The sequence below is a fragment of the Amycolatopsis sp. NPDC049688 genome (assembly GCF_040674975.1).
Taxonomy (GTDB): domain Bacteria; phylum Actinomycetota; class Actinomycetes; order Mycobacteriales; family Pseudonocardiaceae; genus Amycolatopsis.
In genome coordinates this window covers 1-56,198 of record NZ_JBFANY010000027.1, presented here as the reverse complement: position 1 = coordinate 56,198, position 56,198 = coordinate 1, and the positions used below count along the sequence as shown (strand labels likewise).

General features: G+C 71.4%; 52 protein-coding genes, 1 tRNA gene and 1 riboswitch (1 of these 54 running past the window's edge). Of the genes, 26 read left to right on the top strand and 27 right to left on the bottom strand.

All coding sequences use genetic code 11. The annotated features are described in order from the left end of the window. Positions 1–858, bottom strand: the 5' portion of a protein-coding gene (locus AB0J55_RS44250) for a GAF domain-containing protein (protein WP_364263689.1). Its footprint begins 621 nt before the window's first position; 858 of the gene's 1,479 nt are visible here — the first part of the coding sequence; its start codon is at positions 856–858; the stop codon falls past the left edge of the window. Between the two features lie 108 nt (positions 859–966). Between AB0J55_RS44250 and adh the strand changes: the two genes are divergently transcribed. Next, positions 967–2,490 carry an aldehyde dehydrogenase gene (gene adh, locus AB0J55_RS44245; RefSeq protein WP_364263686.1) on the top strand — a complete coding sequence of 508 codons (1,524 nt, stop codon included), beginning with the start codon at positions 967–969 and terminating at the stop codon, positions 2,488–2,490. Here adh and AB0J55_RS44240 read toward each other — a convergent pair. Next, a complete protein-coding gene (locus AB0J55_RS44240) occupies positions 2,460–3,839 on the bottom strand; it encodes a M20 family metallopeptidase (protein ID WP_364263683.1) in 1,380 nt (459 codons plus the stop codon). The two genes, adh and AB0J55_RS44240, sit on opposite strands and share 31 nt — an antisense overlap. 54 nt (positions 3,840–3,893) lie before the next feature. Here AB0J55_RS44240 and AB0J55_RS44235 point away from each other — a divergent pair, with 54 nt between their 5' ends. Together AB0J55_RS44235 and AB0J55_RS44230 are read left to right on the top strand one after the other, a co-directional pair. Next, positions 3,894–4,577: an MOSC domain-containing protein gene (locus AB0J55_RS44235; RefSeq protein WP_364263680.1), complete on the top strand. Its 684-nt coding sequence runs from the start codon at positions 3,894–3,896 to the stop codon at positions 4,575–4,577. Further along, positions 4,567–5,157, top strand: a complete 591-nt coding sequence (locus AB0J55_RS44230) for a TetR/AcrR family transcriptional regulator (RefSeq protein ID WP_364263677.1) — start codon at positions 4,567–4,569, stop codon at positions 5,155–5,157. The genes AB0J55_RS44235 and AB0J55_RS44230 overlap by 11 nt, the downstream gene beginning before the upstream one ends. A gap of 43 nt (positions 5,158–5,200) precedes the next feature. On the opposite strand, the gene AB0J55_RS44225 is transcribed toward AB0J55_RS44230, so the two are convergent. Together AB0J55_RS44225 and AB0J55_RS44220 are read right to left on the bottom strand one after the other, a co-directional pair. Beyond that, entirely contained in the window at positions 5,201–6,766 is a 1,566-nt protein-coding gene (locus AB0J55_RS44225; RefSeq protein ID WP_364263674.1) for a beta-N-acetylhexosaminidase, read from the bottom strand. A 65-nt stretch (positions 6,767–6,831) separates the two neighbouring features. Next, a complete protein-coding gene (locus AB0J55_RS44220) occupies positions 6,832–8,703 on the bottom strand; it encodes a propionyl-CoA synthetase (protein WP_364263671.1) in 1,872 nt (623 codons plus the stop codon). A gap of 184 nt (positions 8,704–8,887) precedes the next feature. On the opposite strand from AB0J55_RS44220, the gene AB0J55_RS44215 reads away from it, so the two are divergent. Continuing rightward, on the top strand, positions 8,888–10,648 hold the full coding sequence (locus AB0J55_RS44215; protein WP_364263668.1) for a serine/threonine-protein kinase: 1,761 nt from the start codon (positions 8,888–8,890) through the stop codon (positions 10,646–10,648). Here the strand turns inward: AB0J55_RS44215 and AB0J55_RS44210 are convergent. Next, complete coding sequence (locus AB0J55_RS44210; protein WP_364263665.1) at positions 10,645–11,214, bottom strand: methyltransferase domain-containing protein; 570 nt, start codon at positions 11,212–11,214, stop codon at positions 10,645–10,647. The two genes, AB0J55_RS44215 and AB0J55_RS44210, sit on opposite strands and share 4 nt — an antisense overlap. Before the next feature lie 82 nt (positions 11,215–11,296). Here AB0J55_RS44210 and AB0J55_RS44205 point away from each other — a divergent pair, with 82 nt between their 5' ends. Continuing rightward, complete coding sequence (locus tag AB0J55_RS44205) at positions 11,297–12,010, top strand: helix-turn-helix transcriptional regulator (protein ID WP_364263757.1); 714 nt, start codon at positions 11,297–11,299, stop codon at positions 12,008–12,010. A gap of 102 nt (positions 12,011–12,112) precedes the next feature. Here AB0J55_RS44205 and AB0J55_RS44200 read toward each other — a convergent pair whose 3' ends face one another. Then, the gene (locus AB0J55_RS44200; protein ID WP_364263662.1) at positions 12,113–13,681 is read right to left on the bottom strand and encodes a phospholipid carrier-dependent glycosyltransferase; all 1,569 of its coding nucleotides are present in this window, start codon (positions 13,679–13,681) and stop codon (positions 12,113–12,115) included. A gap of 67 nt (positions 13,682–13,748) precedes the next feature. On the opposite strand from AB0J55_RS44200, the gene rsmI reads away from it, so the two are divergent. Then, the gene (gene rsmI, locus AB0J55_RS44195) at positions 13,749–14,585 is read left to right on the top strand and encodes a 16S rRNA (cytidine(1402)-2'-O)-methyltransferase (RefSeq protein WP_364263659.1); all 837 of its coding nucleotides are present in this window, start codon (positions 13,749–13,751) and stop codon (positions 14,583–14,585) included. Here rsmI and AB0J55_RS44190 read toward each other — a convergent pair. Beyond that, entirely contained in the window at positions 14,578–15,111 is a 534-nt protein-coding gene (locus AB0J55_RS44190; RefSeq protein ID WP_364263656.1) for a QsdR family transcriptional regulator, read from the bottom strand. The genes rsmI and AB0J55_RS44190 overlap by 8 nt on opposite strands. A 42-nt stretch (positions 15,112–15,153) precedes the next feature. Here AB0J55_RS44190 and AB0J55_RS44185 point away from each other — a divergent pair, with 42 nt between their 5' ends. Further along, positions 15,154–16,110 (top strand): zinc-binding dehydrogenase, encoded by a 957-nt coding sequence (locus AB0J55_RS44185; RefSeq protein ID WP_364263653.1) that lies wholly within the window; start codon positions 15,154–15,156, stop codon positions 16,108–16,110. 41 nt (positions 16,111–16,151) lie between these two features. Here AB0J55_RS44185 and AB0J55_RS44180 read toward each other — a convergent pair whose 3' ends face one another. From AB0J55_RS44180 to AB0J55_RS44160, 5 genes are all read right to left on the bottom strand, one after another. Further along, positions 16,152–17,393: an aminodeoxychorismate synthase component I gene (locus AB0J55_RS44180; protein WP_364263650.1), complete on the bottom strand. Its 1,242-nt coding sequence runs from the start codon at positions 17,391–17,393 to the stop codon at positions 16,152–16,154. Positions 17,394–17,411: 18 nt separating this feature from the next. After that, entirely contained in the window at positions 17,412–18,026 is a 615-nt protein-coding gene (locus tag AB0J55_RS44175; protein ID WP_364263647.1) for a GH25 family lysozyme, read from the bottom strand. A gap of 78 nt (positions 18,027–18,104) precedes the next feature. Next, positions 18,105–18,869, bottom strand: coding sequence for an ABC transporter permease (locus AB0J55_RS44170; protein WP_364263644.1), 765 nt, complete (start codon positions 18,867–18,869; stop codon positions 18,105–18,107). Further along, entirely contained in the window at positions 18,859–19,836 is a 978-nt protein-coding gene (locus tag AB0J55_RS44165; RefSeq protein ID WP_364263641.1) for an ATP-binding cassette domain-containing protein, read from the bottom strand. The genes AB0J55_RS44170 and AB0J55_RS44165 overlap by 11 nt, the downstream gene beginning before the upstream one ends. An 82-nt stretch (positions 19,837–19,918) precedes the next feature. Continuing rightward, on the bottom strand, positions 19,919–20,518 hold the full coding sequence (locus AB0J55_RS44160; protein WP_364263638.1) for a PadR family transcriptional regulator: 600 nt from the start codon (positions 20,516–20,518) through the stop codon (positions 19,919–19,921). A 52-nt stretch (positions 20,519–20,570) separates the two neighbouring features. Here AB0J55_RS44160 and metG point away from each other — a divergent pair, with 52 nt between their 5' ends. The 10 genes from metG (at position 20,571) to AB0J55_RS44110 (ending at position 32,859) form a co-directional block, all read left to right on the top strand. Next, complete coding sequence (metG, locus tag AB0J55_RS44155) at positions 20,571–22,367, top strand: methionine--tRNA ligase (RefSeq protein ID WP_364263635.1); 1,797 nt, start codon at positions 20,571–20,573, stop codon at positions 22,365–22,367. 9 nt (positions 22,368–22,376) lie between these two features. Next, the gene (locus tag AB0J55_RS44150) at positions 22,377–23,213 is read left to right on the top strand and encodes a TatD family hydrolase (RefSeq protein ID WP_364263632.1); all 837 of its coding nucleotides are present in this window, start codon (positions 22,377–22,379) and stop codon (positions 23,211–23,213) included. Positions 23,214–23,500: 287 nt separating this feature from the next. Beyond that, complete coding sequence (locus tag AB0J55_RS44145; protein ID WP_364263629.1) at positions 23,501–24,925, top strand: transglycosylase family protein; 1,425 nt, start codon at positions 23,501–23,503, stop codon at positions 24,923–24,925. Between the two features lie 126 nt (positions 24,926–25,051). After that, positions 25,052–25,888 (top strand): 16S rRNA (adenine(1518)-N(6)/adenine(1519)-N(6))-dimethyltransferase RsmA, encoded by an 837-nt coding sequence (rsmA, locus tag AB0J55_RS44140; RefSeq protein WP_364263626.1) that lies wholly within the window; start codon positions 25,052–25,054, stop codon positions 25,886–25,888. 141 nt (positions 25,889–26,029) lie between these two features. Then, positions 26,030–26,120: riboswitch (SAM riboswitch) on the top strand. A gap of 209 nt (positions 26,121–26,329) precedes the next feature. Then, positions 26,330–27,343: an ATP-binding cassette domain-containing protein gene (locus AB0J55_RS44135; RefSeq protein ID WP_364263623.1), complete on the top strand. Its 1,014-nt coding sequence runs from the start codon at positions 26,330–26,332 to the stop codon at positions 27,341–27,343. A 69-nt stretch (positions 27,344–27,412) separates the two neighbouring features. Next, positions 27,413–28,375 carry a 4-(cytidine 5'-diphospho)-2-C-methyl-D-erythritol kinase gene (locus tag AB0J55_RS44130; protein WP_364263620.1) on the top strand — a complete coding sequence of 321 codons (963 nt, stop codon included), beginning with the start codon at positions 27,413–27,415 and terminating at the stop codon, positions 28,373–28,375. Further along, positions 28,372–28,794: an ASCH domain-containing protein gene (locus AB0J55_RS44125; protein WP_364263617.1), complete on the top strand. Its 423-nt coding sequence runs from the start codon at positions 28,372–28,374 to the stop codon at positions 28,792–28,794. The genes AB0J55_RS44130 and AB0J55_RS44125 overlap by 4 nt, the downstream gene beginning before the upstream one ends. A 4-nt stretch (positions 28,795–28,798) precedes the next feature. Then, positions 28,799–30,562, top strand: a complete 1,764-nt coding sequence (locus tag AB0J55_RS44120) for an ABC-F family ATP-binding cassette domain-containing protein (protein ID WP_364263615.1) — start codon at positions 28,799–28,801, stop codon at positions 30,560–30,562. Further along, positions 30,559–31,146 carry an adenylate kinase gene (locus tag AB0J55_RS44115; protein ID WP_364263612.1) on the top strand — a complete coding sequence of 196 codons (588 nt, stop codon included), beginning with the start codon at positions 30,559–30,561 and terminating at the stop codon, positions 31,144–31,146. The genes AB0J55_RS44120 and AB0J55_RS44115 overlap by 4 nt, the downstream gene beginning before the upstream one ends. Positions 31,147–31,170: 24 nt before the next feature. After that, positions 31,171–32,859, top strand: a complete 1,689-nt coding sequence (locus AB0J55_RS44110) for a fatty acyl-AMP ligase (protein ID WP_364263609.1) — start codon at positions 31,171–31,173, stop codon at positions 32,857–32,859. A gap of 66 nt (positions 32,860–32,925) precedes the next feature. Here AB0J55_RS44110 and AB0J55_RS44105 read toward each other — a convergent pair whose 3' ends face one another. The 4 genes from AB0J55_RS44105 to AB0J55_RS44090 all read right to left on the bottom strand — a co-directional run bounded on the left by AB0J55_RS44105 (position 32,926) and on the right by AB0J55_RS44090 (position 35,059). Beyond that, entirely contained in the window at positions 32,926–33,282 is a 357-nt protein-coding gene (locus AB0J55_RS44105; protein WP_364263606.1) for a DivIVA domain-containing protein, read from the bottom strand. 179 nt (positions 33,283–33,461) lie between these two features. Beyond that, positions 33,462–33,779, bottom strand: a complete 318-nt coding sequence (locus AB0J55_RS44100) for a DivIVA domain-containing protein (RefSeq protein ID WP_364263603.1) — start codon at positions 33,777–33,779, stop codon at positions 33,462–33,464. Positions 33,780–33,800: 21 nt separating this feature from the next. After that, positions 33,801–34,394, bottom strand: coding sequence for an aminoacyl-tRNA hydrolase (gene pth, locus AB0J55_RS44095; protein WP_364263600.1), 594 nt, complete (start codon positions 34,392–34,394; stop codon positions 33,801–33,803). Positions 34,395–34,459: 65 nt separating this feature from the next. Further along, the gene (locus AB0J55_RS44090) at positions 34,460–35,059 is read right to left on the bottom strand and encodes a 50S ribosomal protein L25/general stress protein Ctc (protein WP_364263597.1); all 600 of its coding nucleotides are present in this window, start codon (positions 35,057–35,059) and stop codon (positions 34,460–34,462) included. A gap of 332 nt (positions 35,060–35,391) precedes the next feature. Between AB0J55_RS44090 and AB0J55_RS44085 the strand changes: the two genes are divergently transcribed. Together AB0J55_RS44085 and AB0J55_RS44080 are read left to right on the top strand one after the other, a co-directional pair. Then, positions 35,392–36,510 carry a hypothetical protein gene (locus AB0J55_RS44085; protein WP_364263594.1) on the top strand — a complete coding sequence of 373 codons (1,119 nt, stop codon included), beginning with the start codon at positions 35,392–35,394 and terminating at the stop codon, positions 36,508–36,510. Between the two features lie 100 nt (positions 36,511–36,610). Then, a complete protein-coding gene (locus AB0J55_RS44080) occupies positions 36,611–37,252 on the top strand; it encodes an NAD(P)H-binding protein (RefSeq protein WP_364263591.1) in 642 nt (213 codons plus the stop codon). Here AB0J55_RS44080 and AB0J55_RS44075 read toward each other — a convergent pair. The 5 genes from AB0J55_RS44075 to AB0J55_RS44055 form a co-directional block, all read right to left on the bottom strand. Further along, positions 37,246–38,112 carry a TIGR03621 family F420-dependent LLM class oxidoreductase gene (locus AB0J55_RS44075; protein ID WP_364263588.1) on the bottom strand — a complete coding sequence of 289 codons (867 nt, stop codon included), beginning with the start codon at positions 38,110–38,112 and terminating at the stop codon, positions 37,246–37,248. The two genes, AB0J55_RS44080 and AB0J55_RS44075, sit on opposite strands and share 7 nt — an antisense overlap. A gap of 60 nt (positions 38,113–38,172) precedes the next feature. Continuing rightward, entirely contained in the window at positions 38,173–39,153 is a 981-nt protein-coding gene (locus AB0J55_RS44070; RefSeq protein WP_364263585.1) for a ribose-phosphate diphosphokinase, read from the bottom strand. Then, on the bottom strand, positions 39,150–40,622 hold the full coding sequence (gene glmU, locus AB0J55_RS44065) for a bifunctional UDP-N-acetylglucosamine diphosphorylase/glucosamine-1-phosphate N-acetyltransferase GlmU (RefSeq protein ID WP_364263582.1): 1,473 nt from the start codon (positions 40,620–40,622) through the stop codon (positions 39,150–39,152). Before glmU ends, AB0J55_RS44070 begins: the two co-directional genes overlap by 4 nt. A 48-nt stretch (positions 40,623–40,670) precedes the next feature. Continuing rightward, the gene (locus AB0J55_RS44060) at positions 40,671–42,425 is read right to left on the bottom strand and encodes a GGDEF domain-containing protein (RefSeq protein WP_364263579.1); all 1,755 of its coding nucleotides are present in this window, start codon (positions 42,423–42,425) and stop codon (positions 40,671–40,673) included. Between the two features lie 31 nt (positions 42,426–42,456). Continuing rightward, positions 42,457–42,528: transfer RNA gene (locus AB0J55_RS44055), tRNA-Gln, on the bottom strand. Between the two features lie 206 nt (positions 42,529–42,734). Here AB0J55_RS44055 and AB0J55_RS44050 point away from each other — a divergent pair. Both AB0J55_RS44050 and AB0J55_RS44045 read left to right on the top strand, forming a co-directional pair. Continuing rightward, positions 42,735–43,700, top strand: a complete 966-nt coding sequence (locus AB0J55_RS44050; protein ID WP_364263576.1) for an acyl-CoA desaturase — start codon at positions 42,735–42,737, stop codon at positions 43,698–43,700. Between the two features lie 92 nt (positions 43,701–43,792). After that, entirely contained in the window at positions 43,793–44,386 is a 594-nt protein-coding gene (locus AB0J55_RS44045) for a TetR/AcrR family transcriptional regulator (RefSeq protein ID WP_364263754.1), read from the top strand. A gap of 231 nt (positions 44,387–44,617) precedes the next feature. On the opposite strand, the gene AB0J55_RS44040 is transcribed toward AB0J55_RS44045, so the two are convergent. Both AB0J55_RS44040 and AB0J55_RS44035 read right to left on the bottom strand, forming a co-directional pair. Then, complete coding sequence (locus tag AB0J55_RS44040; protein ID WP_364263573.1) at positions 44,618–45,010, bottom strand: NUDIX domain-containing protein; 393 nt, start codon at positions 45,008–45,010, stop codon at positions 44,618–44,620. After that, the gene (locus tag AB0J55_RS44035) at positions 45,007–45,510 is read right to left on the bottom strand and encodes an isochorismatase family protein (protein ID WP_364263570.1); all 504 of its coding nucleotides are present in this window, start codon (positions 45,508–45,510) and stop codon (positions 45,007–45,009) included. The genes AB0J55_RS44040 and AB0J55_RS44035 overlap by 4 nt, the downstream gene beginning before the upstream one ends. Before the next feature lie 29 nt (positions 45,511–45,539). On the opposite strand from AB0J55_RS44035, the gene AB0J55_RS44030 reads away from it, so the two are divergent. Continuing rightward, positions 45,540–46,268, top strand: a complete 729-nt coding sequence (locus AB0J55_RS44030; protein WP_364263567.1) for an SDR family oxidoreductase — start codon at positions 45,540–45,542, stop codon at positions 46,266–46,268. Positions 46,269–46,469: 201 nt separating this feature from the next. Here AB0J55_RS44030 and AB0J55_RS44025 read toward each other — a convergent pair whose 3' ends face one another. The 3 genes from AB0J55_RS44025 to AB0J55_RS44015 are packed head-to-tail and all read right to left on the bottom strand — an operon-like array spanning position 46,470 to position 49,464. Beyond that, positions 46,470–47,651: a PQQ-dependent sugar dehydrogenase gene (locus tag AB0J55_RS44025; RefSeq protein ID WP_364263564.1), complete on the bottom strand. Its 1,182-nt coding sequence runs from the start codon at positions 47,649–47,651 to the stop codon at positions 46,470–46,472. Positions 47,652–47,707: 56 nt separating this feature from the next. Next, entirely contained in the window at positions 47,708–48,364 is a 657-nt protein-coding gene (locus tag AB0J55_RS44020; protein ID WP_364263561.1) for a response regulator transcription factor, read from the bottom strand. Next, positions 48,361–49,464, bottom strand: coding sequence for a histidine kinase (locus AB0J55_RS44015; protein ID WP_364263751.1), 1,104 nt, complete (start codon positions 49,462–49,464; stop codon positions 48,361–48,363). The genes AB0J55_RS44020 and AB0J55_RS44015 overlap by 4 nt, the downstream gene beginning before the upstream one ends. Before the next feature lie 147 nt (positions 49,465–49,611). Here AB0J55_RS44015 and AB0J55_RS44010 point away from each other — a divergent pair, with 147 nt between their 5' ends. Beyond that, positions 49,612–50,208 (top strand): methyltransferase domain-containing protein, encoded by a 597-nt coding sequence (locus AB0J55_RS44010; protein ID WP_364263558.1) that lies wholly within the window; start codon positions 49,612–49,614, stop codon positions 50,206–50,208. Further along, positions 50,180–50,659 (top strand): DedA family protein, encoded by a 480-nt coding sequence (locus AB0J55_RS44005; RefSeq protein ID WP_364263555.1) that lies wholly within the window; start codon positions 50,180–50,182, stop codon positions 50,657–50,659. The genes AB0J55_RS44010 and AB0J55_RS44005 overlap by 29 nt, the downstream gene beginning before the upstream one ends. Here the strand turns inward: AB0J55_RS44005 and AB0J55_RS44000 are convergent. Next, on the bottom strand, positions 50,635–51,408 hold the full coding sequence (locus tag AB0J55_RS44000; protein WP_364263552.1) for a helix-turn-helix transcriptional regulator: 774 nt from the start codon (positions 51,406–51,408) through the stop codon (positions 50,635–50,637). The two genes, AB0J55_RS44005 and AB0J55_RS44000, sit on opposite strands and share 25 nt — an antisense overlap. Before the next feature lie 74 nt (positions 51,409–51,482). Between AB0J55_RS44000 and AB0J55_RS43995 the strand changes: the two genes are divergently transcribed. Both AB0J55_RS43995 and mfd read left to right on the top strand, forming a co-directional pair. Beyond that, the gene (locus tag AB0J55_RS43995) at positions 51,483–52,400 is read left to right on the top strand and encodes an LLM class flavin-dependent oxidoreductase (protein ID WP_364263549.1); all 918 of its coding nucleotides are present in this window, start codon (positions 51,483–51,485) and stop codon (positions 52,398–52,400) included. A 120-nt stretch (positions 52,401–52,520) separates the two neighbouring features. Continuing rightward, positions 52,521–56,075 (top strand): transcription-repair coupling factor, encoded by a 3,555-nt coding sequence (mfd, locus tag AB0J55_RS43990; protein ID WP_364263748.1) that lies wholly within the window; start codon positions 52,521–52,523, stop codon positions 56,073–56,075. The last annotated feature ends 123 nt before the right edge of the window (positions 56,076–56,198 follow it).

The window sequence follows — 56,198 nt, the reverse complement described above, 5'->3', positions numbered from 1 at the left end:
CGGCTCGACCGTGGCGAGGCGGCCGTCGGGCAGGGCGACCGTCCCGCCGCCGCGCCGGACGTCCACTGTGGACGGCAGGGTGCACGCCTGGGCGGCGAGCACCCGGCCGGCCGCCGAAAGCAGCGCGCCCGGGCGGCCGCGCAGGGCCTCCAGGTGCGGCATGTTGACCCGCCGCAGGCGTTCGTCACGGACCGCCAGCTGGGCGCGCAGCTGCCCTTCCGCGAGCTGCGCCGTCGCGCTGACCAGTGAAATCATCGCCGGGTGGACCGTGCGCAGCGGGCCGCTGACGTCGATCGACCCCAGCAGCGCGCCGGTCTCGGGGTCGCGCACCGGCGCCGCCGCGCACGTCCACGTGTGGTAGCGCCGGACCAGGTGCTCGGCCGAGTGGATCTGCACCGGCTCCCCGGTGGCCAGTGCCGTGCCCATGGCGTTCGTGCCGATCGCCGCCTCGCTCCACCGCGTGCCTTCGGTGAGGCCGACGCGGTCGCCGCGCAGCAGCTGGCCCGCCGCGCCCTCGCGCCAGAGGATCAGGCCGTCGGCGTCGGTCACGATCATCAGGTGCTCGGCGTCGTCGGCGATGCTCACCAGCATCTGCCGCAGCACCGGCAGCACCGGCGCCAGCGGGTGGGCCTCGCGCAGGGCGGCCAGCGCGCCGGCGTCGTACACGAACGGCGCCTCGCCCGCCTCCGGGTCGATCTGCGCGGCGAGCGAACGGTCCCAGGACGCGGAGACCACGGAGCGTGGCGAACGCGGGCCGGGCACGCCGGCCAGCACCGCTTCACGGACGTGCTCCAGCAGCCGCGCGTACGACTCGGGGTCGCGCAGCAGCTCCGGTTCGGGCGCCTCTGCCACGTTCACCAGCGTAGAGAGCCAGCTCACCGCGGTGCAACGCGCGTGCAACGTTGCCGCACCTACCGTCGGCGGCCACCAGCTCATCCGTCACTCCGAGCAACGAGGCAGGCAGCGATGGTCCAGTACGCCGCACCGAACACCGAAGGCAGCGTCGTCAGCTTCGAACCGCGTTACGACCACTACATCGGCGGCGAGTACGTCCCGCCCGCGAGCGGCCAGTACTTCGAGAACCCGACCCCCGTCACCGGGAAGGTGTTCTGCGAGATCGCGCGGGGCAACGCCGACGACGTCGAGAAGGCGCTCGACGCGGCCCACGGCGCCGCGCCGGCGTGGGGCCGGACCTCGATCGAGGAGCGCGCGAACGTCCTGCTCAAGATCGCCGACCGGATGGAGCGCAACCTCGAGGCGATCGCGGTCGCCGAGTCGTGGGAGAACGGCAAGCCGGTCCGCGAAACCCTCGCCGCCGACATCCCCCTCGCGATCGACCACTTCCGCTACTTCGCCGGTGCTCTGCGCGCCCAGGAGGGCGGCATCTCGCAGATCGACGAGCACACCGTCGCCTACCACTTCCACGAGCCGCTCGGCGTGGTCGGCCAGATCATCCCGTGGAACTTCCCGATCCTGATGGCGGTCTGGAAGCTCGCCCCGGCGCTGGCCGCGGGCAACGCCGTGGTGCTCAAGCCGGCCGAGCAGACGCCGGCGTCGATCCACGTGCTGATGTCGGTCATCGGCGACCTGCTCCCGCCGGGCGTGGTCAACATCGTCAACGGCTTCGGTATCGAGGCCGGCAAGCCGCTGGCCTCGAGCAGCCGCGTCCGCAAGATCGCGTTCACCGGCGAGACCACCACCGGACGGCTGATCCTGCAGTACGCCAGCGAAAACATCATCCCGGTCACCGTCGAGCTCGGCGGCAAGAGCCCGAACATCTTCTTCGACGACGTCGCCGCGCAGAACGACGCCTTCTACGACAAGGCGCTGGAGGGCTTCGCGCTCTTCGCGCTGAACCAGGGCGAGGTCTGCACCTGCCCGTCCCGGGCCTTGATCCAGTCCGGCATCCACGACCGCTTCCTCGGCGACGCCGTTTCCCGGGTGCGCAAGATCAAGCAGGGCCACCCGCTGGACACCGAGACGATGATCGGCGCGCAGGCGTCCGGCGACCAGCTCGAGAAGATCCTGTCCTACATCGACATCGGCAAGCAGGAGGGCGCGGAGATCCTCACCGGCGGCGCCCGCAGCGACCTCGGCGGCGAGCTGTCCGGCGGCTACTACGTCGAGCCGACGGTGTTCGCGGGCGACAACAAGATGCGGATCTTCCAGGAGGAGATCTTCGGCCCGGTCGTGTCGGTGACGAAGTTCGACGACTACGCCGACGCGCTCAAGATCGCCAACGACACGCTGTACGGCCTCGGTGCGGGTGTCTGGTCGCGGGACGGCAACGTCGCCTACCGCGCCGGCCGCGACATCCAGGCGGGCCGCGTCTGGGTGAACAACTACCACGCCTACCCTGCGCACGCGGCCTTCGGCGGCTACAAGGCGTCCGGCATCGGCCGCGAGACGCACAAGATGATGCTGGACCACTACCAGCAGACGAAGAACCTGCTGGTCTCCTACTCCGACCAGGCCCTCGGGTTCTTCTGATGCCGCGGCGGCGCTGAGCCGAAGGCGTCGAACAGCGCCGTGGCGAGTTCCAGGCCTTCCCGGGCGACCGGGGCGAGCAGGTGCTCGTCCGGCGCGTGCTGCCGGCATCCCGGGTAGGAGTGCGGCAGCCACAGCGTCGCCAGCCCGAGGACGTCGGTGAACACGTGGTTGGGCAGGCCGCCGCCGAAGCTGGGCAGCAGGGCCACCGGCCGGTCGGCGACACTGTCCAAAGTGGACTTCGCCCAGGCCGCCCACGGGTCGTCGACCGGGGTCCGGCTCGCGCGGAAGCTGGTTTCGGTGCGCACCGAAACCATCGGAAACCCCTGCTCCGCAAGGTGCTTGCGGATCGCCGGGGCGATCCCGCCGACGTCGGTCCCGGCGACGTACCGCAGCTGCAGGACCGCTCGTGCCCGGCCGGGGATCGCGTTGACCGGGCGGTCGACGTCCGCCGCGCCGAGCGAAAGCACCTCCAGGGTGTTCCAGCCGTAGAGCCGTTCGGCGGGCGTCAGCCGAGGGGCGCCCCAGGTGGGGTCCGGGGCCTCGACCACGACGTCCGCCAGTGCCTCGCGCACCGATCCCGGCAGCTCCGGCGGCAGCAGTTCCGGCACCTGGATGCGGCCGTGGCCGTCGACCAGGCTCGCGATCGCGCCGGCCAGCGTGGTGGCCGGGTTGCGGAGGATGCCGCCCCAGTTGCCGGAGTGCCGGCCGCCCGGGAAGAGGTCGACGTCCAGGTCGATCCGGACGCCGCCGCGGGCGCCGAGGAACAGCGTCGGTGTCGCCGCGTCGAGGCGGGGGCCGTCCGAGGCGATCAGGACGTCCGCCGCCAGCAGCGCCTTCTCCTGCGCGGCGAACTCCGTGAGCCCCGGCGACCCGATCTCCTCACCCGTCTCGAACAGGAACTTGAGGTTGAAACCCAGTCGCCCGCGCTCGGCCAGCACCAGCCGCAGGGCGGTGAGGTTGATCAGGTGCTGGCCCTTGTTGTCCGCCGTGCCGCGGCCGTACCAGCGGTCGCCTTCGGCGGTGAGCGTCCACGGGCTGCGGCCGGCACCCCATTCGCCGGCCTCCCCGACGACGTCGGCGTGGCCGTAGCAGAGCAACGTCGGCAGGTCCGGTCCCTCGGTGCGGACGCCGACGAGGAAGGGGCCGCCCGCCGGGTCGGGATTGGCGTGCTGCGTGACGTCGCAGCCCAGGCCGTTCAGCGCCGGCGTGAGCACCTCGTCGAGGTACGCCTGGATGGCGGCGCGGCCCTCCGGGACGTCGCTGACCGTGGGGTACGCGACCAGCTTGGCCAGGTCGGTGAAGAGGGTGCCGGAATCGGCGTGGGCGCGGGCCTTGCCGAGCAGATCCATGACCGCCACCTTAAAGCGGGTAAACTTTACGAACGGTCGTGCTACCTTCGGGGTATGCACGTCGACAGCGTTTACGTGGGGGAACCGAGCGTCCTGGGCCACCGGCGGGACCAGCCGGTGCTCAGCGCGATCACGAAGGCCCGGGTCAGCGCGCCGGAGCTGAAGCTGACGGAACTGAACCTCGACGGCGACCGGCAGGCCGACCTGACCGTGCACGGCGGGGTCGACAAGGCGGTCTACGTCTACCCGGCCGAGCACTACCCGGCTTGGCGCGAGGACGGCCTCACCGCGGAGCCGGGGGGCTTCGGCGAGAACGTCTCGCTGAGCGGGGTCACCGAGGACGACGTCCGGATCGGGGACGTCTGGGCCTGGGGGGACGCGCTCGTGCAGGTCTCGCAGCCGCGGTCGCCGTGCTTCAAGCTGGCCATGAAGACCGGCCGCAAGGACGTCACCCCGTTGATGATCGGTTCCGGCCGCAGCGGCTGGTACCTGCGCGTGCTGCGGCCGGGCACGGTCCCGACGTCGGGGGCGGTCGAACTGGTCGAGCGGGCGGACGGGCCGACGATCGCCGAGGTGTACGTCGTGTCCTTCGCGAACTACGGGCAGCTGCCGGAGGAGAAGGTCGAAGCGGCGCTCGACTTCGCCGACCGCGTCCTCTCGGCCCCGGCGCTCTCGGCGTCGTGGGGCGCGGGGGTCAGGTCCACTGTGGACCGCTGGCGGGCGCGGCGTGCCGGGTGACGGCCGGCTCGCCCGCGGTGACGCGACCCGCCGCCTGGTGCTGCGCCGGGCGGTGGACGTCGCGTCGGTCGACGGCCTGGACGGGCTGTCCCTCGGCCGGCTGGCCACCGAACTGGAGCTGAGCAAGAGCGGCGTGTTCGCGTTGTTCGGGTCGAAGGAGGAGCTGCAGCTCGCGACGATCGAGGCGGCGTGGGAGATCTTCCGCTCGCACGTCGTGACGCCGGCTCGCGAGGTCGCACCGGGGTTGCCGCGGCTGCGGGCGATCTGCGAGAGCTGGCTGGAGTACTCGGAGCGCCGGATCTTCCCGGGCGGCTGCTTCTTCTTCAACGTCGGCGCGGAGTTCGACGCGCGCCCGGGCCGCGTGCACGACGCCGTGGCGGCGGCGAGCGGCTCGTTCGCCGCTTTCATCCGGGAAACCTGCCTGGACGCCGTCTCCCTCGGCCACCTCGACGCGGACCCGGAGCTGCTGGCGTTCGAGCTGCACGCCCTCGGCCGCGCAGCCAACGCCGACGCGGTCCTGAACGGCGGAACCCAGGCATACGCCCTGGCCAGACGAGCCATCGGCGCAAGACTGTCGTGAGTGAGAAACAGTGTTCTAACACTGTTTCCCACTCACGACGTGCTTACTTCCAGTCGACCTGCGGGGAGCGGTAGAAGTCGATGCCCTGCAGCACCCAGCGCGGCGCCTGCTTCGCCAGCCTCGCCCGGTAGGCGTCCCAGTCGTGCGTCGACCTGGGGCTCCAGCCGATCTCCGCGATGCCCGGCAGCCGCGGGAACGCCATGTACTCGATGTCGTTGCTGGTCCGGATCGTCTCCGTCCACAGCGGCGCTTCGACCCCGGCGACCTGGCTCTCGCCGACGCCGGTCACCAGGGACGCGGGATCCCAGTTGTAGCCGTCGCGGACCTCCACCAGTGCCGCCCAGTCCTGGCCGAGCGGTGTCGACTCGGTGTACTTCATGTCCAGGTACGCGTAGTTCGCCGGCGACATCAGGATCTTGCTGCCCCGTGCGGCCGCGGCCGCGACCGAGGCGTTGTCGCCGCCGAAGTCCCAGTACTGCGGAACGGCCGAGGCGGGCGGGTCAGACTTCGCGATCTCGTGCCAGCCGGTGACCTTCTTGCCGTACTTGGCCACGATCGGCTGGACCTTCTTCTCGAACGCGAGGTAGTCCGCGGGCGGCGTGGAGTGCGCCTCGTCGCCGCCGATGTGCAGGTACGGGCCGGGGGTGATGGCCGCCAGCTCGCGCACGACGTCCTCGACGAACTTGTACGTGACCGGCGAGGAGATGCACAGCGAGCTGTAGCCGACCTCGGTGTCCGTGCGCACCGGGACCGCCTTGCCGTCGCAGTTCAGCTCCGCGTACGTCGACTGGGCCGCGTTCGTGTGGCCCGGCATGTCGATCTCCGGGATCACGGTGATGTGCCGCGAAGCCGCGTACGCGACGATGTCCTGGTACTGCGCCTGTGTGTAGTAGCCGCCCGGGTCGCCGTCGACGGCGGTCCTGCCGCCGACCGTCGCCAGTTTCGGCCAGCTCTTGATCTCGATCCGCCAGCCCTGGTCGTCGGCCAGGTGCAGGTGCAGCGTGTTGACCTTGTACTGGGCGATCTGGTCGACATACAGCTTCACCTGGTCCGGCCGGAAGAAGTGCCGGGCGACGTCGAGCATCGCGCCGCGCTCGGCGAAGCGCGGGTAGTCGAGGATCGTGCCGCCGGCGACGGTCCACGTCCGGTGCTGCACCCGCTTCGCCTCGATCGCCGACGGCAGCAGCTGCCGCAGCGACTGCACGCCTTCGAACAGCCCGTCGGCGGTGTTGGCCTTCAGGGTGACGCCGGTGCGCGCGACCGTCAGCCGGTAACCCTCGGTGCCGATCCGCGCGTCGTGGCCCAGCTGCAGCGCGATCGCGGGCAGGCCCGCGGCGTGCGGCACCACCGGCAGCGGGTAGCCGGTGGCCGGGCGGAGCAGGCCGCGCAGGTAGTCCGCGACCTGGCCGGCGCCGCGGTCGGCGGTGATCACGGTCGACGGCGACAGCCGGAAATCGCCGCGCGGGTCGGCCTTCGCCGAGACGGGCACCGGGACGACGTCGGTCACGCTGCGTTCGGGAGCGGCCGGCGCCGCCACCGCCGAGGCGGGTACGGCGACCGCAGCGAGACTCACGACAGCCGCGGTCAGGACGGCTCGGGACAAGTGCATCGGGGCACCTCCGGTCGGGGACTCCCTCCAAAGGTACAGACCAGCCGGGGCATTTGGAACAGTCCTTAACGAAGGGCCTGCCGGATGGCGTCCAGCACGCCCGGGTCCTCGATCGTGGACGGCACGGCCTCGTCGCGGCCGTCGGCGATCGCGCGCATGGTCTTGCGGAGGATCTTGCCCGACCGCGTCTTCGGCAATGCGTCCACAATGGACACATCACGGAACGCGGCGACCGGGCCGATGTCCCGCCGGACCATTGCCACGAGCTCCTCGCGCAGCTGCTCCGGCGGGATGTCCGCGCCCGCCTTCAGGACGACGAACCCGCGCGGCAGCTGACCTTTCAGCTGGTCGGCCACGCCGATGACGGCGCACTCGGCGACCGCCGGGTGCGAGGCCAGCACCGCCTCCATCGACCCGGTGGACAGCCGGTGCCCGGCGACGTTGATGACGTCGTCGGTCCGGCCCATGACGAACAGGTAGCCGTCCTCGTCGAAGTACCCGGAGTCGCCGGTGAGGTAGAAGCCGTCGTAGCGCGAGAGGTAGGCCTCGCGGTACGGCTCGTCGGCGCCCCAGAGCGTCGGCAGCGAGCCCGGCGGCAGCGGCAGTTTCACGGTGATGGCGCCTTCGCGCCCGGCCGGCAGCTCCTCGCCCGCCTGGTCGAGGATGCGGACGTCCCAGCCCGGGACCGGCTTGGTCGCGGACCCGGCCTTCACGTCCATCGGCTCCAGGCCGCGCGGGTTCGCCGCGATCGGCCAGCCGGTCTCGGTCTGCCACCAGTGGTCGACCACCGGGACGCCGAGCTTCTCGTGGGCCCAGTGGTAGGTCTCCGGGTCGAGCCGCTCGCCCGCCATGAACAGCGTCCGGAACTGCTTCAGGTCGTACTTCCCGAGTTCACGGGCGTCCGGGTCGACCTTCTTGACGGCCCGCAGCGCGGTCGGCGCGGTGAACAACGCCTGGACGCCGTGCTCGGCGATGACCCGCCAGAACGCGCCCGCGTCGGGCGTCCCGACGGGCTTGCCCTCGTACATCACCGTCGTGGCGCCGACCAGCAGCGGCGCGTACACGATGTAGGAATGCCCGACGACCCAGCCGACGTCGGACGCCGTCCACCAGACGTCGCCGGCGTGGACGTCGTAGACCGCGTCCATCGAGTAGGCGAGGGCGACGGCGTGGCCGCCGGTGTCGCGGACGACGCCCTTCGGCTTCCCGGTCGTCCCGGACGTGTAGAGGATGTACAGCGGATCGGTGGCCGCGACCGGCACCGGGTCGGCCGGATCGGCGCCCGCGGCCAGCTCCCGCCAGTCCAGGTCGTGCTTGGCAAGTTCCGCCGGCGCCTGCTCGCGCTGCAGCACGACGACGTGGTCGGGCTGGTGCTCGGTCATTCCGAGTGCGGCGTCGATGATCGGCTTGTACTCGACGACCCGCGTCGGCTCGATGCCGCAGGACGCCGCCAGGATGACCTTGGGCTTCGCGTCTTCGATCCGGGCGGCCAGCTCCTTCGGCGCGAACCCGCCGAAGACGACCGAGTGCACCGCGCCGATCCGCGCGCAGGCCAGCATCGCGATCGCCGCTTCGGGGACCATCGGCAGGTAGACGATCACCCGGTCACCCTTCGTGACCCCGAGCGAGCTGAGAGCACCGGCGAAGCGCGCGACGGTGTCCCGCAGCTCTTCGTAGGTATAAGTGCGTTGCCGTCCGGTCACGGGAGAGTCCCAGATCAGCGCGGCCTGGCCGCCCCGGCCGGCTTCGACGTGCCGGTCGAGGGCGTTGTACGAGGTGTTCAGCTCGGCGTCCGGGAACCACCGGTAGAACGGCGGGTTCGCGTCGTCCAGCGCCCGTTCCGGCGCCTTCGTCCAGCTGATCGACTCGGCCGCGGCCAGCCAGAACGCGTCCGGCTCGGCCAGGCTGCGCCGGTAGGCTTCCGAGTACGCGCCCATTCCCGCTCCTTCGCGTCGGACCTTCCACCGCTGCCCATCATGGCGCGGGCGCGGCGGCCGCGCCGGATTCCCCGGGAGGAAAGACCCGGCAACCTCAAGGAGCCCGGGAGCGTCCTAAGCTGGACCGCGGGAATTCACCGCGTGACGGTGCGAAGTGAACACGGACAGTGAGGGGAGCCCGGCGGTGAACGGACTCGCGAGCGCGTTGCTCTCGCTAGCCCATTCCTTGTTCGGCCCGGGTTTCTGCCCCGGCGACTGGGTCTGGGCCACGAGTGCGGCCGGCGCGCTCGTCGCGCTGCTCCCGCCGGCCGGCGCGCTGGCGGTGTCGATCATCCGGAAGGGCACCGGCAACCGGTACGACGCCACGACGCTGTCGGTGTTCGGTGCGATCGGCCTGTTCACCACGCTGGTCATGCCGTGGCTGCTGTCCATCGGCGTGTCGGGCGTCTTCCGCGCGGAGTGGGCCGGCGAGAAGTCGGGCCTGCCGCGTGGCGCCGCGTCCACGCTGACCAGCGGTTCCTGCTGGGTCACCACCCAGAAGGAGTACCTGGGCGGCGGCCAGACCGTCTACGACGTGCTGGTGTCGCAGAGCGGCAAGGACATGCCGTTCTTCGTCTACCTGCTGGCCTTCATCGTCCTGCCGGCCGGCTCGCTGCTGTTCGTCATGCTGCAGGGCCGCACCGCCTTCCGCCGCGGCCCGAAGTGGCCGTCGCGGTTCTTCTGGGTCCCGTTCGCGGCGATGATCGTGTTCAGCGTCGGCATGGAAGCGAACACCGCGCTGCACTTCTGGCTCGGGTTCCTGCCGTTCAGCGTGCTGGGCCTGATCCCGGTCGCGATGATCGGCCCGCCGCCGTGGTCGGTGATCAACCGGCCGGACGCGCCGCCGCGCCGCGAACCCGAGCCGCACCGCCCGCCGCCGTCGCAGGTCCAGCCGCGGCCGACGCCGCCGCCCCCGCCGCCCCCGCCGGTCAACAAGCCGTACCCGAAGACGGCGCTGGCCTCGGCGCCCGAGCCGCCGTCCCCGCCGATGGGCGGGGCGCTGGCCGCGGCACCGGGCCCGATCCCGCCGCCGCCCGGCTCCCGCAACGCCGGCGGCAGCCGCTACCGGCGGGTCAAGCAGCTCGGCGCGGGCGGGTTCGGCACGGTCTGGCAGGCCGTCGACACCCAGCTGAATCGCACGGTCGCGCTGAAGATCGCGCACGCGCCGGACCGCGACACCGCCGAGCGCATGCAGCGCGAGGCCCGCGCGCTGGCCGTGGTCAGCCACCCGAACTGCGTCAAGGTGTACGACCTGGCCGAGGAGCCGGACGGCCTCGCGCTGGTGATGGAGTACCTGGAAGGCCGTCCGCTGGCCGAGCTGGTCGACGGCCAGGGCCCGCTCGACGACGTCGCCGCGGGCCGTCTGTGGGCGACGATGGCGGGCGCGCTCGCCGCGGCGCACGAGAAGGGCGTCCTGCACCGCGACATCAAGCCGTCGAACATCGTCCTCGACCCGAGCGGCCTGGCCCACCTGATCGACTTCGGCATCGCCCGCAGCCAGGGCGATTCCAAGATGACGGCCACCGGGATGATGATCGGCACGCCCGACTTCGTCGCCCCGGAGCAGGCGATGGGCTCGGCGGCCTCCCCGGCGTCCGACGCGTGGCAGCTGGCCGCGACGATCAGCTACGCGCTGTCGGGCCAGCCGCCCCGCGGCACCCGCGAGACGCCGATGGCGGCGTTGATGGCGGCGGCCCGGGCCGAGCCGGTGTCCCGGCTGCCGCAGCGCAGCGCCCACGCGCGGCTGCTGGCGGCGTCCCTGGACCCGGAGCCGCGCCGCCGCCCGACGCTGAACGCCGTGCGGCGTGAGGTCGAGGGCTGGCTGTCGCGGGCGGGCAAGTCCCCGGACGGCCCGGTGACCCGGGTGGTGCCCCGCCAGCCGGGGAGCCAGCTGCCCCGGCGCTAACCGGGCTTCACCGCCGAGAAGGTCACCAGCTCCTTCGGCCGGACCTCGACGTCGACCTGCTCGAAGCCCGCCTTCTCCAGCCGCGCCGGCAGGGTGGCCGCGTCGAGGACGTTCATCGTGTCGCCGATGTGCTTGAGGCGGAAGCGGAAGTTGAGCTGGGCGTCGAAGCCGCAGTAGGTGCCGCCCGGGCGCAGGACGCGGGCGGCCTCGGCGAAGATCGCGTCCTGCAGCTGTGCCGTCGGGACGTGGTGCAGCATCGTGAAGCAGGTGACAGCGGAAAACCGGCCGTCCTCGAACGGCATCTCCGCGCCGCTGCCCTCGACGACCTCGGCACGGTCGCCGAACTTCGCCCGCAGCAGCTCGGTCGACGCGGGGTCGATCTCCAGGACTGTCAGCTTCGGCACGACGTCGAGCAGCACCTTCGTGGTGGCACCGAACCCGGGGCCGATCTCGAGCACGTCGTCACCCAGGCCGAACCGGGCCAGCCAGGGGGTCAGCCGTTCTTCGATCTTGTGCGCCCACTTCGCTGAGCTGCAGATCCTGCGGTGGATGAGGTTCATCGGCATGACGTCGACGTTAGGGAGCCGACGTGGTGACCGGTAGCCGATATGCTGCCAACCGATGTCGCAGAACAGCCAATCCGGCGCCATGCTGCTCGGGGCGTTCGACGTGCCCGCCGGCACCTGGTTCCCGTGGCACGAGCACCCCGCCCACCAGCTGGTCTGGTCGGCGCGCGGGGTCGTCGCGGTCAAGGCCGGGGACGCGGGCTGGGTGCTGCCGCCGACGCGCGCGCTCTGGATGCCGGCCGGCGTCCGCCACCGCACCGGCGCGCTCGGGCGGGCGCAGCTGCGCGGCATCTACGCCGATCCGGCGCAGTCCCCGGTGGCGTGGCCGGAGCCGCGGGTGGTCGTCGTCCGGCCACTGCTGCGGGAGCTCCTGGAGTACCTGACCGGCGAGGGCGTCTCGCCGCCGGCGCGGCGGCGGGCCGAGGCGGTGGCCTTCGACCTGCTCGAACCCCTGGACGTGGTGCCGATCGTGGTGCCGTCGCCGTCGGACCCGCGCGCCCTCGACGTGGCGACGGCCGTCCTCGCGAACCCGGCGGACCCGCGGACCCTCGCCGAGTTCGGCCGCGCCGTCGGCGCCGCGGAACGGACGCTGGCGCGGATCTTCGTCCGCGAGTGCCGGATGCCCTTCGGGACCTGGCGCACCCAGGTGCGGCTGCGGGCGGCACTGCCGCTGCTGGCCGAGGCGACGCCGCTGGAGACGGTGGCCTACCGCATCGGGTACAGCTCGGCGAGCGCGTTCGTCGCCGCCTTCCGGCGGGCCGTCGGCGTCACGCCGGGGGCGTACTTCGCGGGCTGACTGTGCCGATGGTTACCAGTCCGGCCACCGCCACGGCCGAATGACTTCGCAGCAACGGTTACGTGCCGCGTGGGGTCGGCCTGCTTTTGGCCGAACTGGTAACTAGCGCCAGGACGGCAGCCAGCGCTCGGCCTCCCACTGGCCGTTCGTGATCGCGATGCCGTTCAGGATCGGCCAGAGCCAGGCGAAGTTCGCCACCACCAGCCCGACGTACAACGACACGACGAGCAGGCCGGTGCCGCGTCTTTCGAAGCCGCGCCGGGCGCCGCCGAGGATCTGGCCCAGGCACAGCGTCAGCCCGAGCACCAGGAACGCGGCCAGCGGGGTCGCGTAGAAGAAGTACATCTGGCGGTCGATGTTGGTGAACCAGAAGACATACCCGCCGAGGTAGCCGACCAGCACCGCCGCGTAACGCCAGTCCGCGCGGAAGATCGAACGCCACACCGCCCAGCCGAGCATCGGGATCGCCAGCCACCACATCGCCGGGGTGCCGATCAGCATCGTCGCGCTGATGCACCGGGCCTCGCCGCAGCCGGTGACGTCGCCGTTGTAGCTGTACAGCATCGGGCGCAGCCCCATCGGCCACGTCCACGGCTTCGACTCCCACGGGTGCGGGTTGTCCTTGGGCGTGACCAGCGTTTCGTGGAAGTGCAGGACGTTGCCCGTGTAGTCGCCGAGCGAGCGCAGCGCCGGCGGCACCCACGACCAGAAGCCCGGCGCGATGTCCTTGATCTCGGTGTAGTGCCGGTCGGTGGCGGTTTCGCTGGCGAACCAGGCCCAGTACGCGGCGAAGTACATCAGGAACGGGATGAGCAGGATCGCCCACAGGGCGGGCAGCACGTCCCGGCGGATCGTGCCCAGCCACGGCCGTTCGACACCGGCCGCGCGCCGCGCCGCGACGTCGAAACCGACGCAGAGCAGCCCGAACGCGACGATGTAGTACAGCGCCGACCACTTGACGCCGAAGGTGAGCCCGATCATCAGGCCGGTCGCGAACCGCCACCAGCGGAAGCCGAGCTTGGGGCCCCAGACGGACTCGTTGACCCAGCCCTCGCGGACCGCCGTGGCGAGCCGTTCGCGCACCTGGTCGCGGTCGACGAGCAGGCAGGCGAACGCGGCGAGCACGAACAGCGCGATGAAGATGTCGAGCATGCCCATCCGCGACTGCAGGTGCAGCACGCCGTCGCTGATCACGAGGATGCCGGCGATGGCGCCGAGCAGCGTCGAGCGCGTGAGCCGGCGGGCGATCCGGACGACCAGCAGCACCATCAGCGTGCCGGCCAGCGCGGGCATGATCCGCCAGCCCCAGCCGTTGTAGCCGAACAGCCATTCGCCGACCGCGATCAGCTGCTTCGCCAGCGGCGGGTGGACGACCAGCTCGTAGCCGTAATTGTCCTCGTAACCGCCGTTGCGCAGCACCTGCCAGGCCTGCGGCACGTAGTGCTTCTCGTCGAAGACCGGGCTGCCCTTGTCGGTCGGGACGCCGAGGTTCTGCAGCCGGACGATGCCGCCGATCACGGTCAGCACGAGGGTGACGACCCAGCCGCGGAGGCGGTCCGTCGGCATGCCTCGGCCGAGCAGGGTCAGTTCGCGGTCGGTGGGCGGCCGGAGCGCCTCGACCGGGTCCGGCCGGACGCTTTCGTCGTCGGGACGGGTCAGCACGGCGGTCACGGGGCGATCCTACGGGCGGGACAGGGCGTCCGTCGTCCGGATCCGCTGATCAGCCTAGGCTGGCGGGGTGACTTCGGGCCGCTTGATCCTCGCCGCCACCCCGCTCGGCGACGTCCGCGACGCTTCCCCGCGCCTGGCCACGGCCCTGGCGGAAGCCGACGTGATCGCGGCCGAGGACACCCGGCGGCTGCGGTCGCTGGCGTCGGCGCTGGAAGTTACGCCGCGCGGGCGGGTGGTGAGCTTCTACGAGGACGTCGAGTCGGCGCGCCTGCCGAAGCTGCTGGAGGCGTTGCACGCGGGCGAGTCGGTGGTCCTGGTGACGGACGCCGGGATGCCGAGCGTGTCCGACCCGGGCTTCCGCCTGGTGGCGGCGTGCGTGGCCGAGGCACTGCCGGTGACCTGCCTGCCGGGCCCGTCGGCGGTGACGACGGCGCTGGCTTTGTCCGGGTTGCCGTGTGACCGGTTCTGTTTCGAGGGGTTCGCGCCGCGCAAGCCGGGCGAGCGGACCCGCTGGCTGACGGCGTTGCGCGACGAGCCCCGGACGGCGGTGTTCTTCGAGTCCCCGCACCGGCTGGGGTCACTGCTGGCGGACGCGGTTTCCGTTTTGGGCGGTTCGCGGTCGGCCGCGGTGTGCCGGGAGCTGACGAAGACGTACGAAGAGGTGAAGCGGGGGACGCTCGAAGAGCTGGCCGAGTGGGCCGCGGAGGGGGTGCGCGGCGAGATCACGGTGGTGCTGGCGGGGGCGGCGCCGCGGGCGGTTTCGGTGGCGGACCTGGTGGACGAGGTGTCGGCGCGGGTGGCGTCGGGGGAGCGCCTGAAGTCGGCGGCGGCCGAGGTCGCCGAGGCGGCCGGGGTGTCCAAGAAGGAGCTTTACGACGCCGTGCTGGCGGCGCGGGTCAGGTGAGCAGCGCCGTGACTGCGGCATGCGCTTTCGCCGCGTCCGGGGCGTCTCCGGTGATCACGTCCGTGTACACGAACGACTCGCCGATCCGCACCAGCAGGTAGGCCAGGTCCGGCACCGGCAGCGGCGGCACCAGCCGCCCGGCCGCCACCTCCCCCTCCAGCAGCGTGACCAGCTTCTCCGTCGTCCGCCGCTGGCAAACGCTTGCGCGGGTCGTCAGCAGCCGCAACGCCCGCTCCGGCTCGCGGCGGAGGAAGTCGCGGAACGGCGGTGAGTCGTTCGCCAAGCGGACGTATCCGCTCACGAAGTCCGCGATCCCGGCGGCCCCACGGCCGACGCATGCCGGCCACAGGCGGGTGATCGAGGCCGACGACAACGACCACAGGATCTCGCCCAGCAGGCGGTCGCGGCTGCCGATGCGGCGGTGCAGCGTCGCCCGGCTGATCGACAGCTCCTGGGCCAGCTCGCCCATGTCCAGCCGCCGGCCGGACAGGAACCACTCACGGGCCACCTCGAACTCCTGAGACATATGCCAGAATGTCTCACAACAACGACGGAGAGGGAACGCGACATGCGCGCAGTGCAGGTGACCGAGTTCGGCGGGCCCGAGGTGCTCACCCCCGTCGAGCTGCCCGATCCGGTGGCCGGGCCCGGCGAGGTCCTCATCGACGTCGACTGCATCGGCGTCAACTACGCCGACACCCACCAGGCCGAAAACAGCTACCTCGCGCCGTCGCAGCTGCCGCTCGTCCCCGGCGGCGAGGTCGTCGGCACCCACGACGGCAAGCGCGTCGTCGCCCTGCTCAACGGCGGGGGCGGGTACGCCGAGAAGGCCGTCGCCCCGGCCGCCACCACCTTCCCGTTGCCCGACGGCATCGACGACCTGACCGCGCTGTCCATGCTGGTCCAGGGCACGACCGCGTGGGTGCTGCTCCGGAAGAACGCCCACCTGGCCGAAGGCGAGTCGGTCGTCGTGCACGCCGCCGCCGGTGGGGTGGGGACCGTCGCCGTGCAGCTGGCCAAGGCGTGGGGCGCCGGCCGCGTCATCGCCACCGCGAGCAGCGAGGAGAAGCGCGCGCTCGCCCTCGAACTCGGCGCCGACGTCGCGATCGACTCGCGCGCGGAGGACATGACGGCGGCCCTGCTCGAAGCGAACGACGGCCGCCGGGTCGACGTCGTCCTCGACATGGTCGGCGGGACGACGACCGACCAGAGCATCGCCGCGCTCGCGCCGTTCGGCCGCCTGGCGTTCTACGGCATGGCGGGCCGCGAGAACCCGAAGCCGGTGGAGCTGCGCAACATCCTCGGCCACAGCACGACGATCAGCGGCATGTGGCTGCCGCACGTGTTCCGCCTGCCGGGCAACGTCTTCGGCACGGCGCTCACCGAGCTGTTCGACCTCGTGCGGGACGGCAAGCTGAAGGCGATCGCGGGCGGCGAGTACGCCCTGTCGGACGCCCGGGGCGCGCACGAGGCCCTGCGTTCCCGCAAGACCGTCGGCAAACTCCTGCTGGACCCCGCCAAGTAGCCCTCGTGAGTGAGTAACAGGGTTAGAACACTGTTACTCACTCACGAGCCGGCCAGGAGGTGTTCCAGGGGGGCTGCCTTGTGGAGGCACTCCTGCCACTCCGCCTCCGGATCCGAATCGGCCGTGATCCCGCCGCCGACGCCGAGCGCGATCGTCCCGCCGGCGATCTCGAACGTCCGGATCGCGACGTTCAGCTCCAGGCCCGCCACCGGGGACACCAGCCCCATCGCGCCCGTGTACACCCCGCGGCCGCACGGCTCCAGAGCAGCGATCAGGTCCAGCGCGCGGATCTTCGGTGCGCCTGTCACCGACCCCGGCGGGAACGTCGCCGCCAGCAGCGAGGCGTCCGAAACCGAAGGGCGCAGCACGCCGGTCACCGTCGAGTCCAGGTGCCACACCCCCGGCGCCGGACGCACCTGCAGCAGGGACGGCACCGTCACCGAGCCCACTTCGCAGACCCGGCCGAGGTCGTTGCGCACCAGGTCGGTGATCATCACGTTCTCCGCGACGTCCTTTGTGGACCGGCGCAGCAACGCGGCGTTCCCGTCGTCGGCGGGGCCGCGGCGGGGCAGCGTCCCCTTGATCGGCGTCGACCGCACCACGCGCCCGTGCCGCGCCAGGAACAGCTCCGGCGAAAACGACACCACCGAACCCCACACGCCCGCCAAGAAGGCCGCCCGGCGGGGCGCCAGCGACGACACCCCGGCCGAGAACAGCGCGGCCGGGGAGCCGGAGAACGAACCGGTGAACCGCGAGCAGATGTTGGCCTGGAACAGCTCCCCGGCCTCAATGGCGTGCACGCACGCCTTCACGGCGTCCCGGTGCTCCGAGGGCAGCGGCCGCCGCAGCGGGCCCGCCGTCCACGAAAGCGCGGGCGCGGGCGAAGCCAGCAAGGATTCCATTGTGGACACCGAAGGGCCGCCGCCGTCCAGGGACTCCAGGTAACAGGTGCCCGACGCCGACCAGCGCAGCACGTGGTCCGCCCAGCCCCACGCGGACGCGGGCAGCGCGCCGGTCCGGCCCGACGGGTCCGCCGAGTCGTAGGACAGGTAGCCGAACCAGCCGCCGCCGATCACCTCGGACGCGGTGCCGGAGGCCGGGAAGGCGGGCAGCGCCGAAGGGGACACGTCAAGCGATGGCGCGATCACCGCCCGCGCGGAAAACCAGTCACCGGACAGCATGGCGGGCGGCGGCAGGCCGCGGGCCGCGTTGTGGTGGGCCAGCACCGAAAAGGCGTGCGACGGCGTCACGTCCAGCCGGAGTGGCCTGCTCGTCACGCGCATGGCGACATACCACCACACTCAGAGCAGCAGGTCACCCAATGTGAACGGGTACACGACGGCGTTCCGCTCCACCGGCCCGGCGATGCCGGGGACGTCCGGGGCGTACGAGTGCTGGTGCACGCCGAGCCGGGAGTGGAACCAGCCCGGCCGCCCGGGGATGCCGTTGTGCCGGACCAGCCACAGCACGACCTCGCTGTCGGCCCAGCGGTCCGGGTGCAGCCGGTGCGCCCAGCAGTCGTGGTCGGCGTAGACCAGCACCCGCTCGATGCGCGCCGCGTGCCGCACGTGCTTGATCCACGCCTTGACGAACCGGTCGTCGACGCTCGGCGCCGCCACCTCCAGCGCCGGGGCGAGGGACCCGGGGGCGAACGCGCCGAGCCTGCTGGCCGTCCGCACGAAGAAGTCCGCCTGGTCGTGCACCGCGCCGGGCCGCGCGTAGTGCCGTCCGCCGGTGTGCAGCCCGGCCTCCTGCGCGCCGGTCAGGTTGCGCTCCGCCGCGGAGTTGCTCCAGTTGACGTTCTCGCTGATCGTCACCGACACGAACCGGGTCTGCGCGGCGCGCACGGCCTGCCAGTCGGCCACGCGTTCGCGGTGCGACAGCGAGATGCCGAGTTCGCTCTCCGGCTCTGTCACTGTCCGCCCCCGGCCCGTCGGTGGAGAGCACACCATACGTCGCCGGAGGCGGACCCGCAGTGACACGCCCCGGGTTGATCAGGCGTTTTCCTTCTGGAAGGTCCGTGTTCCCCACCACACCGACACCACGGCCATCACCAGCACCACGACACTGCCGGTGAACAGGGCGTCCATCGTGAAGTCGCCGCGGAAGGTGTTCCGCTCGACGTCGACGACGTGCCGGAACGGGTTGATCTGCGAGATCGTGTACAGCCACGCCGGGGCGGCCCCGGACGTGATCGGCAGCAGGATCCCGGAGAGCAGCAGCAGCGGGATGAGCACCGCGTTGAGCAGGGCGGGGAACGTCTCCTCGCTCTTCAGCGTGAGCGCCAGCGCGTACGAGCACGACGCCAGCGACACCGACAGCAGGAACACGATGACCAGGCTCAGCAGGACGCCGCCGACCGGTGCGTCCAGGTCGAACGCCAGGTACGCCAGCGCGATGATCAGCAGGGCCTGGACCACCGCCTGCAGCGCGCTGGCCAGCACCTTGCCCAGCAGCAGCGCGACCCGGCTGACCGGCGTCACCCGGAACCGCTCGACGACGCCGGACCGGTACTCGGCCAGCAGCCCGAAGCCGACGAACGAGCTGCCGAACAGCGCCAGCTGGGCGATCAGGGCCGGGGTCAGCAGCATCCAGCCGTCCACTTCGGACAGGCCCTGGGCCTGCACGGCCCGGACCATCAGCGGCCCGAACAGGAACAGGTACAGCAGCGGCTGCATGATCCCGATCAGCACCCACGTCGGGTTGCGCAGCGCCGCGGTCATTTCGCGGCGGAAGATCAGCCAGGTGTCACGCAGCACGGCCGGCCTCCTCCGCTTCCCGCAGCGACCGTCCGGTCAAGGTCAGGAAAACGTCGTCGAGCGTGGGCCGGTGCACCTGGACCGACAGCATCGGGATGCTCTTCGCGTCCAGCGCGCGCAGCAGTTCCGGCAGCGCGACGTCGCCGCGCGGCACCCGGAACCGGACCTCCCCGCCCTCGGCGGACAGCTCCTGGGCGCCCGCGAGCCGCCCGGCGATTTCGGCGGCGTCCGCGCCCTGCTCCGGGGCGACGCCCACCTCGACGCGGTCGCCGTTGACCCGGGCCTTCAGCGCGTCCGGCGTCCCTTCGGCGACGATCCGGCCGTCGTCGATGACGATCAGCCGGTCCGACAGCGCGTCGGCCTCGTCGAGGTAGTGGGTCGTGAGGAAGACGGTGACGCCCTGCTCGGCCCGCAGCCGGCGGATGTGGTCCCACAGGTTGGCGCGGCTCTGCGGGTCGAGGCCGGTCGAGGGCTCGTCGAGGAACACCAGGCCGGGCGAGTGGATCAGCCCGAGCGCGATGTCGAGCCGCCGCCGCTGGCCGCCCGAGAGCGTCTTGGTCAGCCGCTGGTCCAGCCCGGTCAGGTCGAGCTGCTCGGCGAGCTCAGCGCCGCGCGCGATCGCGTCGGCCTTGCTCATCCGGTAGAGCCGGCCCTGCAGCTCCAGCTCGTCGGCGACCTTGCTCTCGGGCGCGGTGCCGCCGCCCTGGGCGACGTACCCGATCCGCTCCCGGACGCCCAGCGGGTCGGTCAGCAGGTCGCGGCCGCCGACGGTCGCGGTGCCCGCGGTCGGTTTCAGCAGCGTGGTCAGCATGCGCAGCGTGGTCGTCTTCCCGGCGCCGTTGGGCCCGAGGAAGCCGACCAGCTCGCCCGCTTCGACGTCGAGGTCGACGCCCTTCACCGCGTGGACTTCGCCCCCAGTGCGGCCCTTGCGGCGGAACCGCCGCTCGAGACCGCGTGCCGTGATCATGGGATCCCCTCTCGAAAAATAGTCAAACTTGACTAGCTGAGGCGCACAGCGTGCCCGAGAAGGATGCTCTAGTCAAACTTGATTACTCGGGAGGTGGTGCGCCGAAGGCGTCCCCGGACTCGCCGGCCATCACGTACTCGCCCGCTTCGAGCCGCTCGATCAGGCGCTCCAGCCAGGCATGGCTCGCGTCGGTGATCCCGCCCCACAGCCGGTACAGCTCGCCGACGTGCTCCGGCGTGCCGAGCCCCATGTTGACCTTGAGCTCTTCGAGCATCAGCTTCGCCTGCCGCTGCTCGGCCTCCAGGTGCACCAGCCGGTGCCGGAGGAGGTTGATCACCCGCGCCCGGGGCAGTGTGGTCATCAGCGAGATCGCGGCCGACAGGTCGGGGTGGTTGAGCTGCGGGTCGGACAGCGCCTTCGACAGCAGAACCTGGTACTCCTGCTCGCCCTCGCCGGTGAGCCGGTACGCGGTGCGGTCCGGGCCGCCCTCGCCCGGCTCGACGTCGACCTGCTCCAGCAGGTCCTCGGCGGTCATCTTCTTCAGCGCGTGGTAGATCGACCCGGGCTGGACGTTGGCCCACTTGTCCGCCGACCAGGTCAGCAGCTCGCGCCGCACCTGGTAGCCGTGCGCGCGGCCGTACATGCGCACCACCCCGAGCACGAGCAACCGTGTCGCCGACAACCGGGCCTCCCTCTCGACAAAGCGCGTGACGCCCTCCGTAGGCTAATAAGGTATGAGCACCCCTGTGTTGACCGCGGTGGCCTGGCCCTACGCCAACGGCCCCCGCCACATCGGCCACGTGTCCGGATTCGGCGTCCCGTCCGACGTCTTCTCCCGCTACCAGCGAATGGCCGGCAACCGGGTGCTCATGGTGTCCGGCACCGACGAACACGGCACCCCGATCACCGTCCAGGCCGACCGGGAGGGCCTGACCCCGCAGCAGACCGCCGACAAGTACACCCGGCAGATCGCGAACGACCTGCAGGGCCTCGGCCTGACCTACGACCTGTTCACGCGCACGACCACCGGCAACCACGCCGAGGTCACGCAGCAGATCTTCCTGGCGCTGAACCGCAACGGCTACGTCGTGCCGAAGACCACGCGCGGCGCGATCAGCCCGTCCACCGGCCGCACGCTGCCCGACCGCTACGTCGAGGGCACCTGCCCGATCTGCGGATACGACGGCGCGCGCGGCGACCAGTGCGACAACTGCGGCAACCAGCTCGACGCCGCCGAGCTGATCAACCCGAAGTCGCGGATCAACGGCGAGACGCCGAAGTTCGTCGAGACCGAGCACTACTTCCTCGACCTGCCGGCGTTCACCAAGACCCTCGGCGACTGGCTGTCGACGAAGACCGACTGGCGGCCGAACGTCCTCAACTTCACCAAGAACCTGATCGACGACATGCGGCCGCGGCCGATCACCCGCGACCTCGACTGGGGCGTCAAGATCCCCCTCGACGGCTGGCGCGACCAGCCGCTGAAGCGGTTCTACGTCTGGTTCGACGCGGTGATCGGGTACTTCTCGGCCAGCGTCGAGTGGGCCCGCCGGGCGGGCAACCCCGAGGCGTGGCACGAGTGGTGGACCAACCCGGACGCGCGGTCCTACTACTTCATGGGCAAGGACAACATCACCTTCCACGCCCAGATCTGGCCGGCGCTGCTGTTCGGGCACAACGGCGAGGGCGATCGCGGTGGGGAGCCCGGCAAGTACGGGAAGCTGCACCTGCCCGACGAGATCGTCTCCAGCGAGTTCCTCACCATGAGCGGCTCGCGCTTCTCGACCTCGCGTGGCGTCGTCATCTACGTCGAGGACTTCCTGCGCGACTTCGGCCCGGACACGCTGCGGTACTTCATCTCGGTCGCCGGCCCGGAGACCCAGGACACCGACTTCACCTGGGACGAGTTCGTCCGCCGGACCAACTTCGAGCTGGCCAACGAGTGGGGCAACCTGGTCAACCGGTCGATCTCGATGGCGCACAAGAACGTCGGCGCCATCCCGCGCCCGGAGGCCCCGACGGCGGCCGACGAGGACCTGAAGGCGTTGTCCCGCAAGGCGTTCGACACCGCGGGCGCGCACCTGGCCCGGTCCCGGTTCAAGCTGGCGGCGGCCGAGGCGATGAAGGTCGTCACCGCGGCGAACAAGTACATCTCCGACCAGGAGCCGTGGAAGCTCAAGGACGACCCGGCGCGGCGCGACACCGTGCTGCACACCGCGCTGCAGGTGGTCAGCGACGCCAACACGCTGCTGACGCCGTTCCTGCCGCACTCGGCGCAGAAGGTGCACGAGGCCCTCGGCGGCACCGGCGTCTGGGCCGCCCAGCCGGAGCTGAAGGAGGTCGACGACCTCGACATCGACGGCCGGGTCAACCCGATCCTCACCGGCGACTACGCGGCCGAGCAGGCCAAGTGGGAGTCCACGCCGATCGAGGTCGGCAAGCCGCTGCAGAAGCCGTCGCCCCTGTTCACGAAGCTCGACCCGGCGCTCGGCGAGACCGGTCCGGAGTGGGCGCCGATCACCAAGGAGTAAGAAGTACGCATGGGTGAACAGAAGCGCGAGCTGCCGCCGGTCCCGGACCGGCTCCCGGTGTCGGTGGTGGACGCGCACACCCATCTCGACGCGTGCGGCGCGGTCACCGCGGCCGATGTCACGGCCATGGTCGACCGCGCCGAGCGCGCCGGCGTCGCCCGCGTCGTCACGGTCGCCGACGACCTCGCCTCGGCCCGCTGGGCCGCGGAGGCCACCACCTGGGACCGCAGGGTCTGGGCCGCCGTCGCGATCCACCCGACCCGGACCAAGGAGTTCGGCGAGGCCGAGCAGGCCGAAATCGAGCGCCTGGCCGGGCACGAGCGCGTGGTCGCCGTCGGCGAGACCGGCCTGGACTACTACTGGGACTACTCGCCGCACGACGCCCAGCAGGAGGCGTTCCGCTGGCACATCGACCTCGCGAAGCGGCTCGGCAAGCCGCTGATGATCCACGACCGCGAGGCCCACGACGACGTGCTGCGCATCCTGGCCGAAGAGGGTGCGCCGGATGCCGTAATTTTCCATTGTTTTTCCGGGGACGCGGAAATGGCCCGCCGGTGCGTCGACGCGGGCTTTGTCCTTTCCTTCGCGGGCACGGTGACGTTCAAGAACGCGAAGGGGCTCCACGAGGCGGCCCGGCTCTGCCCGCCGGGCCAGTACCTCGTCGAGACCGACGCGCCGTTTCTGACCCCCCACCCGTTCCGTGGGCGGCCGAACGAGCCGTTCGGCGCCGCCTACACCGTCCGTCACCTCGCGGCGCTCAGGGGCGAAGCTGTCCACGAAGTCGCCGAAGCGGTCCGGACCACCGCCGAGCGGGTCTACCGACTCCCCAGCGTCACATCGGGTTGAACGCATTGCGACAACAGGGTTTCCGGCTCGTCCACCCGATGAGTGACCCAGATCACGACACTCCGGGGGGTGTTTGCGCAACCCGCCGCGACCCGTTACTGTCCCGTGATCGTGCCGGTCGGTACTGCGCATGCAGTTGCCGACTGTTACGCCCACAGTCACGTCAGTGCACGTCGGGGAAGCGGAACCGGGAGCGGTACGGCCCGGAACCGTGACGATGGCGCCGGCTGCGGGCCCAGACGTAAAGACGTCGCCCCGAACGATGTCTTGGGAAAGGGAACGACCCGGTGACAGGTAGCAGACAGGCTGGAGCGCGCTCCGCGGCCGTCCTCGACCGTGAATTCGAGGACACTGCGTACGGCCAGCTCGACTTCTCCGACGACCCGAACATCACGCAGCAGGACATCCTCGCCGCGCTCGGCCCCGATGCCGACGCGATGATGGCCGAGATCGACGTCGACGTCGACGAGCTGATCCGGCTGATCAACGCCGAGACGACGTACCTGCCGCCGATCGTCATCCCGGACGGCCTCGAGGAGGACCGCACCGCTTCCCCCGAAGCGCGTCGCGCGGCTCTGGACGAGGGCCTCCGCCAGACCACCAAGGTCTGGAAGCGCCGGTTCCTCAAGGGCGCCGTCCTCAGCGTCATGATCAGCGTCGCCGGCGGCGGCGCGGCCGCGCTGGCGATGAACAAGAGCGTCACCGTCGACGTCGACGGCCACCAGCAGACCGTGCACTCGTTCGGCGACACCGTCGGCGAGGTGCTCGAGGACGCGGGCCTGTCGGTCGGCGAGCACGACTCGCTGTCCCCCTCCCCGCAGGCCGAGGTCGGCGACGGCGGCGTCATCAAGCTCGAGCGCGGCCGCCAGCTGAAGATGATCGTCGACGGCGCGGAGCACACCTCCTGGGTCCGCGCCACCCACCTCGGCGACGCGCTGTCCCAGCTCGGCATGGCCGGCCTGGACAAGCCCGGCACGTGGATGTCGATGCCGAAGGACGGCGAGCTGCCCCTCCAGGGCGCCACCGTCGAGATCAAGACCCTGAAGAACATCACCCTGTTCGACGGCGCCAACGCGCCGAAGCAGGTGAAGACGACGGCGGTCACCACGAAGGAGTTCCTGGGCGAGTACAAGCTCACCCTGGGCCCGGAGGACCAGGCCGAGGGCGGCCTGGACGTCAAGCTGACCGACGGCGCCGAGGTGCACATCAGCCGCACCGGCGTCTCGACGGTCACCCAGAAGGAGAGCATCGACCCGCCGGAGCAGCGCGTCGACGACCCGGACCTGGAAAAGGGCAAGACCAACGTCGAGGACCCGGGCACGCCCGGCGAGAAGATGGTGACCTACAAGGTCACGCAGAAGAACGGCAAAGAGGTCGGGCGGGAGACCGTCTCCGAGCAGGTCATCACCCCGGCCAAGCCCAAGATCATCCACGTCGGCACCAAGAAGGCCCCGAACCCCGACATCGGCGACGGCTCCGCGTGGGACCGCATCGCGCAGTGCGAGTCGGGCGGCAACTGGGCCATCAACACCGGCAACGGCTACTACGGCGGCCTCCAGTTCGACAAGCAGACCTGGAACGCCTACGGCGGCTCCCAGTACGCGGCGCTGCCGAGCCAGGCCACCCGCGAGCAGCAGATCGCGGTGGCGGAGAAGGTCCGCGACGCCCGTGGTGGCTACGGCGCCTGGCCGGTCTGCGGCAAGAAGGCCTGACACTTTCCCGGAAACGGCCCCCGTCCCCCGTGGACGGGGGCCGTTCCGCGTGCCCCGAACCGACCCTCCAGGTACGCGAACCGACCGTCCAGGTACGCCAACCGACCGCCTGGGTACGCTCGTCCGGTGGTTGAACTGCTGGGACCGGCCGAGATCCGGGCGCTGGCGGCCGAACTGGACGTGCGGCCGACCAAGAAGCTCGGGCAGAACTTCGTGCACGATCCCAACACCGTCCGCCGGATCGTCGAGCTCGCCGGGATCACCCCGGACGACGTCGTGCTCGAGGTCGGGCCCGGGCTCGGGTCGCTGACCCTCGGGCTGCTCGCCACCGGCGCGCGGGTCGTCGCCGTCGAGATCGACCCCAAGCTCGCCGAGCGGCTGCCGAAGACGGTCGCCGAACGCGGGCCCGAGACGGCCGGGAACCTCACCGTCGTCGGGGCCGACGCGCTGCGCGTCACGCGCGAGGACCTGGGCGAGCCGACCGCACTCGTCGCCAACCTGCCGTACAACGTCGCCGTGCCGGTCGTGCTGCACCTGCTGGCCGAAGTGCCCTCGCTCCGCACCGGGCTCGTGATGGTCCAGACCGAGGTCGCCGACCGGATGGCCGCCGGCCCCGGCAGCCGGATCTACGGCGTCCCGAGCGTCAAGCTCGCCTGGTACGGCTCGGCACGCAAGGTCGCCGCCGTGCCACGTTCGGTGTTCTGGCCGGTGCCGAACGTCGATTCCGCGCTCGTCGCCTTCGAACGCGCCGGCACGACGGCGTCCGGCGACCGGGACCGGCTCTTCGGCTTGGTCGACGCCGCCTTCTCACAACGCAGGAAGACCCTCCGCGCCGCGCTCGCGGGCTGGGCGGGCTCGGCCGAGCGGGCCGGCGAGCTGCTGACGGCCGCCGGGATCGACCCGAAGACCCGTGGCGAGCAGCTGGACGTGCACGACTTCGCCCGGATCGCCGCCGCGCGTTAGCCCTCCACGGCTTTCGAACTCCACAGTGGAGGCGTGAAAATACTCCTTCGCCGCCCGTGATCCCGTCATCCGGACACCGCCACTCGTGTGATCTGGGCCAACGGGCTTGCGTTCGCTCCTCGGGATCGGTTTTACTCAGTACGTCCATCCCGAGCGACTGAGAGACCTGGCTCGCCGAAGTCGCAGCAACCACCCTCCACAGGGCAGGTGCTACCGCCAGGACCGATGGAGGCCGTTTTCGATGAAGAGGGTAGCCCGCCCCCTGCTCCTGACCAGGCGTCGCGTCGTCGACGAAGGCCGCCGCTCCGTGACCGCGTGTCGACGCTCCCGCTGAGCTAGTCCGAGCCGGTCCACCTCTTCTTCATGCACCGTCCGAAAAGGACGGAACTCGCTTGCGGCCGGGTGCTGCGCCATGCGCGCACCCCGTTTTCAGGAGCCTTCGTGATCACCGTCGAAAACCTGTCCAAATCCTTTGCCTCCAACGGAAACTCGGTCGTCGCGCTGCGGGACGTGAGCGTTGACGTCCAGGCCGGCTCGCTGTTCGGCGTGGTCGGTCCGGCCGGCTCCGGCAAGTCCGTCCTCGCCCGGTGCATCGCGCTGCAGGAGCGGCCCGACCGCGGTGTCGTCCGCCTCGACGGCCTCAACACCGGCACCCTCGACGGCCGCCGCCTCCGCGAGATCCGCCGTCAGCTCGGCGTCGTCTCGACGAAGCCGGAGCTGATCGCCGAGCGCACGATCGCCGGCAACATCGCTTCCCCGCTCGAGCAGCTCGGCGTCGACGGCCCGCAGCGCCGCAGCCGGGTCGGCTCGCTGCTGGACCTCGTCGGCCTGACCCCGCGCGCGGCCCAGCGCCCCGGCGAGCTGTCCGCCGGTCAGCTTCGCCGCGTCGCGGTCGCGAAGGCCCTCGCGGCGGCTCCCGCCGTCCTGCTCGCCGACGACCCGACCGCCGGTGTCGACCCGGAGGAGGCCGGCGCGGTGCTCACCGTCCTCGACCGGGCCCGGTCCGAGCTGGGGGTCACGGTCGTCGTCACGACGCCGGACGCGGGCGTGGTCCGCCGGGTCTGCGACGACGTCGCGGTGCTGGAGGACGGCACGGTCGTCGAGCGCGGCACGGTGCTCGACCTGATCTCCGACCCCACGAGCCGCACCGCGCAGGCGCTGCTGCCGGCCATCGAGACCACCCGCTCGCAGGCGGCGCGCTACGACCGCTCGGCGGACGTCGTGCTGGTCGGCTTCGCCTCGGTCGGGGCGCTGCTGCCGGAGGCCGCGGGCCGGTTCGACGTCGAGTTCGCCACCATCGGCGGCGGCCTGACCCGCATCGGCGACACGCCGGTCGGCCGGTTCCGCCTGGGTGTCCGCGGCGAGCGGGCCGACGCGGCCCTGGCCTGGGTCGCCGAGCGCGGCGGCCACGTGACGCACACCGCGCGTGGCCCGCAGGGTGTCGCGGCCGCCTGATCTCTCCCCGAAGACGCCCCGATGCGCAGGTCGCATCGGGGCGTTTCCGCGGGCACGTAGGCTGGTCGGGTGCTCGCCGTAGTTCCGCCCCCAGTCACCGTCCGGGTCCCGGCCAAGGTCAACCTGCACCTTTCGGTCGACGACCTGCGTGAAGACGGTTACCACGAGCTGGTCACCGTGTTCCAGGCGCTGTCGCTGACCGACGAGGTGACCGTCGCGGTCACCGAAGAGCCCGGCATCGAGGTCTACGGCGAGGGGGAGGGCTCGGTCCCGACCGGTCCCGAAAACCTGGCCTGGCGGGCCGTCGAAGCGCTGGCCGCGCACGTCGGGCGCACCGGCGAGCCGAAGGTCCGGGTGGTGCTGCGCAAGGGCATCCCGGTCGCCGGCGGCATGGCGGGCGGCAGCGCCGACGCGGCGGCGACGCTGGTCGGCCTCGCCTCGCTCTGGAATCTCGACGTCACCCGCGACGAACTGGCCGAGATCGCCGCCGGCCTGGGCAGCGACGTCCCGTTCGCGCTCTACGGCGGCACCGCGCTGGGCACCGGCCGCGGCGAGCAGCTGGTCCCGGTGCTGTCGCGGCACACGTTCCACTGGGTGCTGGCGTTCGCCGCCGAAGGGCTGTCGACGCCGAAGGTGTTCGGCGAGCTGGACCGCCTGCGCGCGGCGGGCAACCCGCCCCGGATCGGCTCGCACACGCCGGTCGTCGAGGCGCTGGCCTCGGGCGATCCGCGCCAGCTGGCCCTGCTGCTGGGCAACGACCTGCAGGCCGCGGCCGTCTCACTGCGGCCCGACCTGCGCCGCACGCTCCGGGCGGGGGTGAACGCGGGCGCGCTCGCGGGCACGGTGTCCGGTTCCGGCCCGACGTGCGCGTTCCTCTGCGAGGACGGGCAGTCGGCGGTGGAGGTCGCGGCCGAGCTGTCGGGCGCGGGCGTGTGCCGGACGGTCCGCGTGGCCCACGGCCCGGTCCCGGGCGCCCGCGTGGTCGGCGGCGACGACGCGAACCGGCCGACGCCGCCGCGGGTGCACGCATGAAGCACGCCGAGTTCGCGTTTCCGGGACCGTTGCGCGACAAGCTGGTCGCGGCGATCCTGCGCGGGGAGAAGACATCGACCACCGGCCTGGTCGCGGAGTACGAGAAGTTCGGCGAAGAGCTGCCCGTCGTCGGCGAGCGCGAGCTGATGATCGACTCGGCGGGCGCGGGGGTCGCGGTGCTCGAAACCACCGAGGTGCGGATCATCCCACTGTCCGAAGTGGACCTGCAGCACGCGCTCGACGAGGGCGAGGGTTTCACGAGCGTCGCCGAATGGCGCGCCGACCACACCGCCTACTGGCAGAGCGAGGAAATGCGCGCGGCCATGGAAGATCCGGAGTTCACCGTGGACGACACGACCATGGTCGTGGCGACCCGGTTCATCGTCGTGGCAGTGTCCCCCAAAGAGAGGATCGGCTGAACGGATGGCCAACCTGGTCAATCTCGAGTCGGTGAGCAAGTCCTATGGGGTTCGCCCGCTCCTGGACGGCGTGTCGCTGGGTGTCGCGGCCGGGCAGCGCATCGGCGTCGTCGGCCTCAACGGCGGCGGGAAGACCACCCTGCTGGAAGTCCTTTCCGGACTCGCCGAGCCGGATTCCGGGCGGGTGAGCCATGTCGGCGGCCTGCGGATGGCCGTCGTCACCCAGCGGACGGAGCTGCCGGACGGCAGCAGTGTCGGCGAGGTCGTGCTCGAACGCTACGGCGCCGAGCACGAATGGGCGGCCGACGCGCGCGTCCGGTCCATTGTGGACGGGTTGGGCATCACCGCGATCGGGCTCGACACGCCGACCGCGAACCTCTCCGGCGGCGAGCGGCGCCGGGTTTCGCTGGCGGCTGCGCTGACCGGTGAGCTCGACCTCATCGTGCTCGACGAACCGACGAACCACTTGGACGTCGAAGGTGTCCAGTGGCTCGCCGACCACCTGCTGACCCGGCGGATCGCGGTCGTGGTCGTCACGCACGACCGGTGGTTCCTCGACACCGTCGCGACCCTGACGTGGGAGGTCGCGAACGGCCGCGTCGAGCAGTACGAAGGTGGTTACGCCGACTGGATCTTCGCGCGCGCGGAGCGGGCGCGGCTGGCCGCGACGGCCGAGGAGAAGCGGCAGAACCTGGCCCGCAAGGAGCTGGCGTGGCTGCGCCGCGGCCCGCAGGCGCGCTCGTCGAAGCCGCGTTACCGCGTCGAGGCGGCCGAGGCGCTGATCGCCGACGTCCCGCCGCCGCGGGATTCCGTCGAGCTGCAGGCGTTCGCGAAGCGCCGGCTGGGCAAGACCGTGCTGGAGCTGGAAGACACGACGTACCAGGTCGGTGACCGGAAGCTGCTCGACCACGTCACCTGGCGGATCGGGCCGGGCGACCGGATCGGCCTGGTCGGCGTCAACGGCTCGGGCAAGACGTCGCTGCTGAAGCTGCTCGGTGGCGACGTCGAGGGCACGACGGGCCGCCGGATCGAGGGCAAGACGGTCGCGCTCGCGCACCTGCGCCAGGAGCTCGACGACCTGCCCGGCGACCTGCGCGTGCTGCAGGCGATCGAGCAGGTGGCCGGGCGCGTGGTGTTCGGCAAGCAGGAGATGACGGCGTCGCAGCTGGGCGAGAAGCTCGGCTTCCCGGCGGCCCGCCAGTGGACGCCGGTGGCGGACCTGTCGGGTGGCGAGCGCCGGCGGCTGCAGCTGTGCCGGCTGCTGATGGCCGAGCCGAACGTGCTGCTGCTCGACGAGCCGACGAACGACCTGGACATCGACACGCTGCAGCAGCTGGAGGACCTCCTCGACGGCTGGCCGGGCACGATGGTCGTGGTGTCGCACGACCGCTACCTGGTGGAGCGGGTGTGCGACACGATCGTCGCGTTGTTCGGCGACGGCCGCATCACCCACCTGCCGGGCGGCATCGAGGAGTACCTGAACCGCCGCGCGGCGGCCCGCCCCGAGGCAGCCCCGGCGCCGTCCGCGGCCAAAACCGAGGCGAAGAAGTCGGCGGCGGACCTGCGCGCGGCCCAGAAGGAGCTCGGCCGGCTGGAGCGCAAGCTCGACCAGCTGCACGCGAAGGAGGAGAAGCTCCACGCATCGCTGCTGGCCGCGGCGACGGACCCGGCGAAGCTGATGGAGCTGAACGCGGAGCTGAAGGGCGTCCAGGGCGAGATCGAGGACGTCGAAGGGCGCTGGCTGGAGACTTCCGAGCTGCTGGAATGAAGGTCATCGGGCCGGACGACCCCCTCGGCGGGCGGCCGCTCCGGCGGATCGCCGTGGCCGGCCCCGCGGGGGCGGGCAAGTCGACCCTGGCCCGCACGCTGTGCGAACGCCTCGGGGTGCCGTACGTCGAGTTCGAATCGTTCTTCCACGGCCCCGGCTGGACCGTGCGGGAGACGTGGCAGGCCGACGTCCTCGAGTACCTGGAGAACGACGTCTGGGCCATCGAGTGGCAGGGCGAAGCGGTCCGCGAGCGGATGACCGCCCGGCTCGACGTGCTGGTCTGGCTCGACCACCCGCGTGCGCTGACGGTGGCCCGGGTCGTCCGGCGTACGCTGCTGCGTCGCGTCGGGCGGGGGTCGAAGATCGCCGCCGGCAACGTGGAAGGGCCGCTGCGCACGTTCTTCACCGACCGCGAGCACATCGTCCGGGTCTCGTGGCGGTACCACCCGATCATGCGCGCCCGGGTCCGGAAGGTGGTCGACGAGGACCGCTACCCCGATCTCGTCGTCGTCCGGCTGCGGGGGCAGCGCCAGGTGGACCGGTGGCTGCGGGGACCCGTTTCCGCGTTGCTCGGCGGATGTTGACGTCCAGACAGTAATGTTCCAGCCATGAGCAGGTTCGTGGACACGCTCGTCGCCACCGCGACGCAGCGGGGGCAGCAGCGCGGCATGGTCACCGGGGAGCCGAAGGAGCCGGTCCGGCGGACCTGGGCCGAGGTGCACGCCGAGGCCCGGCGGATCGCCGGGGGCCTGGTGGCCGGCGGGTTCGAGCGCGGGGGTGCCGTTGCGGTGCTGGCCGCCGCGCCGGTGCTGATCGCGCCCACCGTGCAGGCCGTCTGGCTGGCCGGGGGCAGCGTCACCATGCTGCACCAGCCGACCCCGCGCACCGATCTCGCCGAGTGGGCCGAGGACACCGTCCGCGTGCTCGGGATGATCGGCTCCGACCTCGTGCTCCTGGGCGAGCCCTTCGACCAGCTCGCGCCCGTGCTTGAGCAGAAGGGTATCGGCTTCAAGCTCATCACCGAGCTGGCCGCCGCCGAGCCGCTCGCGGACGTCGTCGCCACCGACGAGGGCGACACCGCGCTGCTGCAGCTCACCAGCGGCTCGACCGCCGACCCGAAGGCCGTGCGGATCACCTACGGGAACCTGTACTCCAACGTCAAGGCCATGGTCGAGCGCGCCGAGTTCGACTTCGACACCGACGTCATGGTGTCGTGGCTGCCGACGTTCCACGACATGGGGATGGTCGGCTTCCTGACCGTGCCGATGACCTTCGGCGTGGAGCTGGTCAAGATCACCCCGGTGGAGTTCCTCTCCGGGCCGCTGATCTGGCCCGAGCTCATCACGAAGTACCACGGCACCACGACCGCGGCTCCGAACTTCGCCTACGCCATCGTCGGGCGCCGGATGGCCCGCGTCGACGAAGACGACGCCTACGACCTCTCGAAGCTGCGCATCGCCCTGAACGGCGCCGAGCCCATCGACGAGACCGCCGTCCAGACCTTCGTGGACGCCGGCGCGCGGTTCAAGATGCCCGCGGAATGCGTCTTCCCGGCCTACGGCATGGCCGAAGCGACGCTCGCCGTGTCGTTCGCGCCGCTGTTCACCGGCCTCACCCTCGACGTCGTCGAGGCGGCCGCGCTGGAGGCGGAGAACCGCGCGGTGCCGGTGCCCGAAGGCGACCCGCGGCGCGGCACCGACAGCGTCCGGTCGTTCGCGCTGCTCGGCCGGCCGCTCGACGGGCTGGAAGCGGAGATCGTCAACGACGCGGGCGAGCGGGCCGGCGAGCGCGAGGTCGGCGAAATCCGGCTGCGCGGCGAGGCCGTGACCCCCGGCTACCTGACCATGGACGGCCCGGTCGCCACCCAGGACGACGAGGGCTGGCTGAACACCGGCGACCTCGGGTACCTGGTGGACGGCCAGATCGTCATCTGCGGCCGCCGCAAGGACGTCATCATCATGGGCGGCCGCAACCTGTACCCGACGGACATCGAGCGCGCGGCCACCTCCGTCGAAGGCGTGCGCGCGGGCAACGCGGTGGCGGTCCGGCTGGACGCGGGCAGCCGCCGCGAGCGGTTCGCGGTGGTCGTCGAATCGAAGCTGGCGGGCGACGCCGAAGCCGAAAAGAACCTGATGAAGCAGGTGTCGGCCCGGGTCCGCGACGCCGTCGACATGCGCCCGTACGCGGTGGTCGTGCTGCCGGCGGGCAGCCTCCCGAAGACACCGTCGGGCAAGGTCAAGCGCGCGGCGACGGCCCAGCAGTTCGCGGACAAGATCAAGAAGAACGCCGACGCCTGACCCGAGCGCGCCACATTGGGTGCGTTGAGCGCAACCAACGCCACGTTGGGGCGCTTGAGGCAGGGGTCAGCGCTGCTGGACGCGCACCGCGCGGAGCGTGGGCGGGTCGGCGAGCTCGGCGGTGGCTTCCGGGGCCGTGCGGGCGCCCGGGAGGTCCGGGGCCTGGCCGGTGCGGGCGGCCAGCTGGTCCTCCACTGCGTCGAGGAACTCGTCGACTTCGCGCTCGTCGTAGCCGCGCTTGCCGATCAGCGGCTTCGCGAACATCACGTGGTGCACTTCGGCGGCGGTCAGGTCGTCCTCGTCGGCGAGTGTCTTGGCGATCCGCCGGACGAACTCGTCGACCTCGTGCTTCGCGTAACCGCGGCGGCCGATCGGGGCGTTACCGAAGGTGACCTCGGCGAGGTCTTCGGCGGTGAACGACATGGAACTCTCCGTCTCCGGGGTCGGGCGGGTGCGAACTCCCGTACACCGTCCTAACCCGGGGACGGGTTCCCCCGGAAGAGGCGAACCCGAAGCTCACCCCGAAGGGCGGCCGCGCGCCGCCTTCGGGTGAAGCGGCGCTACCGAGCGGTGTGTAACCGGCTTCACAGGGTGACATCTCGTCAGCTGCGGCCGAACCACTTCCGCGGCCCCTGCGGGCGCTCCTGCTCGGCCACCGCCGGGCGCGGGTTCCGCAGCGCCACGAGCGCCGCCTCCGCCTCGTCGAGGAACAGGTCGACCTGGGCCTGGTCGTAGCTGCGCATGCCGACCGGCATGATCGTGAACTCGACGTAGTGGATGTCGTCGGGGGTGAGGATGTTCCGCCCGGCGAGTGCCTCCGCGATGAGGTCGAGGAACGCGTCGACCTCGTCCTCGTTGTAGCCGCGACGGCCGAACCGGGGCTTGCCGAAGGCGATCGCCCGGACTTCCTCGGGGGTCATGCTCTCACCTCGCCACCCGTGTCAGCCTGCGTGGAAGGAGTTCTGCGCGGCCGCGAGGCCGGTCCCGACCAGCGCCTCGGCCGCGTCCGCGCACCGGTCCACCTCGAAGGGGAGTTCCTTGCGCTCGACCGTCGAAAAGTCCTTCAGGACGAAGTCCGCCGGGTCCTGCCGGCCGGGCGGGCGGCCGATGCCGAACCGCACCCGGTAGTAGTCGCGGGTGCCCAGCGACTTCGTGATCGAGCGGAGGCCGTTGTGGCCGTTGTCGCCGCCGCCGAACTTGAGCTTCAGCGCGCCGAAGTCGACGTCGAGCTCGTCGTGCACCACGACGATGCCGGACGGCGGCACCTTGTAGAACTTCGCCGCGCCCACCACGGGCCCGCCGGAGAGGTTCATGTACGACCGCGGCTTCACCAGCACCACGCGGCGGCCGGCCAGCCGGCCTTCGAGGACGTCACCGCCGGTCTTGTGCGCCTTGAACCTGCCGCCGACGCGGGCGGCGAGCTCGTCCAGCACCATGAAGCCGACATTGTGCCGGTTTCCGGCGTACTGGGGCCCCGGATTGCCGAGGCCGGCGAGCAGGATCAGCTCGCCGGCCCCGGGCAGGTCTTCGGTCATGCGAAAAAGGTAACAGTGGAGCGAAGCTCCTCCGTTGAGGGTGGTGGCGGGGAGGAAGGCGGAGGCTATTCGGCGGCTTCGGCCGACTCTTCGCCAGCTTCGGCCTCGTCGCCGGTCTCTTCACGCTGCGGCTCGTTGACGGCCACGACGAGCGACTCCGGGTCGGTGACCAGGGTCGCGCCCTGCGGCAGCTCGATCTGGCCGGCCAGGATCTGGGTGCCGACCTCGGCGCCCTCGATCGAGACCTCGACCTGCTCCGGGATGTGCAGCGCCTCGACCTCGACCTGCAGCGTGTCGACGTCCTGGTTGACCAGGCCGCCGGGGCCGGGGGTGCCGGAGACGACGACCGGGACGTCGACGGTGACCTTCTCGCCGCGCTTGACGACCAGCAGGTCGACGTGCTCGATGTAGTTCTTCAGCGGGTGCACCACGATGGTCTTGGTCAGCGCCAGCTCGCTGGAGCCCTCCAGGTCCAGCGTGATGACGGCGTTCGAGCCGTTCTCGCGCACGACGCGGGCGAACTCGATCGCGGGCAGCGCGAAGTGCCGCGGGTCCGCGCCGTGGCCGTAGAGGACGGCGGGGATCTTGCCGGCGCGACGCGTGCGGCGCGCGGCGCCCTTGCCGAACTCGGTGCGCGGCTCGACGGACAGACGTACCTCGGACACGGTGTTGCACTCCTTCAAATCAAAGACAGCATGCTGCGGCGGGGAAAGCCGATGTGTGTTCTGTTCAAGGAAGTTCCGGCGGCGAGTTTCCGGGCGTGCACGACGACGGGGGCTACTCGAGCCGCCGCGTCGATCACGCCGGGCACCCCAGTAGGGCCCCGCCTCGCCGAGACAACCTCAAGAGTGTAAACCAACCTCATCACGGTGGGTTGCGGCGGGTGCCCGGCCCAGGCTAGAACCCTCCTGGACCCCGGTACGTGACGACACAAATCCGGTGGCGGGACGACGCCGGCCGAGGTGTGCTTCGGGTAGCGGGAAAGCAGGGGGCGTTGATGCGGGCTCGACGGAGCAGGGTGGCAGCCGCGGTGCTGCTGCTGGGCGGAGTGCTGGCCGGCTGCCAGGTGGCGGTCGCCGGCACCGCCGGCGTCTCCGCGGCCGACCGGGCGACGGCGGACCGGCGGGTGGAGCAGCGCGCCGCGGTCGACGCGGCCCTGACCGCGCTGGGCCAGGCGCCCGCGGTCGCGCTGAAGGCCACGGTCAAGGGCGCCGACCAGCAGTTCCGGGTCACCCGCGGCGGCTACGCCGTCGGCGCGCTGCCGCTGGAAGGCCGCGTCGTCCAGGTGACGGCCGCCGCCGGCCAGTTCTACCTGCAGGCCGACGCCGACTACTGGAAGGCCCACGCCATCGACGAGGGCGCCCAGTTCGGCACCAGCTGGGTGCGTTCGCTCGGCACCGAGCTGCCGTTCGACCCGGCGGCCCGGTTCGCGCCGCCGGCGCTGGCCGAGGGCCTGCGCAAGGCCCTCTCCGGGCTCGACCGGATGGGCGAGCCGGTCAAGGCGAAGCTCCCGGACGGCACCGAGGTCTACCAGCTCGGCACCGCGCCGAGCGTCCTGCGGGTCACCACGGCCAAGCCGAACCGCGTCGTCAGCTTCGCCCCGGCGCTGCTCGACCCGCAGAACGGGCCGAAGTACGGCGCCGAGTTCCAGGTCGCCCCGCTCACCGGGGACGCGCTGAAGGCGTTCCGCACCGACCTCGACAACACCGTCGGCGGTCTCGGCCAGCCGTTCGAAGGCCTCGTCCAGGCCAGCGCCGTCGTCACCGACGACAACCTCGACTGCAAGGACTTCGTCGGCTCCTGCACCACGACGGTCGACGTCTCCAACAGCGTGGTCGGCTCGCCGGCCTCGGGCGAGAAGAGCGTCGTGCACATCACCCTCACGGTGGAAGTCAGCGCCGAGGCGCTCGGCGCGCAGACCTGCACGGCGGCCGGGGACGCGGAGCCGTACAAGACGATCAAGCTGTCCTGCTCGGTGAAGTTCAAGCTGCCCAACCGGACGGCCAGCTACCAGGTGCTGTCCAAGCCGAACGCGACCGCGGAGGTCCGCGCGGGCCTCGACGTCAACGCCGTCAAGCAGAAGGTCGCGGCGGAGTTCGCGGGCCTCGGCGGCTGACCTGGACACCTACCCCCAGGTGTGTTGCTCCCGTTGAAGTAGGTGATCTCCCGTTCCTAGCATCGGCTGCGCACAGCCGGACGGACGAGGAGGAGCGGACATGGCCAAGCTGGTGGTTTTCGGGGGGACCGGGTACGCCGGGGGCAGGATCGGGGCCGAAGCGCTGCGGCGCGGGCACGAGGTGGTCGGCGTCGCGCGGCACCCCGGTTCGGCCCCCGAAGGCGTCGACGAGCGGCAGGGTTCGCTGCACGACGAGGAGTTCGTCGCGGGCCTGGCGAAAGACGCCGACGTGTTCGTGGTCGCCACCCCGGCGCGCGCGATCGACGGCAAGAAGCTGATCGACGCCGTGCCGTCGCTGGTCCGGATCGCGCGCGAGAACAACATCCGGCTGTCGTTCGTGGGCGGCGCGGCGAGCCTGCTGGTCGCCGAGGGCGGCCCGCGGTTGTTCGACACCCCGGAGTTCCCCGACGAGTACAAGGACGAGGCCGGCAGCCACGCCGAGGTGCTCGCCCTGCTGCGCGAGCAGCCCGAGGACCTCGACTGGTTCTACGTCAGCCCCGCCGCCGAGTTCGGTGCCTGGACGCCGGGCGAGCGCACCGGGAAGTTCCGCCTCGGCGGGGACGTCCTGGTGACCGACGAAAACGGCAAGTCGCACATCGGCGGCGACGACTTCGCGATCGCCTACGTCGACGAGATCGAGCAGCCGCAGCACCGCCGCGCGCGCTTCACGGTTGCTTACTGAAGCTCTTTGATCACTGGCGCGAACGCTTCGAGCGCGGGCTCGAACACGGTGATGTACGAGAAGCCGTAGCGTTCCCGCCGGGCCACCAGCTGACCGGCGATCTCCTCGACGGTGCCCAGCAGCAGCTGCGGCGCGTCGAGGAGTTCGCGGGCGTCGGCGACGGTGCTGCGCTCGGTCAGCTCGTGCCAGTGCTCGGCGGCCTTCTCCCGGTCGTCGGTGATCTCGACGAGCTGGACCAGCATGTTGTACTCGAGTTCGCGGCCCGCCTTCGCCCGGAAGTACGCGACGCGCTCGTCCACGGCTTCGGCGTTGTCGAGCTTGAAGGTGCCCGGCGGCTTGCCGGGCTGCTGCCGCAGGCCGGCGAAGCCGACGACGTCCGCGTGCTCCGCGGCCAGGTCGAGCACGTCGTCGCTGTTGCCCGCGATGAGCAGGCGGGGCATCGGGATGCCTTCGTCCTCGAAGTGTTTCCGCAGGTAGCCGAAGCTTTCTTCGAGGTAGCCGATCCGGGTCGCGGCGTTCTGCCACGGGATACCGGCGGCGTCGAACTCGCTCTTCATGTGCCCGGCGCCGAGCCCCAGGTCGAGGCGGCCGTCGAGCAGCGTGGCCATGGTGGACGCTTCGCGCGCGAAGAGCGCGAGATTGTAGAAGGGCACGTTGGAAACGAGGGGGCCCAGCCGCACCCGCTCGGTGACGGCGGCCGCCATGGCCAGCACCGGGAACGGTGCGAACCGGCCGGTGCCCAGGTGGTCGGGCACGGTGATGACGTCGTAGCCCAGTTCCTCGGCGCGCCGGCTTTTCGCGATCCACTCGTCGCGGCTGCCGGTTTCGCGGAGGCTGACGCCGAACTTGAAGTTCCCCATCCCGGCACGCTAGCGCCGGAAACCCCCGCCGGGCGCGGAGTTCGCGCCCGGCGGACGGAATCAGGCGTTGCCGTCGAAGAGCGACGTCACCGAGCCGTCTTCGAAGACCTGCTGGATGGCCTCGGCCAGCATCGGCGCGATCGACAGGACCGTCAGCCCTTCGAAGCGCTTCTCCTCCGGGATCGGCAGCGAGTTCGTCACGATGACCTCGCGCGCCTTGCACTGCGAAAGCCGCTCGGTCGCCGGGTCCGACAGGATGCCGTGCGTGGTCGCGATGACGACGTCGGCCGCGCCCTCGTCGATCAGGGCCTCGGTGGCCTTCACGATCGTGCCGCCGGTGTCGATCATGTCGTCGATCAGCACGCAGAGCTTGCCCTCGACCTTGCCGACCACGCGGTTGGCGACGGCCTGGTTCGGCTTGTCCGGGTCGCGCGTCTTGTGGATGAACGCGATCGGCCGGTCACCCAGCGTCTGCGCCCACTTCTCGGCCAGCCGCACGCGGCCCGAGTCCGGCGAGACGACCGTGATGTCGGCGTCGCCGTAGGTCTTCTTGATGTGCTCGGCCAGCACGGTCTGCGCCATCAGGTGGTCGACCGGGCCGTCGAAGAAGCCCTGGATCTGCGCGGTGTGCAGGTCGACGGTCATGATCCGGTCGGCGCCCGCGGTCTTGAACAGGTCCGCGATCAGCCGCGCCGAGATCGGCTCGCGGCCCTTGTGCTTCTTGTCCTGGCGCGCGTACGGGTAGAACGGCATCACCACGGTGATCCGCTTCGCGCTCGCCCGCTTGAGCGCGTCCACCATGATCAGCTGCTCCATCACGTATTCGTTGATGGGCGTGGTGTGCGCCTGGATGACGAAGGCGTCGGTGCCGCGGACGGACTCTTCGAACCGGACGAACAGCTCGCCGTTGGCGAACGTGTGCGCCGTCTGCGGGGTGATCGTCACGTTGAGGTGCTGGGCCACCTCTTCGGCGAGCTCCTTGTGCGCGCGTCCGGAGAAGAGCATCAGGTTCTTCTTCGGCGTGCCTTGCTTCGGACTCATGCTGGCGACTCCCCGTCGGTTCCTGCTGCTGAATCGGCGTCGAGGGCGGCCTGGGCCGCCTCCGCCGCGGGCGTACCCGGCCGGCGCCGGATCGCCCAGCCTTCGATGTTGCGCTGCGGCGGCGCCGACACCGCGAGTGTGCCCGGCGGGACGTCTTCGCGGATCACGGCACCTGCCCCACTGTAAGCGCCGTCACCGATGTGCACCGGGGCGACGAAGGTGTTGTCCGCGCCCAACCGGACATACGACCCGATAACGGTCCGGTGCTTGTTCACGCCGTCGTAGTTCACGAACACGCTGGAGCAGCCGATGTTGCTGTGCTCACCGATCGTGGCGTCACCCACGTAGGTCAGGTGGGGCACCTTCGTGCCGGCGCCGATCTCCGCCGCCTTCGTCTCGACGAACGCGCCCAGCTTCGCCTTGACGCCCAGCTTCGTGCCCGGCCGCAGGTAGGTGAACGGGCCGACGTTGACGCCGTCGCCGAGTTCGGAGTCCGAGCCGTGGACCCGCACGACGCTTGCGCCGGCACCGATCGTGACGTCGGTCAGCGTGCTGTCCGGCCCGACCGTGCTGCCTTCGCCGACCGACGTGGTGCCCTTGAGCTGCACGCCGGGCTGGATGACGACGTCGCGGGAGAGCGTCACGCCGGCGTCGATCCAGGTGGTGGCCGGGTCGACGACGGTGACGCCCTCGCGCTGCCAGCGATGCACGATCCGGCGGTTGAGCTCGGCGCCGAGCGCCGACAGCTGCACGCGGTCGTTGACGCCCTCGGTCAGCCACGGGTCGTCGACGACCAGCGCGCCGACGTGGAGGCCGTCGCCGTTCGCGATGCCGAGCACGTCGGTGAGGTAGAGCTCGCCCTGCGCGTTGTCGGTCGACAGGCGCGAAAGGCCGTCACGCAGCACAGCGGCGTCGAAGGCGTAGACACCCGAGTTGATCTCGGTGATCTCCGCCTGCTCCGGGGTGGCGTCCTTGTGCTCGACGATCCCGGTCACCTTGCCCGCGCTGTCGCGCACGATCCGGCCGTAGCCGGCCGGGTCGCTGACCACCGAGGTGAGCACGGTGACGGCGTTCTTCGCTTCGGTGTGCTCGTCGAGCAGCGCGCCGAGGGTGGCGGTGTCGAGCAGCGGGACGTCGCCGTAGCTGACGAGCACGGTGCCGGTGAGGTCGGCGGGCAGGGTCGCGAGCGCGCAGGACACGGCGTGGCCGGTGCCCTTCTGCTGGTCCTGCACCGCGGTGCCGACACCGCGGCCGAGTGCGGTCGCGACCTGGGCGAGGTGCGCACCGGCCTGCTCGCGGCCGTGCCCGACGACCACCACGAGGTGTTCGGGGTCCAGGCCGGCGGCCGCCCGGACGGCGTGTTCGACGAGGGGCCGCCCGGCGATCGGGTGCAGCACCTTGGGCGTCGAGGAACGCATGCGGGTGCCTTCACCCGCGGCCAGGATCAACGTGCTCAGCGGGCCGGTCAACGGCGCTCCCAACGGTTACCAAGAGATGGCTTCTGTCGGGCACCGATCCTAACCGTGGTCGTCGGCGTCCCACGCGGGGTCGGTGGGTGGTGCCTCGGTCGCCCAGGCTCCCGCCGGGTCGGCGGCCATCGAGTTCGCCGACGCCACCTGGTTGCCGCCGCCGCGTTTCGCCTGGTACATCGCCGCGTCCGCGCGGGCCAGGACCTGCTCGCCGCGCTCCTGCGGGCGCAGCGAGACCAGCCCGATCGACAGCGTGACCCCGTGCGAGAGGTGGTGTGGCAGGTTCGCGACGGACTTCACCGCGCGCCCGAGCGCCATCTTCGCCGCGGACGCCGGCGTGCCGGGAAGCAGGACGATGAACTCGTCGCCGCCGTAGCGGGCCACGAGGTCGTCGCCGCGCAGCGCGTCACGAAGCGTGCTCGCCACGACACGCAGCACGTTGTCGCCTTCGGCGTGCGACTGCTTGTCGTTGACGCCCTTGAAGCCGTCGAGGTCCACCAGCGCGACCGCGAGGGGCTGCGCGTCGGCCGAGGAGGCGAGCTGACGCAGCTTCTCGTCCAGCGCGCGCCGGTTCGGCAGGCCGGTGAGCGGGTCCTGCAGGGCCTGCTGGGTGATCGCGCCGTGCTCGGCCGACAGCCGTTCGTGCTCGCGGCGGGCGTTCAGGGTGGCGATCTGCGACTCGCGCAGGCTCCACATCTCCGACTCCAGGCGCCGCGCGTAGTCGATCAGCGACTCGCTCGCGCCGGACGCGTAGTCCGGGGTCGTGTCGAGCCGGGCCAGCTCGCGGGCGATGTTCAGCCGCATCGACGGCTGCGAGGTGTCGTCCGAGATGGATTGGCGCGTCTCGCGCAGCACCGAAAGGGCCTCTTCGCGGCGGCCCTCCTTGTCCAGGCAGCGGGCCAGCGCGATCGCGACGATCTCCCGGTCGTGCCCGAACGCGCGCTCGGTGTGCAGCTTCTGCAGCCGGTCGATGTGCTCGGCGCCCGGCTGGTTCAGCGCCGGCGCCGCGGCCAGCACGCCGACCTGGTCGATCGCCGCGACGTTCGCCTTGCGCGGGAACAGCGACTCGGCGAACGGGCCCTCGGCGGCGGCGCCCATCGACGCCGCGGTGCGGAACTTCTCGGCGCTCTCGTCGTACTCGTCGATGCGTTCCAGCCGCAGGCCCCAGCCCAGCAGCATCTTGATCCGGTTGATCAGCTGGAGGGCGATGTCGTGCGGGCTCGCGCTCTCGCGGATCGCCGCCGCGGCCCGGCCGATCACCTCCTCGGCCGCCTCGTAGACGCCGAGCTGGTTGAGCACCAGCCAGCAGTCGATCAGCGTCGAAGACAGCAGCCGGTTCCAGGCGCGCAGCCCGACCTGCCGGTCCGGGATCGTGGAGTCGTCCAGGATGGCCAGCGCCCGGGCGATCTCGGTGAGCGCGGCGTCCTCCTGCGCGGCGGCCACGAGCCGGCGCCCGCGCAGCGCGTGCGCGTCCGCCCGCAGCAGGGCGATGCCGTGGCGGCGGGTGTGCGCGAGCATCTCGTCGAGCCGGGGCTCGGCCTCCGCGGCCAGGCCCTTGGTGGCCAGCCGGGCCAGGGCGGACGAGCGCAGCAGCTGGGCCACGAGCAGCGGCTCGCCGCGGCGCTGGGTCTCGTCGAGCAGCTCGTCCATCATCGCGACGATCTCGAGCTGCTGGGTGTATTCGTGCCGCTGGACGGCGGCACCCAGCTCCCGCGCACGCCCGACCAGCCAGGCGTCGGACATCTCGGCCAGCGCGGGCCGCCTGGCCGTGACCGGGTCGGTCGCCTCGTCGGTCAGCGCCAACCTCCCGGGTCGTGGGGTTCGGGTCCTGCTGCTCCGCCGCCAGGATTCGAACCTGAACTGTCAGAACCAAAATCTGAAGTGCTGCCGATTACACTACGGCGGATCGATCCTGGTCAGGATAGCGACGATCGGGTGTCGTCCGCGCGGGGGATGCGTTATGCGCCCGTCCGCCGGGTACCCGGGTCCGAAAGACATCGGTGTGAGTTCGGGCTCTCCCCAGCCGCCCGAACCTCCTGTACCGTAACTTACGGCATCGTAGGTTAGGGCGCCCTTGGTAGAAGGCTGCCCGTGTAGGAAGAAGTGAAGCGTATGACGGCCACGCTCGACCGTTCCCAGCCCGCCGGGGAGCCGGAAGCTCCCAAGGGGCCCAAACCTGTCATCGACGGCCAGCGCGGCATCGGCGTGCAGCTGTCGGTCTACTTCGGTGTGATCGCCCCGCTCGTGGCCCTGCTGGTCGCGGTGCCGTTCGCGTGGGGCTGGGGACTGAGCTGGGTCGACGTCGGCATCTTCGTGGTGTTCTACGCGATCAGCGGGCTCGGCATCACGGTGTCGTACCACCGCTACTTCACGCACGGGTCGTTCAAGGCCAAGCAGTGGCTGCGCGTGTTCATGGCCATCGCGGGCAGCATCGCCCTGCAGGGCCCGGTGATCACCTGGGTCGCCGACCACCGCCGCCACCACGCGTTCTCCGACCGCGACGGCGACCCGCACTCGCCGTGGGCGTTCGGTACCTCGCCGTGGGCCATCGCCAAGGGCTTCTGGCACGCGCACATGGGCTGGCTGTTCGAGCGCGACCAGACCAACGCCGAGCGCTTCGCGCCGGACCTGGTGAAGGACCCGGCGATCAAGAAGGTCGACGACCTGTTCTGGCTGTGGGCCCTGGTCAGCCTGCTGCTGCCGGCGCTGCTGGGCGGCCTCATCTCGTGGTCGCTGTGGGGCGCGGTGACGGCCTTCTTCTGGGCCGGCCTGGTGCGCATCTGCGTGCTGCACCACGTGACCTGGTCGGTCAACTCGATCTGCCACATGATCGGCGAGCGCCCGTTCGCCGCCCGCGACAAGTCGGCCAACTTCTGGCCGCTGGCGATCTTCTCCTTCGGCGAGTCGTGGCACAACCTGCACCACGCCGACCCGACGTCGGCGCGCCACGGCGTCAAGCGCGGCCAGATCGACATCTCCGCGCGGCTGATCTGGATCTTCGAGAAGTTCGGCTGGGTGCACGACGTGCGCTGGCCGACCCCGCAGCGGCTGGCCCGTATCGCCACGGAAAAGGGCTAGTCAACTAGGCTGCCGAAATGGCGGGGAGACGGCGTTCGAAGCGTGAGCAGGTCACCGGGGCACGTCCGGCCGCCCCGGTGACCCGGGTCCGGATGACCGGCACCGAGCGGCGTCAGCAGCTGCTGAACGTGGCCCGGGCCCTGTTCGCCGAGAAGGGCTTCGACGGGACGTCGATCGAGGAGATCGCGCACCGCGCCAACGTGTCGAAACCGGTGGTGTACGAGCACTTCGGCGGCAAAGAGGGCATCTACGCGGTGGTCGTCGACCGCGAAACGCAGCTGCTGCTCGACCGGATGGTCTCGACCCTCCACGGCGGGCACCCGCGCGCGATGCTGGAACAGGCGGCGACGGCGCTGCTGTCCTACGTCGAGGATTCCCACGACGGCTTCCGCATCCTGGTCCGCGACTCCCCGGTGGCCAGCTCCACGGGGACGTTTTCGACGGTGCTGAACGACATCGCGAGCCAGGTCGAACACATCCTGGCCCAGCAGTTCGCGGCCCGCGGCTACGACGAGAAGCTGGCGGCGCTGTACGCGCAGGCCCTGGTGGGGATGGTCGCCCTGACCGGCCAGTGGTGGCTGGACGCGCGCAAGCCCAAGCGCGACGAGGTGGCCGCGCACCTGGTCAACCTGGCGTGGAACGGGTTGTCGCACCTGGAGCACAAGCCGAAGCTGCGGCTGCGTTAGCGCGGTGACCGCCGAGGACCCTGGTTCCCCGGCGGCGGCCGATTCCTTCGCCCGGCAACGCTGGGCGGCGCACGGCGCCAAGGGCCGGCCCGGGCGATGGTTCTGCACGGGATGCGGCTGGCGGTCGCGGCAGGCGCCCGGCACGCGACCGTCGCGTGCCTGGGGGAGCCGGCACCGCGCGGGAGTTGTACTACGGGGCCGGGTTCCGGGCGTTTTCGCGGGACGCCCCGCTCATCGCAGCTGCCCGGTCGCCCGAAGGTGGTCGAAGATGAGCTGGTCCACCGCGGAAACCCGGCCGCGGTCGGCGTACCCGAGCCACGCGATCTCTTCGATCTCGCTGCTCGCCTCGAGGGTTCCGCGGTATCCGGCGGTGTAGCAGGTCATCCGCACCAGCGTGCCGGCCGCGTGACCGTGCGCCTGCGCCTCGAAGGTGCCGGCCGCGGCGATCGAGTCTTCGGTGATCTCGACGTCGAGTTCTTCGCGGATCTCGCGGACCAGCGTCTCGGCGTCCGTCTCGCCGGGCTCGCGCTTGCCGCCGGGGAGGTAGTAGACGTTCTTGCCGCGCGAACGCGTGCTGAGGATCCGGCCGTCCACCAGGTGCAGCCAGGCGATCTTGTCGATCACGCCAGCGCCGCCACGGCCTCGTCCGTCGTCACGACCGTGCCCAGCCGCGGGAAGATCTTCGTGATCGCGTTCTCGTGCGAGATCTCCGACAGCGCCGTCATCGCGTCGGACACCGCGACCGTGTCGTAGCCGTGGTCCGAGGCTGCGCGCAGGGTCGACTCGACGCCGAACTCCGTCGCGATGCCGCCGAACACCACCGTGCGGACGCCCGCCCCGCTCAGGTACTCGTGGAGGTCGGTCCCGGCGAACCCGCCGATCGTGTACTTCGTGACGACCTTGTCGTCCCCGGTCTCGAAGACCAGCTCGTTGCCCGGCGGGTTGTCCGGCCGCGACACCTTCACGACCACCACCGGCGCGCCCGCCTTGCGGAACGCCTCCCGCAGGCGCAGGGCGTTCGCGACGACTTCTTCGCCGGTGTACGGCGTGGTCGGCAACGCCACGATCCGCGCCTGCAGGTCGATCAGGACGAGCGCGGACGTGGCCGGGTCGATCTCGGTCATCCCCCGATCCTAGGCACTAGGCTCGGAGCATGGGGAACAACAGGGAAATCGTGGTGACGGGCGGCGGCACGGGCATCGGCTACGCGGTGGCGGCGGCCTTCGCCGAGGCCGGCGAGCACGTCACGATCACCGGGCGCCGGGAGCAGGTGCTGACCGAAGCCGCGACGCTGGCGGGCGCGCGGCCCGTCGTGTTCGACGCCGCCGATCCGGCCGCCGTCGAGGCCGCACTGGCGGAGTTGCCGGAACGCGTCGACGTGCTCGTCAACAACGCCGGCGGCAACACCGACTTCCTCGGAAGCGACGGCGAGGACGGGCTGGCCGGCTTCGCGGCGGCGTTCGAACGGAACCTGCGGTCCAATGTGGTCAGTGCCGCGCTGGTGACGCACGCGCTGCGCGACCGGCTCGCCGACGGGGCGCGGATCATCACCATCGGCTCGATCGCCGCGCACACCGGCGCCGGGTCCTACGGGGCCGCGAAGGCCGCCGTCGAAGCGTGGAACGTCAGTGTGGCCAGGGAGTTCGGGCCGCGCGGGATCACCGCGAACGTCGTCGCGCCCGGGCTGATCGGGGACACCGAGTTCTTCCACGGGCAGCTGAGCGACAGCCGTCGCGAGTGGCTGATCGGGAACACGATGAACAAGCGGCCCGGCACGCCGGAGGACGTCGCCGCCGTCGTGACGTTCTTGGCGAGCCCCGCCGCCGGGCACGTCACCGGACAGGTGGTGCACGTCAACGGCGGGGCTCACCTGGGCAAATAGCATCTGGATGCCGGTCCTCGGGCGCCAGGTCGGCGATGGCGCCCGGGGACCGGCGCGGTGCTGCCGCGGGAACGCTTTCTTCGGACCGCGTCCAACACGCGTCGGGGGCGGGCGAAAAACTCTTGGCTCACACCATGTTCCGCGTCCCGCCGTCCGGGCGGAAGTGTCCACGGCACCTTCGCGGCCGTGCTTTTCTCATGGTCAGGCGGGCGTGACCTTCAGCAGCTTGTCGTCCGTCCCGTCCGACGTGGTCACGTACAGGGCGCCGTCCGGGCCGCTGCGGACCGCGCGCAGGCGGCCGAACTTGTCGTCGAACTCCGGCGGCAGCGTGACGTCGAGGACCTTGCCCGCCGGGTCCAGGTGGTACAGCAGCAGTTTCTGCCCCTTGAGCGCCACCACGACGAGCGCGCCGTCGTTCGGGCCCCACTGCGCGCCGGTCAGGAACGCGTCACCGCTGATCGCCTCGGTGATCTTCCCGGATGTCCACAATGGACTCACCGCGTCCGGGAACCGCTTGAGGTCGGTCATCGGCACGCTCTCGTCGTAGCTGGTGCCGGTGCCGCCCTTCGACGGGTCCCAGCCGTAGTTGGCGCCCGGCTTCAGCAGGTTGACCTCGTCGTCGAACGTCGGCCCGTGCTCGGCGGTGATCACCTGGCCGCTGCCCGGCCGGATCGCCACGCCCTGGACGTTGCGGTGGCCGTAGGTGTAGACCAGCTGCTCGTGCGGGTCACTCGAAGTGATGAACGGGTTGTCCGGCAACGGCTTCCCGGTCTTCGCGTCCAGCCGCAGCACCTTGCCGCCGAGGGAGTGGCGGTCCTGCGAGATCGACGCGCGGGCGGTGTCGCCGGTGCCGACGAGCAGGGCGCCGTCCGGGGCGAACGTCGGGCGGCAGCCGGAGTGCCGCCCGCTCGGGTTCACCGGCAGCCCGGTCAGCAGGTCCTTCACCTTCGTCGCGCTGGTGCCGTCCTCGGCGAGCCGCCAGGTGACCAGCCGGATGTCGACGGCCTTGCCGCCTTCCTGGTGGTCCTGGCAGGTGATGAACTCGCGGCTGGTGCTGAAGTCCGGGCTGACGACCAGGCCGAGCAGGCCGCCTTCGCCCTGCACGAGGACGTCGGAGAAGTCGGCGCGCACGTCGGCCGCCTTGCCGTCGCGGATCAGCGCGAGCTTGCCGGGCCGCTGCGGCACCAGGATGCCGCCGTCGGGCAGGAACCCGACGTCCCAGCCGTGCTGCAGCCCGGCGGTCACCGTCTCGACCTTGAACTTCCCGGACGCGGCGGCCGGCGAGGGCGCGGGCGGGACGCTCTGCACGGGTTCGCTCGCCGCCCCCGAACAGCCCAGGACCAGCAGGGACACCACACCGATGAGACCCAGCGCACGCCGCATACGCCTCATCCTGCCACCAAGCGGTGAAATCGCCGTGCGACGCGGCGCTCGTGCGCTCAGGAGCCGGGCCGCACCAGCCCGGACTCGTAGGCGAAGACGACCGCGTGCACCCGGTCGCGCAGCCGCAGCTTGCTCAGGATCCGCCCGACGTGCGTCTTCACCGTCGTCTCGCCGATGTACAGCTTCGCGGCGATCTCCCCGTTGGACAGCCCGCGCGCGAGCAGGCCCAGCACGTCCTTCTCGCGTTCGGTGAGCGCTCCGAGCTTCTCGGCGTCCACCGGGTCGCGGTCGTCGGCGAGGTACCGGTCGAGCAGCCGCCGGGTGACCGACGGCGAGACCATCGAATCGCCGCGCAGCACCCCGCGGATCGCGACGAGCATCTCCTCCGACGGCGCGTCCTTCACCAGGAACCCGCTGGCCCCGCCGCGCAGGGCGGCGTACGCGTACTCGTCGAGGTCGAAGGTCGTGATGATGAGGACGCGCACGTCCGGCAGCTCGGCGCAGATCCGCGCGGTCGCCGTGACGCCGTCGAGCACCGGCATCCGGACGTCCATCAGCACCAGGTCCGGCCGCAGCTGCCTGGCCAGCGCGATGGCCTCCTCCCCGTTGGCCGCCTCGCCCGCGACGACGAGGTCGTCCTGGCTTTCGACGATCATCCGCAGGCCGACGCGGACCAGCTGCTGGTCGTCGCAGAGCAGGATCCGGGTGGTCACGGGGTCACCACCAGGGTTGCGCACACGCGGTACCCGCCGTCCGGGAGCGGGCCGGTCGTCAGCTCGCCGTGGTACATGCCGACGCGCTGGCGCATTCCGGTGAGGCCGCGGCCGGACGACGGCAGCGCCGGGGCCGGCGGGGCGTGGCCGCCGGTGTTCGTCACCTCGATGCGCACCCCGGGTGGCTCGAAGGCGACGCCGACGCGGCCGGTGGCGTCGGCGGGGGCGTGCTTGATCATGTTGGTCAGTGCCTCCTGGACGATCCGGTACGCCTGCAGCGCGGCGCTGGCCGGCAGCGCGCCCGGATCGCCGGTCACGTCGAGCGCGACGTCGCGCCCGGACTGGTCGACGAGCTCGCGCAGGCCGGCGAGCGTCGGCTGGGGACTGCGCGCCGCCTGGCCGGCGTGCAGGACTTCGAGGAGCCGCCGCAGCTCGGCCAGCGCGTCCCGGCCGGTGTGGACGATCGTGTCGAGTGTGCGGTCGACGGCCTCGGGGTCGCGGTGCCGGGCGAGCTTCGCGCCCTCGGCGTTCAGCACGATCACGCTCATGCTGTGCGCCAGGACGTCGTGCAGCTCGCGCGCGATCCGGGTGCGCTCCTCGGCGACGGCCGCGCGGGTCCGGGCGTCGTCGTGCTTCTTCTCTTCGGCGGCGAGTTCTTCCTGTTTGCGGAAGAACTCGCCGAGCGCCCAGGCCGCGATGTGCAGCGGCAGGATGCCGAGCACGGTGAAGGTCGGGTTGATCGTGTCCGGGGCGTAGAGCGTGACCCACTGGACGCCGAGCACGACGATCGCCACCGCGATCGCCGCGGCGAACCACCGGTCCCGCCGCTTCACGAGGGTGAACAGCACGACCGCCATGGCCAGCTCGGTGCGGCCGCGGTCGTAGGCCCAGATGTCGTTGAAGTACACCGCCGCCGCCCCGGCGATGACCAGCACCGCGACCGTGCGCGGGAACCGGCGCCGGACCAGCAGCGGGAGCAGGAACACCATCGGGAACGCGCGGGTGGTCCACGGCTCTTCCCCGGCCCAGCCGGGCGCGAGGAAGACGAACACGCCGTACAGCGGCAAGTCCACCGTCCAGCGGTGCCGGCGCACCCACATCACGAGTCGTTCCACCTCCCGAACGTAACGCCCGGACCCCGTCCGGGGCGTCCTTCCCGCGGACCGTCCGTGTCCTCCCCGGGGAGGACACGGACCGGCCGGTCCGGCGGATTCGCGGCCACCCCGGCCGTTCCTAGCGTCGGGGCCATGTCGATCACCAGGGAATTCCTCCGCCACCCGGTCCTGACCGGCGCGATCGCGCCGAGCTCGCCACGGCTGGCCGAAGAGATGACGGCGGGCCTCGGCCTGGAGCGCGCGGCGTGCGTCGCCGAACTCGGTCCGGGCACCGGCGTGTTCACCGAAGCGGTCCTCGCGCTCCTGCGTCCCGAAGCGCGTCTGACGGCCGTCGAGATCAACCCGCGTTTCGCGGCGGCCTTGAGCGAGCGCTTCCCACAGGTCGACGTCGTCACGGGCTCGGCGGAACACCTCGCGCCGGCCGGGTTCGACGTCATCGTCTCCGGCCTGCCGTGGACGGCCATGACGGCGGTCCGGCAGCAGCGCATCCTCGACGCGGTCACCGCGGCGCTGGCCCCGGACGGCCGGTTCACGACGTTCGCGTACGCCCACGCGGCTTGGACACCGCCCGCGCGCCGCTTCGCCGCGTCACTGCGAAGCCGTTTCGCGGTGGTGGAGCGGACTTCGGTCGTCTGGGGCAACCTGCCGCCGGCTTTCGTGTACCGCGCCGCGCTGCCGGTGGCGGTGGGAAGGGCCCGGCGTGGACAGCCTGCTACGGCCTCTGCTTGACGCGCCCCCGGTGGTCGTCTACCTGGTCTGTGCCCTGGTGATCACCGCGGAAACCGCACTGCTGCCGGGAATCGTGCTGCCGACGTTGTCGACGTTGCTGCTGATGGGTTTCCTCGCCGAGCGGGGCACGCTCCACCTCGGACTCGCCTGGGCGGTGGCCGTCGGCGCGGCCGTCCTCGGCGACCAGCTCGCCTACCTCGAGGGACGGCGCTGGGGACCGCGCCTGGCCCACCGCGACCGCTGGAAGCGCGCGGAGGCGGCGATCGCCCGCCACGGCGTCCCGGCGGTGGTCGCGGGCCGCTGCCTGGCCGGCGTCCGGACGCTGATGCCACGCGTGGCGGGCTCGGCGGCGATGCCGTACCGCCGGTTCACGGCGGGCAGCGTGGCGGCGGCCGTGCTGTGGGCGAGCGCGGAACTGCTGGTGGGTCACACGACGGCGCTGGTGCTGTGAAGGCGTTCCGCCGTTTCGGCATCGGCGGGCAGGAACGTCTCCAGCCTGAGCTCCGACACGGTGACATCGGCCGCCGTCGCGAACGTCGTGATCGCGGTGATCAGGCGCAGCTCGCCGACCGACGTCGCCAGCCGGACCGGCACCGCGAACCCCAGGTGCTCCGGGCCGGGTGGCGACGCCGGCGGCAAGTACCCCTCCAGCTCGGCGAGCTGCCGGGCCAGGCGTTCGTCCGGGGTGCGGGCGAGGTCGTTGCGGAGGCGTTCGAGGATGTGCCGCGCCCAGTCGTCGAGGTTGCGCACCCGCGGCGCCATCCCCTTCGGGTGCAACGCCAGCCGCAGCGTGTCGACCGGTTCGCGCAGGAGTTCCGGCGCGACGCCCTCGGTGAGCAGCCCGAACCCGTCGTTCGCGGCGACGAGCACGCCGTGGCGGTCGACGACGATCGCCGGGTAGGGCCGGTGGCCGTCGAGCAGCCGCCGCAGGCCCTCGAGCACCGGCCGGATGGCCGGGTCGCCGAGCCGCGTTTCGGGGTAGGTCGGCGCGTAGCCGGCGGCGTGGAGCAGGCCGTTGCGTTCGCGCAGGGGCAGTTCGAGGGACTCGGCGACGCGCAGGACCATGCCGCGCCCGGGCACCGAGCGCCCGCTTTCCATGAAGCTCACGTGCCGTTGCGTCGTGCCGGCGCGCAACGCCAGGTCGAGCTGGCTGAGCCGCCGCCGGGTGCGCCAGTCCTTGAGCGCGGTTCCGAAGTCCACGGGTCCATCCTGCTCGCGGCGTCCATTCCCCGCGGGGAATTGAGCGCATACCCCGTTCCGGCGACGCTTCGGCCATGACGAACTACGGCCTGGTCATCCCGACCTACCAGCCCATCCTCGACGCCGGGCGCACCGCACCCGAGCTGGTCGAGACCGCGGTCTTCGCGGAGGAACTCGGCCTCGACTCGGTCTGGGTCGGCGACACCCTCGCGCGGGCCCCGCTGGACGCGCTCGCGGTCCTGTCCGCCTTCGCCGCCCGGACGTCCCGGGTGACGCTGGGGACGGCCGCCCTGCTCCCGGCCCTGCGGAACCCGATCTTGACGGCGAACCAGCTGCTGTCCCTCGACCTGCTGAGCGAGGGCCGCCTCACGGTGGCGGTCGGGGCCGGGTTCGCCGGCCGCAGCGAGCCGGAGTTCGCGTTCGCGGGTGTCCCCTGGGAGCGGCGGCGGGCCCGGCTGGACGACATCGTGGCGCTGTGGCGGGCGATCTGGAGCGGCGGGTCTTCGTTCCACGGCTCGGTGCTGCACTACGACGCACTGCCGGTGTTCCCGGCGCCGGCCCGCCCGGGCGGGCCGCCGGTGTGGCTGGCGGCGTACACGCCGGGCGCGCTGGAGCGGGTGGGCCGGTTGTACGACGGCTGGCTGCCCTACCCGCCGGACCCGGCCGACTACGGCTCGGGCCTGGCCCGGATCCGGGCGCTTGCGTCCCGGCCGGTGACCCCGGCGTTGTTCGCGACGGTCCTCGTCGAGGACGATCCGCTGCGCGGGCGCTCGCTGCTGGAGGAGTACTGCCAGCGCAACTACGGCCGCCCGGCGGCGTTCGTCCAGGGGATCCAGATGCAGGTCAGCGGGAGCGCGGCGGAGGTGGCCTCCCGGCTGCGCGAGTACGAAGGGGCGGAACACTTCCTGCTGCGGATCGCGAGCACGGACCCGAAGGTGTTCGACGAGCAGCTGCCGCGGGTGGCGGAGGTGGTGAACCTGCTCCGGTCGTGAGCCTGCCGCGGCTCTCGTGGGCGGGAAACAGGGTCAGAACACTGTTTCCCACTCACGACCAGCGGTGATCGGGAACTTGTCGGGGGTGGCACGTAGGCTGGGACCGTGACCGACGCTCCACTGTCCGGACTCCTCACCGCCATCCTTCCCGACCCGGCCCTGCGCGGCGTGGTCGAGCGCGCCGGTGCGCCGCTGCTCGAGCTGCAGGGCCCGATCGCCGCCCGGCAGCTCGTCGCCGCCGCTCTCGCCGCCGATGACGGGGCCGGCAAGCCCGTGCTCGCCGTCACCGCCACCGGACGGGAGGCCGACGAGCTGACCGCGTCCCTCGGTGCGCTCCTGGGAAAGCACAGGGTCGCCGACTTCCCGAGCTGGGAGACCCTGCCGCACGAGCGCCTCTCGCCGCGCGCGGACACCGTCGGGCGCCGGCTCGAGGTGCTGCACCGGCTGAAGACCGGGGACGACGGGCTGCGCGTGGTCGTCGCCACCGTCCGCAGCCTGATCCAGCCCATGGCGCCCGGCCTCGGCTCGCTCGCCCCGATCGACCTCGTCGTCGGCGAAGAGACGCCGTTCGAGGAGCTCCTCGAACGGCTCGTCGAGCTGGCCTACACCCGCGTCGACATGGTCGAGAAACGCGGCGAGTTCGCCGTCCGCGGCGGCATCTTGGACCTCTTCGGGCCCACCGCGCAGCACCCCGTCCGGGTGGAGTTCTGGGGCGACGAGGTCAGCGAGATCCGCGCGTTCGCCGTCTCCGACCAGCGGTCGCTGCCCGGTGAGATCGCGCGGGTCACCGCGCCGCCGTGCCGCGAGCTGCTGCTCACCCAGCCGGTCAAGGAGAAGGCCGCGGAGCTGGCGAAGACCTACGAAGCCGACGCGCACCTGGCCGAGATGCTCACCAAGCTCGCCGACGGCATCCCGGTCGAGGGCATGGAGGCGCTCATCCCCGTCCTCTGCGAAGGCGAACTCGAACTCCTCACCGACGCGATGCCGGTGGGCACCCACGTGCTGCTCACCGACCCGGAGAAGATCCGCGCCCGCGCCGCCGACCTCGTCCGCACCGGCCAGGAGTTCCTCGAAGCGTCCTGGACGACGGCCGCGGCGGGCGGGCAGGCGCCGATCGACCTCGGCGCGTCCGCCTACCGGGCGCTCGACGAGATCGCGTCCCACGCCCAGGACACCAAGCGCGCCTGGTGGACGCTGACCCAGCTGACCAGCGAAGACCCCGACGTCTACCGCGTCTCGGTCGAAGCCGCGCCCGCGTACCGCGGCGAGCTCGAGCGCGCGATGGCGGACCTGCGGGCGCACACGGCGTCGGGCGGCACGGCGGTGCTCGTCGTCGCCGGCCAGGGCACCGCCGCGCGCGCGGTCGAGCAGCTCACCGGCGCCGACGTCCCGGCCACCCAGGCGGGTGACGGCCTGAAGAGCGTCCCGGCCGCGGGCATGGTCACGGTCACCTGCGGCGGCCTCACCGACGGGTTCGTCTCACCCGAGCGCGCCCTGGTCGTGCTGAGCGAAGCGGACCTCACCGGCCGCGGCGCGGGCGCCGGAACGTCCACAAAGGACCTCAACACGAAGATGCCGTCCCGGCGGCGCAACGCGGTCGACCCGCTGGCCCTGAAGGCCGGCGACTACGTCGTGCACGACCAGCACGGCATCGGCCGGTTCGTCGAGATGGTCCAGCGGACGGTCGCCGGCGCCACCCGCGAGTACCTCCTGCTGGAGTACGCGTCGTCGAAGCGCGGCCACCCGGGTGACCGGCTGTTCGTGCCCACCGACCAGCTCGACGAGGTCTCCCGGTACGTCGGCGGCGAGCTGCCCACGCTCAACAAGCTGGGCGGCTCGGACTGGAAGAACACCAAGGCCAAGGCCAAGAAGGCGGTCAAGGAGATCGCCGCCGAGCTGGTGCAGCTGTACGCGGCGCGCCAGGCCGCGCCCGGCCACGCGTTCGGCCCGGACACCCCGTGGCAGCACGAGCTGGAAGACGCCTTCCCGTTCACCGAGACGAACGACCAGCTCGCCGCCATCGACGAGGTCAAGGCCGACATGGAACGCGGCGTCCCGATGGACCGCGTGATCTGCGGCGACGTCGGCTACGGCAAGACGGAGATCGCCGTCCGCGCGGCGTTCAAGGCGGTGCAGGACGGCAAGCAGGTCGCGGTCCTGGTGCCGACGACACTGCTCGCCCAGCAGCACCTGAACACCTTCCAGGAGCGGATGCGCTCGTTCCCGGTGACGATCAAGGGCCTGTCCCGGTTCACGAACAAGACCGAGTCCGACCTGATCCTCGAGCAGCTGGCCGCCGGCGAGGTCGACATCGTCATCGGCACGCACCGGCTGCTGCAGACCGGCATCCGCTACAAGGACCTCGGCCTGGTGATCGTCGACGAGGAGCAGCGGTTCGGCGTCGAGCACAAGGAGCACATCAAGGCGCTGCGCACGCACGTCGACGTGCTGACGATGTCGGCGACGCCGATCCCGCGCACGCTGGAGATGTCGCTGGCCGGCATCCGCGAGATGTCGACGATCCTGACCCCGCCGGAGGACCGCCACCCGATCCTGACCTACGTCGGCGCGTACGACGACAAGCAGGTCGGCGCGGCGATCCGCCGTGAGCTGCTGCGCGACGGCCAGGTCTTCTACGTCCACAACCGGGTTTCCTCGATCGAGAAGGCGGCGCGGCGGATCCGCGAGCTGGTGCCGGAGGCGCGGGTCGTCACCGCGCACGGCCAGATGAACGAGGACAAGCTCGAAAAGATCATCCAGGGCTTCTGGGAGAACGAGTACGACGTCCTGGTGTGCACCACGATCGTCGAGACCGGCCTCGACATTTCGAACGCCAACACGCTCTTGGTCGAGCGCGGCGACCTGCTGGGGCTGGCGCAGCTGCACCAGCTGCGCGGCCGCGTCGGGCGAGGGCGTGAGCGCGGGTACGCGTACTTCCTGTACCCGCCGGAGGCGCCGCTGACGGAGACCGCGCACGACCGCCTGGCGACGATCGCCCAGAACACCGAGCTGGGCGCGGGCATGGCGGTCGCGATGAAGGACCTCGAAATCCGCGGCGCGGGCAACATCCTGGGTGCGGAGCAGTCCGGGCACATCGCGGGCGTCGGGTTCGACCTCTACGTGCGGCTCGTCGGCGAAGCGGTCGACGCGTTCAGGCGGCACGCGGGCGCGGAGCCGGCGGAGGAAGAGGAGCTGGCGGAAGTCCGCGTCGACCTCCCGATCGACGCCCACATCCCGCACGACTACGTGCCGGGGGAGCGGTTGCGGCTGGAGGCGTACCGCAAGATCGCGGCGGCCCCGGACACCGAGGGCCTGGACGCGGTGCGCGAAGAGCTGATCGACCGCTACGGCCAGCCGCCCGCGCCGGTGAACCGGCTGCTGGCGGTGGCGAAGTTCCGGCACACCTGCCGCGAGGCGGGCGTGACGGAGGTGGCGGTCCAGGGCACCACGATCCGGTTCGCGCCGCTGCCGCTGCTGGATTCACAGATGGTGCGGCTGAAGCGGCTGTACCCGAAGGCGGTGTACAAGGCGGTGACGAACACGGTGTCGGTGCCGAAGCCGACGGAGGGCCCGGCCGGTGGCCGGATCGGCGCGCCGACGCTGCGGGACGAAGAACTGCTGGACTGGTGCACGAAACTGCTGGTGCAGCTGACGAAGAAACCCGCGGCGGTCTAGCAGCGGCCCCCCGTCGTGGGGGGGGGGTGGGTGTGGGGAATATCAAAAAAAAAAAAAAAAACCAAGACGGAGACAGACGGATCGAGACGGGAGTGGGCCCGCGCCACCCACAACCCCCCCCCC

Coding starts and splice junctions, on each gene's coding strand:
- adh (WP_364263686.1), top strand. CDS start 967: ATGGTCCAGTACGCCGCACCGAACACCGAAGGCAGCGTCGTCAGCTTC.
- AB0J55_RS44240 (WP_364263683.1), bottom strand. CDS start 3,839: ATGGATCTGCTCGGCAAGGCCCGCGCCCACGCCGATTCCGGCACCCTC.
- AB0J55_RS44235 (WP_364263680.1), top strand. CDS start 3,894: ATGCACGTCGACAGCGTTTACGTGGGGGAACCGAGCGTCCTGGGCCAC.
- AB0J55_RS44225 (WP_364263674.1), bottom strand. CDS start 6,766: ATGCACTTGTCCCGAGCCGTCCTGACCGCGGCTGTCGTGAGTCTCGCT.
- AB0J55_RS44220 (WP_364263671.1), bottom strand. CDS start 8,703: ATGGGCGCGTACTCGGAAGCCTACCGGCGCAGCCTGGCCGAGCCGGAC.
- AB0J55_RS44210 (WP_364263665.1), bottom strand. CDS start 11,214: ATGCCGATGAACCTCATCCACCGCAGGATCTGCAGCTCAGCGAAGTGG.
- AB0J55_RS44205 (WP_364263757.1), top strand. CDS start 11,297: ATGCTGCTCGGGGCGTTCGACGTGCCCGCCGGCACCTGGTTCCCGTGG.
- AB0J55_RS44190 (WP_364263656.1), bottom strand. CDS start 15,111: ATGTCTCAGGAGTTCGAGGTGGCCCGTGAGTGGTTCCTGTCCGGCCGG.
- AB0J55_RS44185 (WP_364263653.1), top strand. CDS start 15,154: ATGCGCGCAGTGCAGGTGACCGAGTTCGGCGGGCCCGAGGTGCTCACC.
- AB0J55_RS44180 (WP_364263650.1), bottom strand. CDS start 17,393: ATGCGCGTGACGAGCAGGCCACTCCGGCTGGACGTGACGCCGTCGCAC.
- AB0J55_RS44165 (WP_364263641.1), bottom strand. CDS start 19,836: ATGATCACGGCACGCGGTCTCGAGCGGCGGTTCCGCCGCAAGGGCCGC.
- metG (WP_364263635.1), top strand. CDS start 20,571: ATGAGCACCCCTGTGTTGACCGCGGTGGCCTGGCCCTACGCCAACGGC.
- AB0J55_RS44150 (WP_364263632.1), top strand. CDS start 22,377: ATGGGTGAACAGAAGCGCGAGCTGCCGCCGGTCCCGGACCGGCTCCCG.
- AB0J55_RS44125 (WP_364263617.1), top strand. CDS start 28,372: ATGAAGCACGCCGAGTTCGCGTTTCCGGGACCGTTGCGCGACAAGCTG.
- AB0J55_RS44120 (WP_364263615.1), top strand. CDS start 28,799: ATGGCCAACCTGGTCAATCTCGAGTCGGTGAGCAAGTCCTATGGGGTT.
- AB0J55_RS44115 (WP_364263612.1), top strand. CDS start 30,559: ATGAAGGTCATCGGGCCGGACGACCCCCTCGGCGGGCGGCCGCTCCGG.
- AB0J55_RS44110 (WP_364263609.1), top strand. CDS start 31,171: ATGAGCAGGTTCGTGGACACGCTCGTCGCCACCGCGACGCAGCGGGGG.
- AB0J55_RS44105 (WP_364263606.1), bottom strand. CDS start 33,282: ATGTCGTTCACCGCCGAAGACCTCGCCGAGGTCACCTTCGGTAACGCC.
- AB0J55_RS44100 (WP_364263603.1), bottom strand. CDS start 33,779: ATGACCCCCGAGGAAGTCCGGGCGATCGCCTTCGGCAAGCCCCGGTTC.
- pth (WP_364263600.1), bottom strand. CDS start 34,394: ATGACCGAAGACCTGCCCGGGGCCGGCGAGCTGATCCTGCTCGCCGGC.
- AB0J55_RS44085 (WP_364263594.1), top strand. CDS start 35,392: ATGCGGGCTCGACGGAGCAGGGTGGCAGCCGCGGTGCTGCTGCTGGGC.
- AB0J55_RS44080 (WP_364263591.1), top strand. CDS start 36,611: ATGGCCAAGCTGGTGGTTTTCGGGGGGACCGGGTACGCCGGGGGCAGG.
- AB0J55_RS44075 (WP_364263588.1), bottom strand. CDS start 38,112: ATGGGGAACTTCAAGTTCGGCGTCAGCCTCCGCGAAACCGGCAGCCGC.
- AB0J55_RS44070 (WP_364263585.1), bottom strand. CDS start 39,153: ATGAGTCCGAAGCAAGGCACGCCGAAGAAGAACCTGATGCTCTTCTCC.
- AB0J55_RS44050 (WP_364263576.1), top strand. CDS start 42,735: ATGACGGCCACGCTCGACCGTTCCCAGCCCGCCGGGGAGCCGGAAGCT.
- AB0J55_RS44045 (WP_364263754.1), top strand. CDS start 43,793: ATGACCGGCACCGAGCGGCGTCAGCAGCTGCTGAACGTGGCCCGGGCC.
- AB0J55_RS44035 (WP_364263570.1), bottom strand. CDS start 45,510: ATGACCGAGATCGACCCGGCCACGTCCGCGCTCGTCCTGATCGACCTG.
- AB0J55_RS44030 (WP_364263567.1), top strand. CDS start 45,540: ATGGGGAACAACAGGGAAATCGTGGTGACGGGCGGCGGCACGGGCATC.
- AB0J55_RS44025 (WP_364263564.1), bottom strand. CDS start 47,651: ATGCGGCGTGCGCTGGGTCTCATCGGTGTGGTGTCCCTGCTGGTCCTG.
- AB0J55_RS44015 (WP_364263751.1), bottom strand. CDS start 49,464: ATGTGGGTGCGCCGGCACCGCTGGACGGTGGACTTGCCGCTGTACGGC.
- AB0J55_RS44010 (WP_364263558.1), top strand. CDS start 49,612: ATGTCGATCACCAGGGAATTCCTCCGCCACCCGGTCCTGACCGGCGCG.
- AB0J55_RS43995 (WP_364263549.1), top strand. CDS start 51,483: ATGACGAACTACGGCCTGGTCATCCCGACCTACCAGCCCATCCTCGAC.